At 67.9% G+C, this 56,107-nt stretch carries 52 protein-coding genes (1 of these 52 cut by a window edge); 32 read left to right on the top strand and 20 right to left on the bottom strand.

Annotated features, from left to right (window positions below; translation table 11 throughout):
* Both J7J50_RS00260 and J7J50_RS00255 read left to right on the top strand, forming a co-directional pair.
* Positions 1 to 335: the 3' portion of a chemotaxis protein CheX gene (locus tag J7J50_RS00260; protein ID WP_215058884.1), read on the top strand. Its footprint begins 127 nt before the window's first position; only the last 335 of its 462 coding nucleotides appear in the window; the start codon falls outside the window, past its left edge; it ends in the stop codon at positions 333 to 335.
* Positions 336 to 649: 314 nt separating this feature from the next.
* A complete protein-coding gene (locus J7J50_RS00255) occupies positions 650 to 3,349 on the top strand; it encodes an ATP-binding protein (protein ID WP_215058886.1) in 2,700 nt (899 codons plus the stop codon).
* 43 nt (positions 3,350 to 3,392) lie between these two features.
* Here the strand turns inward: J7J50_RS00255 and J7J50_RS00250 are convergent, their stop codons facing one another.
* Complete coding sequence (locus J7J50_RS00250) at positions 3,393 to 4,130, bottom strand: 16S rRNA (uracil(1498)-N(3))-methyltransferase (RefSeq protein WP_215058890.1); 738 nt, start codon at positions 4,128 to 4,130, stop codon at positions 3,393 to 3,395.
* Complete coding sequence (gene bioA / locus J7J50_RS00245) at positions 4,121 to 5,521, bottom strand: adenosylmethionine--8-amino-7-oxononanoate transaminase (RefSeq protein ID WP_215058891.1); 1,401 nt, start codon at positions 5,519 to 5,521, stop codon at positions 4,121 to 4,123. The genes J7J50_RS00250 and bioA overlap by 10 nt, the downstream gene beginning before the upstream one ends.
* Before the next feature lie 92 nt (positions 5,522 to 5,613).
* Here bioA and nudE point away from each other — a divergent pair, with 92 nt between their 5' ends.
* The 4 genes from nudE to J7J50_RS00225 all read left to right on the top strand — a co-directional run bounded on the left by nudE (position 5,614) and on the right by J7J50_RS00225 (position 8,537).
* The gene (gene nudE / locus J7J50_RS00240; RefSeq protein ID WP_215058894.1) at positions 5,614 to 6,216 is read left to right on the top strand and encodes an ADP compounds hydrolase NudE; all 603 of its coding nucleotides are present in this window, start codon (positions 5,614 to 5,616) and stop codon (positions 6,214 to 6,216) included.
* The gene (cysQ, locus tag J7J50_RS00235) at positions 6,213 to 7,043 is read left to right on the top strand and encodes a 3'(2'),5'-bisphosphate nucleotidase CysQ (RefSeq protein ID WP_215058896.1); all 831 of its coding nucleotides are present in this window, start codon (positions 6,213 to 6,215) and stop codon (positions 7,041 to 7,043) included. Before nudE ends, cysQ begins: the two co-directional genes overlap by 4 nt.
* Positions 7,036 to 7,872, top strand: coding sequence for a nucleoside triphosphate pyrophosphohydrolase (gene mazG / locus J7J50_RS00230; protein WP_215058899.1), 837 nt, complete (start codon positions 7,036 to 7,038; stop codon positions 7,870 to 7,872). The genes cysQ and mazG overlap by 8 nt, the downstream gene beginning before the upstream one ends.
* A gap of 359 nt (positions 7,873 to 8,231) precedes the next feature.
* Positions 8,232 to 8,537, top strand: coding sequence for a DUF962 domain-containing protein (locus J7J50_RS00225; RefSeq protein ID WP_215058901.1), 306 nt, complete (start codon positions 8,232 to 8,234; stop codon positions 8,535 to 8,537).
* A 53-nt stretch (positions 8,538 to 8,590) separates the two neighbouring features.
* On the opposite strand, the gene J7J50_RS00220 is transcribed toward J7J50_RS00225, so the two are convergent.
* On the bottom strand, positions 8,591 to 8,932 hold the full coding sequence (locus J7J50_RS00220; protein ID WP_215058902.1) for a DMT family protein: 342 nt from the start codon (positions 8,930 to 8,932) through the stop codon (positions 8,591 to 8,593).
* Positions 8,933 to 9,049: 117 nt separating this feature from the next.
* On the opposite strand from J7J50_RS00220, the gene J7J50_RS00215 reads away from it, so the two are divergent.
* From J7J50_RS00215 to J7J50_RS00140, 16 genes are all read left to right on the top strand, one after another.
* The gene (locus tag J7J50_RS00215) at positions 9,050 to 9,760 is read left to right on the top strand and encodes a response regulator transcription factor (protein WP_036112873.1); all 711 of its coding nucleotides are present in this window, start codon (positions 9,050 to 9,052) and stop codon (positions 9,758 to 9,760) included.
* Positions 9,761 to 9,775: 15 nt separating this feature from the next.
* A complete protein-coding gene (locus J7J50_RS00210; RefSeq protein WP_215058904.1) occupies positions 9,776 to 11,113 on the top strand; it encodes a HAMP domain-containing sensor histidine kinase in 1,338 nt (445 codons plus the stop codon).
* Between the two features lie 877 nt (positions 11,114 to 11,990).
* Positions 11,991 to 13,577 (top strand): efflux RND transporter periplasmic adaptor subunit, encoded by a 1,587-nt coding sequence (locus J7J50_RS00205; RefSeq protein WP_215058906.1) that lies wholly within the window; start codon positions 11,991 to 11,993, stop codon positions 13,575 to 13,577.
* Entirely contained in the window at positions 13,574 to 14,296 is a 723-nt protein-coding gene (locus tag J7J50_RS00200) for an ABC transporter ATP-binding protein (RefSeq protein ID WP_215058908.1), read from the top strand. The genes J7J50_RS00205 and J7J50_RS00200 overlap by 4 nt, the downstream gene beginning before the upstream one ends.
* Entirely contained in the window at positions 14,293 to 15,531 is a 1,239-nt protein-coding gene (locus J7J50_RS00195) for an ABC transporter permease (protein WP_215058910.1), read from the top strand. Before J7J50_RS00200 ends, J7J50_RS00195 begins: the two co-directional genes overlap by 4 nt.
* 102 nt (positions 15,532 to 15,633) lie before the next feature.
* On the top strand, positions 15,634 to 16,836 hold the full coding sequence (locus J7J50_RS00190) for a hypothetical protein (protein WP_215058912.1): 1,203 nt from the start codon (positions 15,634 to 15,636) through the stop codon (positions 16,834 to 16,836).
* Between the two features lie 371 nt (positions 16,837 to 17,207).
* The gene (locus J7J50_RS00185) at positions 17,208 to 17,603 is read left to right on the top strand and encodes a diacylglycerol kinase (protein WP_215058914.1); all 396 of its coding nucleotides are present in this window, start codon (positions 17,208 to 17,210) and stop codon (positions 17,601 to 17,603) included.
* 121 nt (positions 17,604 to 17,724) lie between these two features.
* Entirely contained in the window at positions 17,725 to 18,477 is a 753-nt protein-coding gene (locus tag J7J50_RS00180) for a TerC family protein (protein WP_251044312.1), read from the top strand.
* A gap of 293 nt (positions 18,478 to 18,770) precedes the next feature.
* Positions 18,771 to 19,394: a LemA family protein gene (locus tag J7J50_RS00175; protein ID WP_215058916.1), complete on the top strand. Its 624-nt coding sequence runs from the start codon at positions 18,771 to 18,773 to the stop codon at positions 19,392 to 19,394.
* 220 nt (positions 19,395 to 19,614) lie between these two features.
* Positions 19,615 to 20,406 carry a TPM domain-containing protein gene (locus tag J7J50_RS00170; RefSeq protein WP_251044318.1) on the top strand — a complete coding sequence of 264 codons (792 nt, stop codon included), beginning with the start codon at positions 19,615 to 19,617 and terminating at the stop codon, positions 20,404 to 20,406.
* Positions 20,406 to 20,900 carry a TPM domain-containing protein gene (locus J7J50_RS00165; RefSeq protein ID WP_215058918.1) on the top strand — a complete coding sequence of 165 codons (495 nt, stop codon included), beginning with the start codon at positions 20,406 to 20,408 and terminating at the stop codon, positions 20,898 to 20,900. Before J7J50_RS00170 ends, J7J50_RS00165 begins: the two co-directional genes overlap by 1 nt.
* 225 nt (positions 20,901 to 21,125) lie before the next feature.
* Positions 21,126 to 22,025 carry a prolipoprotein diacylglyceryl transferase gene (gene lgt, locus J7J50_RS00160; protein WP_215058920.1) on the top strand — a complete coding sequence of 300 codons (900 nt, stop codon included), beginning with the start codon at positions 21,126 to 21,128 and terminating at the stop codon, positions 22,023 to 22,025.
* Between the two features lie 3 nt (positions 22,026 to 22,028).
* A complete protein-coding gene (locus J7J50_RS00155) occupies positions 22,029 to 22,823 on the top strand; it encodes a thymidylate synthase (RefSeq protein ID WP_215058922.1) in 795 nt (264 codons plus the stop codon).
* Positions 22,824 to 22,833: 10 nt separating this feature from the next.
* A complete protein-coding gene (locus J7J50_RS00150; protein ID WP_215058925.1) occupies positions 22,834 to 23,511 on the top strand; it encodes a hypothetical protein in 678 nt (225 codons plus the stop codon).
* A 46-nt stretch (positions 23,512 to 23,557) separates the two neighbouring features.
* Positions 23,558 to 24,064: a dihydrofolate reductase gene (locus J7J50_RS00145; RefSeq protein WP_215058927.1), complete on the top strand. Its 507-nt coding sequence runs from the start codon at positions 23,558 to 23,560 to the stop codon at positions 24,062 to 24,064.
* 133 nt (positions 24,065 to 24,197) lie between these two features.
* Positions 24,198 to 26,150, top strand: a complete 1,953-nt coding sequence (locus J7J50_RS00140) for an acyl-CoA synthetase (protein WP_215058930.1) — start codon at positions 24,198 to 24,200, stop codon at positions 26,148 to 26,150.
* Positions 26,151 to 26,280: 130 nt separating this feature from the next.
* On the opposite strand, the gene J7J50_RS00135 is transcribed toward J7J50_RS00140, so the two are convergent.
* The 7 genes from J7J50_RS00135 to lptD all read right to left on the bottom strand — a co-directional run bounded on the left by J7J50_RS00135 (position 26,281) and on the right by lptD (position 34,191).
* Complete coding sequence (locus J7J50_RS00135) at positions 26,281 to 26,862, bottom strand: DUF1287 domain-containing protein (RefSeq protein WP_343222408.1); 582 nt, start codon at positions 26,860 to 26,862, stop codon at positions 26,281 to 26,283.
* A gap of 119 nt (positions 26,863 to 26,981) precedes the next feature.
* A complete protein-coding gene (locus tag J7J50_RS00130; protein ID WP_215058935.1) occupies positions 26,982 to 27,851 on the bottom strand; it encodes a symmetrical bis(5'-nucleosyl)-tetraphosphatase in 870 nt (289 codons plus the stop codon).
* A gap of 13 nt (positions 27,852 to 27,864) precedes the next feature.
* Positions 27,865 to 28,248 (bottom strand): Co2+/Mg2+ efflux protein ApaG, encoded by a 384-nt coding sequence (gene apaG / locus J7J50_RS00125; RefSeq protein WP_057943971.1) that lies wholly within the window; start codon positions 28,246 to 28,248, stop codon positions 27,865 to 27,867.
* Positions 28,249 to 28,447: 199 nt separating this feature from the next.
* Complete coding sequence (gene rsmA / locus J7J50_RS00120; protein WP_215058939.1) at positions 28,448 to 29,284, bottom strand: 16S rRNA (adenine(1518)-N(6)/adenine(1519)-N(6))-dimethyltransferase RsmA; 837 nt, start codon at positions 29,282 to 29,284, stop codon at positions 28,448 to 28,450.
* Positions 29,281 to 30,270 (bottom strand): 4-hydroxythreonine-4-phosphate dehydrogenase PdxA, encoded by a 990-nt coding sequence (pdxA, locus tag J7J50_RS00115; protein ID WP_215058942.1) that lies wholly within the window; start codon positions 30,268 to 30,270, stop codon positions 29,281 to 29,283. The genes rsmA and pdxA overlap by 4 nt, the downstream gene beginning before the upstream one ends.
* A gap of 1 nt (position 30,271) precedes the next feature.
* On the bottom strand, positions 30,272 to 31,636 hold the full coding sequence (locus tag J7J50_RS00110; protein WP_215058944.1) for a peptidylprolyl isomerase: 1,365 nt from the start codon (positions 31,634 to 31,636) through the stop codon (positions 30,272 to 30,274).
* Complete coding sequence (lptD, locus tag J7J50_RS00105; protein ID WP_215058946.1) at positions 31,633 to 34,191, bottom strand: LPS assembly protein LptD; 2,559 nt, start codon at positions 34,189 to 34,191, stop codon at positions 31,633 to 31,635. Before lptD ends, J7J50_RS00110 begins: the two co-directional genes overlap by 4 nt.
* Positions 34,192 to 34,353: 162 nt before the next feature.
* On the opposite strand from lptD, the gene msrB reads away from it, so the two are divergent.
* On the top strand, positions 34,354 to 34,818 hold the full coding sequence (gene msrB / locus J7J50_RS00100) for a peptide-methionine (R)-S-oxide reductase MsrB (RefSeq protein WP_215058948.1): 465 nt from the start codon (positions 34,354 to 34,356) through the stop codon (positions 34,816 to 34,818).
* Positions 34,819 to 34,928: 110 nt separating this feature from the next.
* Here msrB and J7J50_RS00095 read toward each other — a convergent pair whose 3' ends face one another.
* Genes J7J50_RS00095 through J7J50_RS00085 form a run of 3 tightly spaced genes read right to left on the bottom strand, consistent with a single transcriptional unit; the run spans position 34,929 to position 36,999 of the window.
* Entirely contained in the window at positions 34,929 to 35,840 is a 912-nt protein-coding gene (locus J7J50_RS00095; protein WP_215058950.1) for a histone deacetylase family protein, read from the bottom strand.
* Positions 35,841 to 35,842: 2 nt separating this feature from the next.
* Positions 35,843 to 36,397: a cob(I)yrinic acid a,c-diamide adenosyltransferase gene (locus J7J50_RS00090; protein WP_215058952.1), complete on the bottom strand. Its 555-nt coding sequence runs from the start codon at positions 36,395 to 36,397 to the stop codon at positions 35,843 to 35,845.
* 8 nt (positions 36,398 to 36,405) lie between these two features.
* On the bottom strand, positions 36,406 to 36,999 hold the full coding sequence (locus J7J50_RS00085; protein ID WP_215058954.1) for a hypothetical protein: 594 nt from the start codon (positions 36,997 to 36,999) through the stop codon (positions 36,406 to 36,408).
* Between the two features lie 300 nt (positions 37,000 to 37,299).
* Between J7J50_RS00085 and J7J50_RS00080 the strand changes: the two genes are divergently transcribed.
* Together J7J50_RS00080 and J7J50_RS00075 are read left to right on the top strand one after the other, a co-directional pair.
* On the top strand, positions 37,300 to 38,691 hold the full coding sequence (locus tag J7J50_RS00080; protein WP_215058956.1) for an FAD-dependent monooxygenase: 1,392 nt from the start codon (positions 37,300 to 37,302) through the stop codon (positions 38,689 to 38,691).
* Positions 38,688 to 39,887 carry an FAD-dependent oxidoreductase gene (locus tag J7J50_RS00075; protein WP_215058958.1) on the top strand — a complete coding sequence of 400 codons (1,200 nt, stop codon included), beginning with the start codon at positions 38,688 to 38,690 and terminating at the stop codon, positions 39,885 to 39,887. The genes J7J50_RS00080 and J7J50_RS00075 overlap by 4 nt, the downstream gene beginning before the upstream one ends.
* A gap of 85 nt (positions 39,888 to 39,972) precedes the next feature.
* On the opposite strand, the gene J7J50_RS00070 is transcribed toward J7J50_RS00075, so the two are convergent.
* On the bottom strand, positions 39,973 to 41,277 hold the full coding sequence (locus J7J50_RS00070) for an MFS transporter (RefSeq protein WP_215058960.1): 1,305 nt from the start codon (positions 41,275 to 41,277) through the stop codon (positions 39,973 to 39,975).
* Between the two features lie 197 nt (positions 41,278 to 41,474).
* On the opposite strand from J7J50_RS00070, the gene J7J50_RS00065 reads away from it, so the two are divergent.
* Positions 41,475 to 43,352, top strand: a complete 1,878-nt coding sequence (locus J7J50_RS00065; protein WP_215058962.1) for a DUF1302 domain-containing protein — start codon at positions 41,475 to 41,477, stop codon at positions 43,350 to 43,352.
* Positions 43,353 to 43,789: 437 nt separating this feature from the next.
* Here the strand turns inward: J7J50_RS00065 and J7J50_RS00060 are convergent, their stop codons facing one another.
* The 4 genes from J7J50_RS00060 to J7J50_RS00045 form a co-directional block, all read right to left on the bottom strand.
* The gene (locus J7J50_RS00060; protein WP_215058964.1) at positions 43,790 to 44,482 is read right to left on the bottom strand and encodes a hypothetical protein; all 693 of its coding nucleotides are present in this window, start codon (positions 44,480 to 44,482) and stop codon (positions 43,790 to 43,792) included.
* A gap of 236 nt (positions 44,483 to 44,718) precedes the next feature.
* Positions 44,719 to 45,789 (bottom strand): 23S rRNA (cytidine(2498)-2'-O)-methyltransferase RlmM, encoded by a 1,071-nt coding sequence (gene rlmM, locus J7J50_RS00055; protein ID WP_215058967.1) that lies wholly within the window; start codon positions 45,787 to 45,789, stop codon positions 44,719 to 44,721.
* Positions 45,790 to 45,923: 134 nt separating this feature from the next.
* On the bottom strand, positions 45,924 to 46,478 hold the full coding sequence (locus J7J50_RS00050; RefSeq protein ID WP_215058989.1) for a nucleoside deaminase: 555 nt from the start codon (positions 46,476 to 46,478) through the stop codon (positions 45,924 to 45,926).
* A gap of 17 nt (positions 46,479 to 46,495) precedes the next feature.
* Positions 46,496 to 48,265 carry a glutamine--tRNA ligase/YqeY domain fusion protein gene (locus J7J50_RS00045; RefSeq protein WP_215058969.1) on the bottom strand — a complete coding sequence of 590 codons (1,770 nt, stop codon included), beginning with the start codon at positions 48,263 to 48,265 and terminating at the stop codon, positions 46,496 to 46,498.
* 215 nt (positions 48,266 to 48,480) lie between these two features.
* On the opposite strand from J7J50_RS00045, the gene J7J50_RS00040 reads away from it, so the two are divergent.
* The 3 genes from J7J50_RS00040 (at position 48,481) to J7J50_RS00030 (ending at position 51,204) form a co-directional block, all read left to right on the top strand.
* Entirely contained in the window at positions 48,481 to 48,756 is a 276-nt protein-coding gene (locus J7J50_RS00040) for a DUF2007 domain-containing protein (protein ID WP_215058971.1), read from the top strand.
* 260 nt (positions 48,757 to 49,016) lie between these two features.
* Positions 49,017 to 49,973, top strand: a complete 957-nt coding sequence (locus J7J50_RS00035; protein WP_215058973.1) for a DMT family transporter — start codon at positions 49,017 to 49,019, stop codon at positions 49,971 to 49,973.
* A gap of 223 nt (positions 49,974 to 50,196) precedes the next feature.
* Positions 50,197 to 51,204 (top strand): SDR family oxidoreductase, encoded by a 1,008-nt coding sequence (locus J7J50_RS00030; RefSeq protein ID WP_215058975.1) that lies wholly within the window; start codon positions 50,197 to 50,199, stop codon positions 51,202 to 51,204.
* An 85-nt stretch (positions 51,205 to 51,289) separates the two neighbouring features.
* On the opposite strand, the gene J7J50_RS00025 is transcribed toward J7J50_RS00030, so the two are convergent.
* Both J7J50_RS00025 and J7J50_RS00020 read right to left on the bottom strand, forming a co-directional pair.
* Positions 51,290 to 52,933 (bottom strand): peptide-N4-asparagine amidase, encoded by a 1,644-nt coding sequence (locus J7J50_RS00025; protein WP_215058977.1) that lies wholly within the window; start codon positions 52,931 to 52,933, stop codon positions 51,290 to 51,292.
* A gap of 296 nt (positions 52,934 to 53,229) precedes the next feature.
* Positions 53,230 to 54,177 (bottom strand): LysR substrate-binding domain-containing protein, encoded by a 948-nt coding sequence (locus J7J50_RS00020; protein ID WP_215058978.1) that lies wholly within the window; start codon positions 54,175 to 54,177, stop codon positions 53,230 to 53,232.
* A 159-nt stretch (positions 54,178 to 54,336) separates the two neighbouring features.
* Between J7J50_RS00020 and J7J50_RS00015 the strand changes: the two genes are divergently transcribed.
* The 3 genes from J7J50_RS00015 to J7J50_RS00005 form a co-directional block, all read left to right on the top strand.
* A complete protein-coding gene (locus tag J7J50_RS00015; protein WP_057943950.1) occupies positions 54,337 to 54,876 on the top strand; it encodes a peroxiredoxin in 540 nt (179 codons plus the stop codon).
* A 365-nt stretch (positions 54,877 to 55,241) separates the two neighbouring features.
* On the top strand, positions 55,242 to 55,769 hold the full coding sequence (locus J7J50_RS00010) for a carboxymuconolactone decarboxylase family protein (protein WP_057943949.1): 528 nt from the start codon (positions 55,242 to 55,244) through the stop codon (positions 55,767 to 55,769).
* A gap of 69 nt (positions 55,770 to 55,838) precedes the next feature.
* A partial coding sequence (locus J7J50_RS00005) for a hypothetical protein (protein WP_215097434.1) occupies positions 55,839 to 56,107 on the top strand: 269 nt, incomplete at its 3' end.

The raw sequence follows: 56,107 nt of genomic DNA, 5'->3' as shown, positions 1-56,107 counted from the left end.
CGGTGTACGACTACAGCGGCCAGATCGCGATCAGCGGACAGTTCCGCGGCACCATCACGGTGTCGGCGCCGCGCGCGATGATCCGCCACCTGTTGCTGGCGCTCAACGAAAGCGATCAGTCCGACGCCAACCTGCGCGACACCGTCGGCGAGTTGGCCAACACCCTGGCCGGCAACGCGCGCAAGCACTTCGGCGGCGATATGGAGATTTCTGTGCCCAGAACCGCGGCCGGCGCGATCGGCAACTCCGGATCGCGCAAGCGGCCGTACGTGATCATGGTGAGTTGGAAAACCTATAGCGCCTCGCTGGTGGTCGATATCGAACGACTCGACTGAGCCTGCGTGGGCGAAAGGTTCGCGAAGGCGGCTCCGGCCGCGCGGGAGCATCGCCGCGGCGCCAACACCCCCTGAACCATCGGCGCCGCGATGGTCCGTGTTCCGTGGGTCGGGGCCGTCCTTCGCGATCTTGATCGGAACCCGGGCGATGTGGGCGCGTCGCAAGCGGAGCGATGGCCGGGTCGCGCGATTCGCCTGCCGGGACGCGGCGGGCGCGGGGGAGGGATGCGCAAGGGCGAGGCGAGCGGGTCAGGCGAGCGTTTGATCGGTGCGCCGGCGGTTTCAGGTTCCCGGTCGCGCGGGAGGAGCGGGAAATGTCCGATACGATGAAAGGCGTCCGCATGCGCTATGCGCGGTTGTTGGGCGTGGTCGCCGCGATCGCGCTCTGCGCCGCGGCGATGGCGGGGGCGGCGGTGGGTTTGATCGCGCGGGACGCGGACAGCGCCGGGCTGTTCGGAATCGTCGGCGATGGCCCGCGGATGATGTTGATCGGCGCCGGACTGTCGCTGCTGGCGGCGGTCGCGTATCTGGTCCTGGGACCGCTGCGGCGCTTGTACGCGCACGAGCGCGAGCAGGCGGTCTGGCGCGAACTGACCGAGGATGCGTTGCGCGCGGTGCCGGACGGACTGTTCCTGATCGATTCGAACTTCATCATCCGCGATCCGGTCTCGCCGGCGCTGCTGCAGGTGCTGCAGCGCAAGCTGTGGCCGGGCATGGATCTGATCGAAGTGCTGCGGCCGATGCTCGCGGAGGAAACCCTGGAGGCGACGCGCGCCTACCTCAAGCTGCTGTTCGCCGAACGCGCGCGCGATCGCCGCATCGCCGCGCGCAATCCGCTGGCCGAGGTGGTATTCGCCGGGCCGCCGTCGCGACAGGCGCAGGTGGGGTTCCGCTTCGATCGGGTCGAGCGCGACGGCGCGGCTCAGTATCTGTTGGTGAGCGTCGGCGACATCGGCGAGCGCCTGCGCCTGGGCAAGGAACTGGCCGGCGCCAAACTGCGCCTGCGCGCGCAGCTCGAAGGCCTGGCGCGCGCCTTGGGTCACGACAGCGCGCGGATTCGCGCCTGTTTGAATCACGGCGACGCGGCGGTGGAACGGATGCGCGTGCGATTGCAGCGCCTGTGCATGGCCGCGGACATGGACGAACGTCTGGCCTCGTATCGCGCGCTGATCGCCGATGCGCAGTTGCTCAAGCGCGAGGCCGGCGAGATCGATCTGGATCTGATCGAAACGCCCGCGCATTGCTTCGAACTCGATCTGGTCGAGCTGAGCCATCGGCCCGAGTTCGGTCACGAGGATGCGCGCCGGCTCGGCGCGGAGGTGGAGTATCTGGGCGAGCGCATCGGCACGATGCGCGAGTTGTTGGTCCAGATCGACGGCAGAGCATCGGCGGCCGTGGTTGCGGGCGAGCTTGCGCCGTTGTCGGTCGAGGCGAGGCAGGCCTCTGCGATCGAACCGACCTTCGCGCAGGCGACCGCGCCGCACGCCGCCACGCCGACGCTCGCGCAGGCGTCGATCGATGCGGCGACTGCGCGCGGATCCGATGAGCCCATCGCCGCCGACTTCGCGCCGCCTCCGGCATCGGCATCGGCATCGGCATCGGCGTCAGCACCCCAAGCCGGATCGCACGACGATCCGGAGCATGGCCAACTCACCGGACACATTTCGATAGGCGGCAGCGCCGCCGCCATCGCGGGCGGCCCGGAACGCGCGGCGGCTTTTCTTGAGCGCATGCAGTCGCGCATCCCCGCGCGGGTGAGCGGCTCGGAGCCGCCGCAAGCGCCGCGATCGACATCGCCCGCGCCACCGGCGCAACCGCCGCTTGTGCGAGCGGGCTTGCCCGTGCGGCCGGTACAGACCACGCAACCCGATCAGCCATCGCAACTGTTGCCAACGCTCGCGGCTGCATCGCCGAAGATCGAATCGCGGCCAAATCCCACGCCGCAACCCCACCCGTCGCAGGCGTGGATGAACCCACTCGCCGCGTCCGCCAGCACCGCCGAAGCCGGCTCGCGTTCGCCTGCGAACGAGGCTTCGGCTCAGCCGCAGGCATCGCCAACCCCGCCGACACCAGCGCCCGCGGATACCGACGCTGGGATCGCTCCGGCCGCCACGCCGTCCGTCGAGTCGTCGCCTTCGATTGCGATCGAATCCGCAGACCCGCTCACGCCCGTCGCTCCGATAACCAGCGCGCCGGGTAAGGCTGTCGTCGAAACATCGAACAACGCAATACCGATCAACGCTTCGACCGCGACGACCACACCAATCGCCAACCACGACACCAGCGCGACGACGCACGCCGATATCGAGCTGACCATCGATCCGGCCTCCACGTGCGCGAACGCGACGGCCGACGATCCGGCCAAAATCGCCGCCCCCGCCTTCGACAACGGCGCCGAAGAAGCCTTCGCACTGGTGCCGCTGCTGGCGCTGTCCGGCGGCGACATGGTGCTGTCGTCGTCGAAGGCGGCATTCGCCGACTGGGCCGCGCACGCGCGGCAACTGGCCGGGCAGCAGAGCAAGTCGGTGCGGGTCGAGGCGGTGCTGGATCTGTTCGAGCAATTGCCGGAGCCCACGGTCGCGGTGTTGCGCGAGGTCGGCAAGGAACTGGTCGCCAACGCGGTCACGCACGGGATCGAATCGATGTCGATGCGCCGCCGGGTCGGCAAGGACCCGGTCGGCGTGGTGCGGCTGGCGCTCAGCCGCGAGGAATCGGTCTGGCAGTTCGTCGTGCGCGACGACGGCCGCGGCATCAATCTGGTGCGCTTGCGCGCGGCGTTGCTGCGAGAGGGCCGCTATCGCATCGACGTGGTCAGCCGCATGAGCGAGCGCGATGCGATCCTGAAAATCTTCGAGCCCGGCGTGACCACCGCCGCCAGCAGCGAAGGCGGCAGCGGCCTCGGCATGGGCCTGCCGGCGGCGATGGAGCGCATCCGCGGCCTGGGCGCGCGCATGGCGCTGGCGACGGTGGCGGGGAAATCGACCGAGTTGCGGATTCGCTGGACGCAGCGGTGAAGCTTATCGGCGATCGCGGAGCCGCCGCGATCGCCGCCGCGGCTCAGGCCAGATCGCCGAAGCGCGCCTGCAGCGCCGCGATCGCCGCCAGTCCGGCGGTTTCGGTGCGCAGGATGCGCGGGCCCAGCCGCAGTCCCTGGAAACCGGCATCGCGCAGTTGCTGACGGTCGAGCGGCGACCATCCGCCTTCCGGGCCGATCGCCAGCAGCACCGGCGCATCGCCGGCCAACGCGAGCGTGGCGAACGCCAGCTCGCCGTCCGGGTCGAGGATCAAGCGCGCGCCGCCGGCCGGCAACGCCGACAGCACCGCCGCCAGCGCCCGCGGCGCGGCGACTTCGGGCACGCAGGCGCGGCCGCTTTGTTCGCAAGCAGAAGCGACCACGCTGCGCCAATGCGCCAGACGTTTTTCCGCGCGCGCTTCGTCGAGCTTGACCTCGCTGCGCTGCGACCACAGCGGCAGCACCGCGCTCACGCCGAGCTCGGTGGCCTTCTGCAGGATCAGGTCCATCTTCTCGCCGCGCGCCACGCCCTGCAGCAGATGCAGGCGCAGCGGCGATTCGCGTTCGACCTCGTGCGCGGAGTCGATCCGCACCCGCACTTCGCGCTTGCCCAGCGCGCTGATCTGGCCGTGGTAGTCGCGGCCGTCGCCGTTGAACAACACGCAGGCGTCGCCGACTTCGTGCCGCAGCACCCGCGTCAGGTGAGTGGCCGGGCCTTCCGGCAATACGACTTCGCTGCCGGGCGCGAGCCGCGCATCGACATGGACTCGGGTCAGGCGCATGCGTCGGCCTCCTGCACGGCGTGGTCGATCGCCGCGCGGGTGGTCGCGGCGAGCAGTTGCAAGGCTTCTTCGTCGATCGAATACGGCGGCATCCAGTACAAGATATCGCCCAGCGGCCGCAGCAGCACGCCGCGTTCCAGCGCGGCGCGGTAGGCGCGCAGGCCGATGCGCTGGGCCGGGTCGAAGCCCTTGCGCTTGTCGCCGCCACGGCTGAGTTCGAAGGCGACGATCATCCCGGCCTGGCGCACGTCGGCGACGTGCTCGTGATCGGCGAAGGGCGCGGCCAGTTCGCGCATGCGTTCGGACGTGACGCGGTTGCGCGCGATCACCTCGTCGTCGCGGAAGATGCTCAGGCTCGCCAACGCCGCCGCGCACGCCAGCGGATTGCCGGTGTAGCTGTGCGAATGCAGGAACGCGCGTTCGCGCGAGTCGTCGAGGAAGCCGTCGTAAATGTCCTGCGTGGTCAGCACCGCCGCCAGCGGCAGCGCGCCGCCGGTCAGGCCCTTGGACAGGCACAGCAGATCGGGCATCACCCCGGACTGCTCGCTGGCGAACATCGTGCCGGTGCGACCGAAGCCCACCGCGATTTCATCCGCGATCAAGAACACGCCGTGCTCGTCGCACAGTTCGCGCGCCAGCTTGAGATACAGCGGGTCGTGCATGCGCATGCCGCCGGCGCACTGCACGCGCGGCTCCAGGATCAGCGCGCAGACTTCATCGGCATGGCGTTCGAGCAGTTCGCGCAAAGCCTGCGCGGCCCGGCGCGCGCGGTCGGCCGGGCTTTCGCCGGGTTCGCACAAGTAGGCGTCGGGCGAGGGCGCGAAGATCGACTCGGCCAGCAGCGGCGCGTAGATGCGCCGGTACAGCGGAATATCGCCGACCGCGAGCGCGCCCAGGGTCTCGCCGTGATAACCGTTTTCCAGGGCGATGAACTTGGTCCGGCCATCGACGCCGCGATTGCGGAACCAGTGGAAGGCCATCTTCAGCGCCACCTCGACCCCGGCCGAGCCGTTGTCGGCGTAGAACACCTTGCTCAGCGGCGCGCGCCCGTCCTGGCGCGGCGCGATCGCGAGCAGGCGCTCGGCCAGCTCGACCGCGGGCGGGTGCGAGCAACCGGCCAGGATCACGTGCTCCAGCGTCAGCGCCTGGGTGGCGATGGCCTGGGCGATGCGCGGCTCGGCGTGGCCGAAAATATTCGTCCACCAACTGGAAATCGCATCCAGGTAGCGTCGTCCGTCCTGGCCGATCAGCCAGGGCCCGCGGCCGCTGGCGATCGGCAGCAAGGGCAGCGTGTGGGGATGCTCGCGCATCTGCGTGCAGGGGTGCCACAGCACCTTCAGGTCGCGTTCGCGCCAGGAGTCCGCCGCGGCGATGCCCGGCTCTGTTAGCATCTGTGGGTCGTGAGTGATCTCTCGCATCCCCCTATTATCGTGCCTTTCCGCTCTTTGCTCATGCCCGGATCGCTAATGCTCGCAGGCGCGCCATGAGCCGACGGCTGCCGATCATCCACAGCGTCACCGAGCACGAGGCCGGTCCGTACCGGATGGAACTGCTCGACCTGGAATTCTCCAACGGCGAGCGCCGCCGCTACGAACGCCTGCACGGCCGCAATCGCGCCGCCGGGCCGGGCGCGGTCATCGTCGTGCCGATGCTCGACGCCGACACCGTGCTGCTGGTGCGCGAATACGCCGCCGGCGTGCATCGCTACGAGCTGGGCCTGGTCAAGGGCCGGATCGACGCCGGCGAGGACGCGATCGAGGCGGCCAACCGCGAACTCAAGGAGGAGGCCGGCTACGGCGCCCGTTCGCTGACCGTGCTGCGCTCGCTGACCCTGGCGCCCACCTACATGAGCCATCAGGCCCATCTGGTGCTGGCGCGCGATCTCTACCCCGAGCGCTTGCCCGGCGATGAGCCGGAAGAGCTGGAAGTGGTGCCGTTCAAGCTCGACGACCTGCATCAGTTGATCCTGCGCGAGGACTTCTCCGAAGGCCGCAGCATCGCCGCGCTGTTCATCGCCCGCGAATGGCTGCGCAACGGCGAGCCGTCGCCGCCCGAAGCCGGCGCCGGCGGCGAGTCGTCGCCATGAGCCTGGTCGCGGGTCTGAGCGATCGCGAATTGACCGAAGGCGCGATCGACATCGCGCGCGCCGCGGCCGCGGCGATCCTGGTGGTCTACGACGGCGAGTTCGAAGTCGAACGCAAGGCCGACGCCTCGCCGGTGACCGCCGCCGACATGGCCGCGCATCATGTGATCGTCGATGGGCTGGCGCGGCTGACCCCTGACATCCCGGTACTGTCGGAAGAATCCGCCGACGAGGTCGATCTGGCTCAGCGCCGGCAGTGGTCGCGCTTGTGGCTGGTCGATCCGCTCGACGGCACCCGCGAGTTCGTCAAGCGCAACGGCGAGTTCTCGGTCAACCTGGCCTTGATCGAAGACGGCGTGGCGGTGTTCGGACTGGTGCTGGCGCCGGTCGGCGGCGCGCTGTGGTACGGACAGCGCGGCGGCGCCGCGTTCCGCCGCGACGGCGACCTCGATACGCAAGTGCACGCGCTGGTGCCGCCCGCGCAGCCGCTGCGCGTGGCCGCCAGCCGCTCGCATCACAGCCAGCGCAGCGACGATTTCATGGTCCGCGCCCATCGCGAGGCGGCCGGCGGCATCCGCATGGTCAGCCTGGGTTCGTCGTTGAAGTTCTGCCGCATCGCCGAAGGTTCGCTGGACTTGTATCCGCGTTTCGGGCCGACCAGCGAATGGGACACCGCGGCCGGGCAGTGCGTGCTGGAAGCCGCCGGCGGCGCGCTGCTGGACCCGCGGGGCCGGCCGTTCCGTTACAACCAGCGCGAGCATCTGCTCAACGGCGATTTCATCGCGCTGGGCGATCGCGCGTTGCCGTGGAAGGAGTGGCGAGATGGCTGAGGTATTGAATCTGCCGCCGGGCATCGCCGGCCTGATCGAGATCATGGCGCGCCTGCGCGATCGCGAGCGCGGCTGTCCGTGGGATATCGAGCAAACCTTCGCCACGATCGCGCCGTACACGATCGAGGAAGCCTACGAAGTCGCCGACGCGATCGATCGCCAGGATCTGGCCTCGCTGAAGGACGAACTCGGCGATCTGCTGCTGCAGGTGGTGTTCCAAGCGCGCATGGCGCAGGAGCAGGGCGAATTCGCCTTCGACGACGTGGTCGCGGCGATCAGCGACAAGATGCTGCGCCGGCATCCGCACGTGTTCGGCGACGCCAGCGTCGAGGACGCCGATGCGCAGACCGTGGCCTGGGAAGAGCTCAAGCGCCGCGAGCGCGAGGCCTCGGGCGAAGCCGACACCTCGGCGCTGGCCGGCATCGCCCGCGGCCTGCCGGAGTGGCAGCGCGCGGTGAAACTGCAAAAGCGCGCGGCTACGGTGGGATTCGACTGGCCCGAAGTGACGCCGGTGATCGCCAAGCTGCACGAGGAGATCGACGAAGTGCGCGCCGAGTTCGACGCGGTCGCGGCCGCGCCCGGCGATGCCGCCGCGCGCGACCGGCTGGAGGACGAGATCGGCGACGTGCTGTTCGTCTGCGCCAATCTGGCCCGTCACGGCAAGGTCGATGTCGGCAGCGCGCTGCGCCGGGCCAATCTCAAGTTCGAGCGGCGTTTCCGCGCGATGGAACTGCTGGCGGCGCAGGATGGTTTGTCCCTGGCCGAGTTGCCGCTGGAGGGGCAGGATGCGTATTGGGACAAGGCCAAGCGGGCCGAGCGCGGCGAGTGAGTGGGTGGCTCAGGGTTGTGGCGAGTTCGTCGCTACCTGAGCCGAAAGCATCGGGCCTGAAGGCCCTCCCACAACAAACCTCGAAGTTGCGAGGGTGGTTGAATCCCTCCCACAATAAACCTCGCGGCTTCGAAGTCTTCTGTGGGAGGGCCTTCAGGCCCGATGCTTTCCGATCAACCCACCGCGAATCCCGCAACAGGCCCACATGGATCAGGCACCCCGCCGACCGGCTTGAAGCCTCCCGCCCGCAGGCGCAGGATCGGCCCATCGCCCGCCGAGTCCGCCGCATGCAGTGCTACCGCCACGCCCCCGGCCGCCGCGCGAGCGGGTCCGGGGACACCGCGAACAGGAGACACCCGATGGCCAGCCGCTTCGCCAGCTTCAGCGAGTTCTATCCTTTTTATCTCAGCGAACACAGCAACCGCACCAGCCGGCGCCTGCATTTCATCGGCAGTTGCGGGGTGCTGATCCTGTTCGCGCTGGCCCTGGCGCAGGCGCGGCCGTGGCTGTTGCTGGCGGCCTTGCTCTGCGGTTACGGCTTCGCCTGGGTCGGACATTTCTTTTTCGAGAAGAACCGGCCGGCGACGTTCAAGTACCCGTTCTATTCCTTCGCCGGCGATTGGGTGATGTTCAAGGACATCCTGACCGGGAAGATCAGGTTCTAGGCGGCTGTCGCGGGAATGACGAGCAAAAGCAAAGCGGCCACGGGGCCTGCTCATCACTCCAGAAAAATCAACCAGGCCGCCACCACGATCAGCGCGAACCCGGCCCAGTGGTTCCACTTCAGCGGCTCGCCCAGGTACCAGACCGAGAAGCCGGCGAACACCAGCAGGGTGATGACCTCCTGCATGCCCTTGAGCTGCGGCGCCGAGTACACCGCGCTGCCCATGCGGTTGGCCGGCACCTGCAGGCAGTACTCGAACAGGGCGATGCCCCAGCTGGCCGCGATGGCGATCACCAGCGGCGAGGACTTGTACTTCAGGTGCCCATACCAGGCGAAGGTCATGAAAATGTTCGAGCCCAGCAGCAGCAAAATCGGGTAAAGACGGTCGGCAAGCATCAGTAAGGTGTCCGGAGGGCATACAAGGGCGGGATCAGGCAGCCTAATGGTGGCCTTCACGAGCCGTCCACCTTGTGGACGGCAACCTTCACAAAACTGAAGGAATGGAGAGGCTGCATGCAGGGTACGCGAGACGGGGGCCTGGTCCTCATCGTCGAAGACAACCGCAATATCTCCGAGATGGTCGGTGAATACCTCGAAAGCCGCGGCTTCGAGGTCGATTACGCCGCTGATGGCCTCGACGGCTATCGCCTGGCGACCGAAAACAGTTACGACGTGATCGTGCTCGACCTGATGCTGCCGCGCATGGACGGCATCGAGGTCTGCAAGAAGCTGCGTGAAGAAGCGCGCAAGTCCACCCCGGTGCTGATGCTGACCGCGCGCGACACGCTCGACGAAAAACTCACCGGCCTGAGCGCCGGCGCCGACGACTACCTGACCAAGCCCTTCGCGATCCAGGAACTGGAGGCGCGCCTGCGCGCCCTGATCCGCCGCGAGCGCCGGCAGGTGGGCGGCGAAGTGCTCAAGGTCGCCGATCTGGTGCTCGACCCGGCCAGCCTGCGGGTCACCCGCGGCGGCAGCGAACTGCAGTTGTCGCCGATCGGCCTGCGCCTTTTGACCATCCTGATGCGCGAATCGCCTCGCGTGGTCAGTCGCCAGGAGATCGAGCGCGAGATATGGGGTAACGGCTTGCCCGATTCGGACACCTTGCGCAGCCATCTGTACAACCTGCGCAAGACCATCGACAAGCCCTTCGGCAAGCAACTGCTGCATACCGTGCAAAGCGCCGGATATCGCGTGGCGGACATCTCTCAGCCGCCCGACTGACCCGTCGCCGCCGCCATGCCGCAAGGGCTACCGCGCAAGATCAAGCTTGCGTTCCTCCTGCAAGCCTTGATCGGCAGCATCGCCATAACGCTGGGCATTCTCCTGGCGGGACTGGCGGTGCGCCACGTCGTGTTGGAACAGCGCATGCAGCGCGAGGCCGACGACTACTGGGCCGGGCGCGCGCGCGATCCCAATTACCCGCTGCCGCGAACCTCGACCACGCGCGGCCATTTCGTCCCCGCCGGCGCCAGCGACGCGCTGCTGCCGGCGTCGGTGCGCGGGGTCGAGTCGGGCCTGCACAACATGCCCGGCGGCGGCCGGGTGGTGCTGGTGGACCGGCGCGAGGTCGGCACGTTCTACATGGTCTACGCGACCGAGCTGATCGACGAGGCCATCCTCTACACCGGCCTGTTCTCGCTGCTGTTTTCGCTGCTGACCACGTACCTGATTTCCTGGCATACCTATCGCACGTCCAAGCGCCTGGTGTCGCCGGTGAGCTGGCTGGCCAACGTGGTCTCGCAATGGGACCCGCGCGATCCCGACACCAGCCTGATCGAGCCGATCAAGTTCCCTTACGACCCCGGCAGCGAAGTGCGCCGCTTGTCGAGCGCGCTCAGCGGACTGGCCGAGCGCGTCAGCGATTTCGTCCAGCGCGAACGCGATTTCACCCGCGACGCCAGCCACGAACTGCGCACGCCGCTGACGGTGATCCGCGTCGCCACCGACCTGATGCTGGCCGATCCGGAAACGCCGATGCGCGCGCAGCGCTCGCTGCTGCGGGTGCAGCGCGCCGGCCGCGACATGGAGGCGGTGATCGACGCCTTCCTGATCCTGGCGCGCGAATCCGACGTAGAGCCGCAGTCGGAAGAATTCGCGGTTCGCGACATCGTCGATAGCGAGATGGAGCGGATTCTGCCGTTGCTCAACGGCAAGCCGGTGGAGTTGCATCTGTACGACGAAGGCGGGCCGCGCCTGATCGCGCCGCCGCATGCGCTGGGCGTGATGATCGGCAACCTGCTCAGCAACGCGGTGCGCTTCACCGACCAGGGCCGCATCGACGTGCGCCTGGGCCGCGACAGCATCGAGATCCGCGACACCGGCATCGGCATGTCGGTGGAGACCCTGACCAAGGCCTTCACTCCGTTCTACCGCGCCGATTTCTCCGCCAGCGACGGCAAGGGCATGGGGCTGTCGATCGTGCGCCGGCTGGGCGAGCGCTTCGGCTGGCCGGTCACCCTGACCAGCGCGCCGGAACTGGGCACCACCGCGGTGATCCGCTTCCGGCCGGGGACGACGGTGGTGTCTTCGACTCTGCCGCCGCCGGCGCCGCTGCCTCGGGTGCCCGAGGCCTGATTCGCCGGGCGACGGCCGAGTTGTTGTAGGAGGGGCTTTCAGCCCCGATGCTTTTGGCTCAGATCGCCGCTCGCTCGCGTTGCGGCGATGTCTTTGTGGGAGGGGCTTTCAGCCCCGATGCTTTTGGCTCAGATCGCCGGAATGCGTCCGCGTCGGATCGAAAAGCATCGGGGCTGAAGGCCCCTCCCACAAAAGCTTGTAAGCCTTTGAACTCCGGTGCGGCACGGGCAGCATCGCGAGACCGTCCGCGACGCGTTCCCGCCTCGCAGCATCGGTGTGCAAGACCGGTCGCGTTGCGGCGAAGTCTTTGTGGGAGGGGCTTTCAGCCCCGATGCTTTTGGCTCAGGTCGCTGGAATGCTTCCGCGTCGGATCGAAAAGCATCGGGGCTGAAAGCCCCTCCCACAACAGCCATGGACCTTTGAAATCCGATGCGGCGCGACCAGCGTCACAAGCCCCCCGCGACTCCTTACCCCGCCGCATCTGTGTGCAAGACCGGTCGCGTTGCGGCGAAGTCTTTGTGGGAGGGGCTTCAGCCCCGATGCTTTTGGCTCAGGTCGCCGGAATGCGTCCGCGCCGGATCGAAAAGCATCGGGGCTGAAGGCCCCTCCCACAAAAGCTCGTGAACCTTTGGACGCCGGTGCGGCGCGGCGCGGCCAGCGTCGCGAGAGCTTCCGCGACGCTTTCCCGCCCGGCCGCATCTGTGTGCAAGACCGGTCGCGTTCGAATGCTCGCATTCAACCCGCGACCGATGGTCACAAGCGGGCACGCAAGCGAAACTGAACCGCTGCGGCCACATGCGGCCAACCCGCCGGCAAATCCTGTCAACCCTGTTCAGCCACGCGCGTTCGCGCCTGCATAGCCCACCGTCCGAGTCCCATGAGCGCAGCCAAACCGTCCGCCAGCAACCAGTCCCTGCGCCCGCGCAAGTCCCCGTGGCTCAAGCGCGCGGCGATCGCCGTGGTGGTGTTGGCCGCGGCCGGCATCGGCTGGCACTACTACAGCAAGCGCAACGCCGAAGAAGCGGCCGGCGCGTATCGCACGGCCAAGGTCGAGCGCGGCGATATCCGCGTGGCGATCTCCGCCACCGGCGCCTTGTCGGCGATCTCCACGGTCGATGTCGGCAGCCAGATTTCCGGACAGGTCACCGAGGTGCTGGCCGACTTCAACGATCGCGTGACCAAGGGCCAGGTGATCGCGCGAATCGATCCGAGCACCTACGAGGCGCAGATCGCGCAGGGCACCGCGCAGGTCAACAACGCCCGCGCCAGTCTCGCCACCGCGCAGGCGACTTTGCGCAATGCCGAGCTGGACTATCAGCGCAAAAACGAACTGGCTCGCGATCGGCTGGTCGCCCGCAGCGACGCCGACCTGGCCCGCGCCGCGCGCGATCAGGCGCTCGCGCAACTGGCCGGCGCGCAAGCGCAGATCAACCAGCAGATCGCCTCCACCCAGACCTCGCGCCTGAACCTGCAGCGCACGGTGATCCGCGCGCCGGTCGATGGCGTGGTGCTGACCCGCACCGTCGAGCCCGGCCAGACCGTGGCCGCGAGCCTGCAGTCGCCGGTGCTGTTCCAGATCGCCGAAGACCTGTCGAAGATGGAGATCGTGCTGGCCATCGACGAAGCCGACATCGGCCAGGTAAAGCCCGGGCAGAGCGTCAACTTCAGCGTCGATTCCTTCCCCGACCGCAAGTTCCGCGGCGCGGTCCAGCAGGTGCGGCTGTCGGCGACCAACACCAGCAACGTCATCACCTATCCGGTGGTGGTCTCGGTCGATAACGCCGACGGCGTGCTGTTGCCGGGTATGACCGCGAACGCCGAGATCGAAGTCAGCCATCGCGACGACGTGCTGCGCGTAGGCAACGCGGCGCTGCGCTACAAGCCCTCGGACGACGACGCGGCCGCGGCCGGCGCGCCCAACGGCGGCGCCAGCGCGGCGCGCGGCGGCCTGGGCAACGATCTGCCGGGCGTGGCCGACAAGCTCAAGCTCGATGCCAGCCAGCGCGCGCTGTTCGACGCCGCGCTGGAGCAGATGAAGCAGCGCATGGCCTCGCGCGCGGCGGCGCCGGCCAGCACCGGCGGCGGGCCTGCGGGCGGCGGCCCGCCGACGATCATCATGGGCGGCGGACGCGGCCCGGGCGGCGGTGGCGGCGGCAACAACCGCAACGGCAATCGCGCCGGCGGCGCGGTTTCCGGCGCGGCGCGCCAGCGCATGCAGGAACGTTTCAACCAACAGTTCGGCGCCTTCCGCGCCACCCTCGACGACGATCAGCGCAAGCGGTGGGACAGCGAAATCGCCGCGCTGGTCAGCGCGCGCCGGGCGCCGCTGTACAAGCTGGTCAAGGGCGAACCGCAGGCGGTCGTGGTGCGCGTCGGCGTCAGCGACGGCAGCTGGACCGAGGTCTCGGGCAACGTGAAGGAAGGCGACGACATCATCGTCGGCAGCGGGCGCGGCGCGAAATGAGTCCTGCCGCCAGCCGCGACCGCGCCGGCATCCCCGCGGTGATCGAGACCCGCGCGCTGGGCAAGGTCTATTCGCCCGGCAGCGAGGCCGAGGTGATCGCGCTGCACGGGGTGGAGATGTCGATCGCGCGCGGCGAGTTCGTCGCGATCATGGGGCCGTCGGGTTCGGGCAAGTCCACGCTGATGAATCTGATCGGCTGCCTGGACACGCCGAGCAGCGGCGTCTATCTGTGCGACGGCATCGACGTGGCCACCCTGGACAAGGAAGAACGCGCGATCCTGCGCCGCGACAAGATCGGCTTCGTGTTCCAGGGATTCAACCTGCTGCCGCGCATGAACGCGCTGGAGAACGTGGCGATGCCGATGGGCTACGCCAATATCGGGCGTGAGGAACGCCAGCAGCGCGCGCACGCGGCGCTGGAAGCGGTCGGGCTGGGGCCGCGCGCCAATCACCGGCCCAGCGAATTGTCCGGCGGCCAGCAGCAGCGCGTGGCGATCGCGCGCGCTTTGATCAACCGTCCGCCGATCATCCTCGCCGACGAGCCCACCGGCGCGCTCGACACACGCACCGGCGAGGAAATCCTGGCGCTGTTCAAACGCCTGCAGGCCGAGGATCACACGGTGGTGCTGATCACCCACGATCCGGACGTGGCCGCGCACGCCGACCGCATCTTCGTGATGCGCGACGGCGAACTGCACGTGCAGGAGGCGGCGGCATGAACTTCCTCGAAGTGCTGCGCACCGCCGTATTCGCTCTGCGCGGCAACTGGCTGCGCAGCGGGCTGACCTCGCTGGGCGTGATCATCGGCATCGCCGCGGTGATCGTGATGGTCTCGGTCGGGCAGGGCACGCAGGCGGAAATCGACAAGCTGGTTTCGGGCCTGGGCTCGAACCGGCTGGACATCAGTTCCGGCGGCGGCGGACGCGGCACCGGCGGCGTGCGCCTGAGTTCGTCGAGTTTCTTCACCCTGACCGAAGGCGACGGCGACGCGATCCGTAGTGAGGTGCCGGAAGTGCAATACGTCGCCGCGTCCCTGCGCGGCGGCACCCAGGCGGTGTACGCGGAAAACAACTGGTCCACGCAGTGGCAGGGCGTGCAGGCGGATTTCTTCGACATCAACGGCTGGGCCATCGCCTCGGGCGCGAATTTCGAGCCGCGTGATTACGGCAGCGGCGCCAAGTCGGTGATCCTGGGCGAAAGCGTGCGCCGCGAATTGTTCGGCGACGAGGACGCGATCGGCCAGACCATTCGCCTGGGACGCGTGCCGTTCACGGTGATCGGCACGCTCAAGCCGAAGGGCCAGGGCGGTTTCGGCCAGGACCAGGACGACATCGTGCTGGTGCCGCTGGAAACCGGGCGCCGCCGCCTGCTCGGCGCGATGGGCCTGCCCAACGGCGCGGTGATGCAGATCGCGGTCGGTGTCGGCCGCGCCGAGGACGTGTCGTATGCGCAGGAGCAGATCGAAGGCCTGCTGCGCCAGCGGCACAAGATCCAGCCCGGCAGCGACGACGATTTCAGCGTGCGCAACATCGCCGAAGTGGTGGCCACGCGCACGCAGACGACGCGGCTGATGTCGTTGCTGCTGGGCGCGGTGGCGACGATTTCGCTGATCGTCGGCGGCATCGGCATCATGAACATCATGCTGGTGTCGGTGACCGAACGCATCCGCGAGATCGGCCTGCGCATGGCGGTGGGCGCGGGACCGCGCGACATCCAGTGGCAGTTCCTGGCCGAGGCGATGCTGATTTCGCTGATCGGCGGCGCGATCGGCATCGCCATCGGCGTGGTGGGCACCTTGCTGGTGAGCAAGTTCGGCGCGCTGCCCATCGCCTTGAACGGGCAGGTGGTCGGATTGGCCGCCGGATTCTCCATCGCCACCGGCTTGTTCTTCGGTTATTACCCGGCGCGCAAGGCCTCGCAGTTGGACCCGATCGAAGCGTTGCGGCAGCAGTGAAGCGTCACGCCGCGCGCGCGCGACGGTCGACTACGACTTAAGGCACGGTTGCCGCCGGAAAGGCCGTGGCATCGTTTGCGCACCCCGTGGTGCGGAGCGCGAATGAAGACGCTGTGGTTGAGTGTGTTGCTGTTGATCTGGGCCGGCGGCGCGAAGGCCGAGGGCGTCGATCCGAAGCCGACGACGGTGGTGATTCTCGGCGTCGATCACGCCGCGCAGCTGGTCTCGCGCAACGATCAGCCGGCGTTGCTGGACGCGTTCCTGGACCGCGCCCAGCCCGATGCGATCTGCATCGAACGTTCGCCGGAAGCGTTCGCCCGCGGCGATTTCTATGAGTTCACCTTTGAGGTCCAGGACGTGGTGGTGCCGTTCGCGCGGCGCCATCGCATCGAGCTGTGTCCGTTCGATTGGGAGCCGCCGGCGGAAGACCAGAAACTCGGCTTCGGCATGGACCTGGGCGCGCTGCCGCAGCTGCGTCCGCTCAAGGGTTTTCAGCAGTTTCTGAGTTTCGCCGCGCAGAGCCTGCAGCGGGATCTGTTCCACGCCGACGATCCGAAGAACCTCGCGCGCGTCACCCAATGGGCGTCCACGCCCGCCGCCCGCGCCAAGAACGATTTGCCGCGGCGGCTGTATCTGTATCGCACCTATCTTCAGGCCCAGCGCATCGCCGCCGCCGCCCGCGCTCATCCCGGCGGCACGGTGGTCGTCGTCGTGGGCGAGTTCCACAAGCTCGACATCGAAGCGATCCTGCAGGACGACGCGAGCATTCGCGTGGTGCAACCCTCGTCGCTCGGCCGTCCGGGCGCGCAGGAGATCGAGGCGCACGATCGGCGCGAGTACCGCGCGGCGATCGCCAGTTTCAACCTGCTCGGCGCCCAGGCATCGACCGGTGCGATCGATTTCGAATTCGTCCGTGCCGCGGTAGAGGGATTGGAAGCCGCCGGCCCCACCCCGGAAGCGCGCCTGTTCCGGACCCGGCTCGACCTGCTGCAAAAGCGTATCGGCCGCGCCGAAGCCGTCGAGCGCTATCGAGCCATCGCGGCATCGGCCGGAGACGCGACGTTTTCCTGGACTGGGGTGAAGGACGCCACGCGGGTGGATTCCTACTTCGATCCGTTCGGCAATCTGGGCGTGCGCCAGCGCGCGTTGCTGGAAGCGGCGCGAGAGCTGCTCGCGGCCGGCGAAGTAAAACCCGCGAACGAGCTTCGCGATGCTTGCGCCGCCGGGCTCAGTCCGCGTCAGCGCGAACAGTTGCAAGGCTATTGGGAGCGGGACGCCGGCGGCGTTGTTTCGAAGCCGCGGTAACGAAGCGGCGATAGCGGGGAACACCACCGGAGCCATCCGCCGCGTCGCGCCCGCCTGTACCGCGAAGCGGGCGCGGCGGCCTCGACAGGTGTGGTCGCAGGCCCGCTGCGACCGTGCCAGCCGCGGCTCTCACCGGCGTCCGGGCCCGGTCCAAGGCCCTCGCAGCTCGCAGCCGGGCGCCCACGCCGGGGCGCCGGTGCCGGGCTTATGGCAAAATCCCCGGCTTGTAGCGGCCGCCGGCCGCGTCCGCCCGGCCGGTTCCGGCCCATACGACCGAGAAAGCATCTCAATGCCGACCTTCGCGCCGTCCCCGTCCGTGCGTCATCGCCGCCCCGACGCGGCATCCACCGCCCAAACGGAGCGCCGCCGGCATGGCTGACGAATACGGCCACCTGCCGCGCGGTCCGGGCCGCATCCTCAAGGCGGCGACCTGGTCCTTCCAAGGCTTGCGCGCGGCCTGGCTGCACGAGTCCTCGTTCCGCCTCGAGGTCTATCTGTTCCTGATCCTGGCTCCGGTCGGCTGGTATTTCGGCCAAACCGGGGTCGAACGCTCGCTGTTGATCGGCTCGATCCTGCTGGTGCTGAGCATCGAACTGCTCAATTCCGCGGTCGAGGCGGTGATCGAACGCTACGGCCCGGAGTTCCACGAGCTGGCCGGCCGCGCCAAGGACATGGGCTCGGCGGCGGTGTTCGTGCTGCTGATGAATGTGCTGCTGGTGTGGGCCTCGATCCTCGGCCCGCGCCTGTGGCACCACCTGACCGCCTGAGCGCAGCGCTCGGGCCGCATCGCGCATCGAAGGAACGATGCGCACCGTTGCATTTGGGCCGCCGCCCTGGCGGGTCCCGCCCGCGGAACGTCCGCGGGCTTCAACATCGACACCTTGAGGTATGCCGTACGTGATGGACGTGATTGCCCTGCTGACCGATCCGCAAGCCTGGATCACCCTGATCACCCTGAGCGCGATCGAAATCGTGCTGGGTATCGACAACCTGGTCTTCATCTCGATCGCGGTCAGCAAGCTGCCGTTCGATCAGCGCGAGAAAGCGCGCAAGTTCGGCATCGCGGTGGCGTGCATCAGCCGTATCGCGCTGCTGCTGACGCTGGCCCTGCTCGCGCGCCTGACCAGCGACCTGTTCACCGTGTTCGGCCAGGGCATCTCGGTGCGCGACCTGATCCTGATCGTCGGCGGCGCGTTCTTGCTGGTGAAGGGCTCGATGGAGATCAAGGACCTGATCGTCGGCGAGGAAGAGTCCGAGGACATCCACACCAAGCCGGCGGCGTCGTTCATGATGGTCATCGCCCAGATCGCGGTGATCGACATCGTGTTCTCGCTGGACTCGGTGATCGCCGCGGTCGGCATGGCCAACCATATTCCGGTGATGGTCGCCGCGATCATGCTCGCGGTCGGCGTGATGCTGCTGGCATCCAAGCCGCTGGGTCATTTCATCGACAACAACCCGACCATCAAGATGCTGGCGCTGGCGTTCATCGTCATGGTCGGCCTGTACCTGATCGCCGACGGCCTGGAGTTCCACGTTCCCAAGGGCTATCTGTACGGCGCGATGGGTTTCTCCGCGCTGGTGGAATGCCTGAACCTGTGGGCGAAGAAGCGCGCGACGCAGCGGCTGACCTCCGAGTAAGCGGCGCGGTGGCATCGACACGCGAAAGGCCGGCGAGCGATCGCCGGCCTTTTTGTTTTTGTAGGAGGGGCTTCAGCCCCGATGCTTTCGGCTCAGGTCGCGGCAGGATTCCGGCAACGGAGCCAAAAGCATCGGGGCTGAAGCCCCTCCCACAAAATCCGGAGCCCTGGTGTGAGCGCGCCTCTCGGTGAGCTTCGGTGGGCCACGCCCTTCGCGTCGTCACACGCCGTCCATTGCGCCCTCGCGCATCCGGTGCTGCAATGCGGCCGTCCATCCTGTCGGAGAGCCGCGCCATGTTTCGTGCCTTGATCGTGCTTGCCTTGACCGCGCTGCTCAGCGGCTGCGGTTACAACACCATCCAGCAGAAAGACGAAGCGGTGACCGCGGCTTGGTCGCAGGTGCTCAACGTCTACAAGCGCCGCGCCGATCTGGTGCCGAACCTGGTCGCGACGGTCAAGGGTTACGCCAGCCACGAGCAGCAGGTGCTGACCCAGGTGACCGAGGCGCGCGCCAAGGTCGGCAGCATCAACGTCAACGCCAACGATCCGGCCTCGCTGCAGCAGTTCGAACAGGCCCAGGGCGAGTTGCGCGGCGCCATCGGCCGCTTGCTGGTGGTCAGCGAAAACTATCCGCAGCTCAAGGCCGACCAGAGCTTCCTGAGCCTGCAGACGCAGTTGGAAGGCACCGAAAACCGGATCACGGTCGAGCGCCAGCGCTATATCGCCGCGGTGCAGGACTACAACACGTATCTGCGCCAGTTCCCGACCAACCTCACCGCGAAGATGTTCGGCTACGCGGTCAAGCCGAATTTCACCGTCGACAACGCGGCGCAGATCCAGGAAGCGCCGAAGGTCGAGTTCGGCCAGCCCGCGCAGCCTGCGCCGGCAGCCAATCCGCCGGCGCCGGGCAAGGGCTGATCGCGCCGCGATGCCGGCGATCCCGGCACTGACGGATGCGGCGATGCGACGCCTGCGCGGCCGGCTGACCGCTCTGGTCGCGGCCGCGTTGCTGGCGACGATGCCGCTGTCGCCGGCCTGCGCGCAGAACGGCGCGCAGCCGTTGCAATCGCCGCCGGAGGCCTCGGCGCCGGCCACCGCCACCGCCGCCGGCGCGCCGACCGACGCGAAGATTCCCGCGATGGATTCGCCGGTGGTGGACACCACCGGCACGCTCGATGCCAATGCGCGCGCTCAGCTCGATGCGCAGGCGCGCGCCTTGCAGCAACGCAAGGGCGCGCAGTTGCAGATCCTGATGATCGCCAGCACCCAGCCGGAAGACATCGACAGCTATGCGGTGCGCGCGTTCGAACAGTTCAAGCTCGGGCGCAAGGGCATCTCCGACGGCGTGTTGCTGGTGGTCGCCAAGGACGATCGCCGCGTGCGCATCGAAGTGGGCTACGGCCTGGAAGGCGCGATCACCGACGCCCAGGCCGGACGCATCATCCAGGAATACATCACGCCCCGGTTCCGCAGCGGCGATTACGCCGGCGGCCTGAGCGAAGCCAGCGCGATGCTGACCCAGTTGATCGACGGCGAGCCCCTGCCGCCGCCGCTGGCCGATCAGTCCGGCGGCGATGCGCCGGACGATGGCAACTGGATGCTGGCGGTGTTCATCGGCCTGTTCGGCGCCGGCTTCCTGCGCGGCCTGCTCGGCCGCCTGCCGGGGCTGATGCGCGGGCTGATCAGCGGTGTGCTTGTGGCTGGCGTGGCCTGGCTGCTGTCGCTGGCGTGGTGGGCGATCGGCCTGGCCGGGTTGATCGGCCTGCTCTTCGGCCTGTTCGGCGGCGGCGGCGGGCTGTTTGTCGGCGGCAGCGGCTGGGGCGGCTACAGCGGCGGCGGCTGGGGCGGCGGAGGTGGTGGTGGAGGCGGTGGCGGCTGGTCGGGCGGCGGCGGTTCCAGCGGAGGCGGCGGCGCCTCGGGGAGTTGGTGATGCGCATGCTCCGGCATTGGTTCGCGCCGTCCTCGCGGCGGCTGTTTCCCGAGGACAGCATGCTGCGCATCGGCGCGGCGATCGCGGCCGGCGAGGCGCGCCACAGCGGCCAGCTGTGCTTCGCGGTCGAATCGCGGCTGTCGTTCGCGGAACTGCTGGACGGGCGCCAGGCGCGCGAAGCGGCGCTGGCCGCGTTCGCCCATCTGGGCGTGTGGGACACCTCGGCCAACAACGGCGTGCTGTTGTATCTGTTGCTGGCCGACCATCGCATCGAGATCGTGGCCGACCGCGGCTACGACACCCGGGTCGGCGACGAACGCTGGCTGGCGGTGTGCGAGAGCATCCAGCAGGCGCTGGCCGCGGGTGAGGCCGAGGCGGCGGTGCTGGGCGGCGTGGCGGCCTTGTCGGAGATCATCGCCGAGCAGTTTCCGCGCGCGGACGGCGGCGAGGGCGGCGAGGGCAACGAGTTGCCGGATCGGCCGGCGCGGCTTTGATGATCCGGGAGGTCTTTTGTAGGAGGGGCTTCAGCCCCGATGCTTTCCTCTCAGATCGCCAGCCCGGACCGAAAAGCATCGGGGCTGAAGCCCCAACCTCATGGCGTTGCAACCTGCGCTGAAACACAGCGTTCGCCCAGCCTCAGCGACCGCAACCGGCATCCCTCCTGCGGGCAGCCTGGGGCACAATAAGCCGGTCATCCGCCCCCCGAGCCGTCCCGCCGCATGACCATCCTGCATCAGATCGATCCGATCGCGCTCAATCTCGGCCCGCTGCAAGTCCATTGGTACGGGATCATGTATCTGCTCGGGTTCGTCACCGCCTGGTGGCTGGGGCGACAGCGCGTGCGCGCCGGCCGCCTGCCCGGCGTCAACGAGCAGGCCTACGGCGATCTGCTGTTCTATTCCATGCTCGGCGTGGTGCTCGGCGGCCGCATCGGCTATGTGGTGTTCTACAACTTCGCCGAACTGCTGAAAGACCCGCTGATGCTGTTCCGCATCTGGGAAGGCGGCATGAGCTTCCACGGCGGCCTGCTCGGCGTGATGGGCGCGGCCTGGTGGTGGGCGCGCAGCCATCGCACGCATTTCTTCGACGTGATGGATTTCGTCGCGCCGCTGGTGCCGCCGGGACTGGGCTTCGGCCGCCTGGGCAATTACATCGGCGGCGAGTTGTGGGGCAAGTTCACCGACGGCGGCTGGGGCGTGATCTTTCCGCGCGCGCCGGAATTCGCCAACTGGTCCACTCAGCAACTGCAGACCCAGTTCGCCGCCGGCGCTCTGGATCGCTACGCGCGCCATCCCTCGCAGCTGTACCAGGCCGCGCTGGAAGGCCTGACGATGTTCGTGGTGCTGTGGTGGTTCTCGCGCAAACCGCGTCCGCGCTACGCGGTCTCGGGCATGTTCGCGCTGCTGTACGGCTGCTTCCGCTTCCTGGTCGAATTCGTGCGCGTGCCCGATGCGCAGCTCGGCGACAACGGTTATCTGGCCTTCGGCTGGCTGACGATGGGCCAGGTGCTGAGCCTGCCGCTGATCCTGCTCGGCCTGTTCTGGCTGTGGCTGTCCACCCGCTCGCCGACCCTGCAGCCGCAGGTGCCGGCGGCCGAAACCGCGCCGGCGAAGGGCTGAGCCATGCAGCAATATCTCGATCTGCTTCGTCACGTACTCGAACACGGCGCGGAGAAATCCGACCGCACCGGCACCGGCACGCGCAGCGTCTTCGGGTGGCAGCTGAGGTTCGATTTGAACGCCGGGTTTCCGTTGGTCACCACCAAGAAACTGCATCTGCGCTCGATCGTGCACGAGCTGCTGTGGTTCCTCAAAGGCGAAACCAACACCGCCTACCTGAAAGACCACAAGGTCAGCATCTGGGACGAATGGGCCGACGCGCAGGGCGAGCTCGGCCCGGTCTACGGCAAGCAGTGGCGGCGCTGGGCCGGCGCGGACGGCGTGGAGATCGACCAGATCCGCTGGGTCATCGACGAGATCAAGCGCAATCCCGATTCGCGCCGCCTGATCGTCAGCGCCTGGAACGTCGCCGACCTGCCGCACATGGCCCTGATGCCCTGCCACGCGCTGTTCCAGTTCTATGTCGCCAACGGCAAGCTCAGCTGCCAGCTGTATCAGCGCAGCGGCGACATCTTCCTGGGCGTGCCGTTCAACATCGCCAGTTACGCGCTGCTCACGCACATGGTCGCGCAGGTCTGCGGCCTGGGCGTCGGCGATTTCGTGCATACGCTCGGCGATGCGCATCTGTATTCGAATCACTTCGAACAGGCGCGCGAGCAGCTCTCGCGCACGCCGCGCGCGTTGCCGACCTTGAAGCTCAATCCGCGGGTGAACGACATCTTCGGTTTCGGCTTCGACGACATCGCGATCGAAGGCTACGACCCCTTGCCGGCGATCAAGGCGCCGGTAGCGGTTTGACGGTGATGTGGTGACGGCGCCGCTGTCGCCGCGCCGCAACGCCTGGACGGCGCTGCTGTTGGCCGCATGCCTGAGCGCGTGCATGCATCCGGACGACGACCCGACGATCGCGCCGCAGGTCGCTGTCGCCGAAGCGCAATTGTCCGCCGCGGCGTTGCCGCCGGCGCAACCCGCGATGCCGCCGGTGGAACCGGGCGTGCGGGTCGAGCCCGTCGCCGAACCGGCCCCGGCCGGCGACAGCGCCGCCGACGCTGCGCAGGCGTTCTACCGCATGCATCTGGAATTGAAGGCCAGCGGCTTGCCGGTCGGCGAAGACCTCGCGCGTTACCGGCCGATGCTGTCCAGGCGCCTGCTCGCGCTGATGGCGCCGGCGGCGCGCGAACGCGACCGCATGATCGCGCAGGAACCGGGCTTGAAGCCGCCGTACATCGAAGGCGATCTGTTCACCAGCGCGTTCGAAGGCGCGAGCGCGTTCAAGCTCGGCAAGCGCAGCGTGCTGGGCCCGGATCGGGAAAGTTTCGAAATCGAACTGAGTTACACGCAAGCCGGCGCCGGCTCGCATTGGAAAGACCGCGCGCAGATGCTGCGCGAGGACGGGCGCTGGAAGCTCGACGACGTCGAATACGGCGGCGATTGGGATTTCGCCTCGCATGGACGTTTGTCGGATACGCTCAAGCCCGCTCAATGAAACCGCCGCGTCCCCGGCCGGGGACGCCGCCGCGCAGGAGCCCGTTATGACCCGCCTGGTACTGATCGCCGCACTCGACCGCAAGCACGCCATCGGCCGCGACAACGCTTTGCCGTGGCGATTGTCGGACGATCTCAAGCGCTTCAAGGCGCTGACCCTGGGCAAGCCCTTGCTGATGGGACGCAAGACCGCGCAATCGCTAGGCCGCGCGCTGCCGGGCCGGCGCAATCTGGTGCTGACGCGCTCGGGCGAGGTGCCGTTCGCGGGCATGGAAGCGGTGGGTTCGACCGAACAGGCGCTGGAACTGGCCCAAGCCGACGGCGCCGCCGAGTTGTGCGTGATCGGCGGCGGCGAGATCTACGCGCTGTGCCTGCCCTCGGCCTCGCGCATGCATCTGACCCGGGTGGACACCGAAGTCGAAGGCGCCGACGCGTTCTTCCCGCGTTTCGACAGCGGCGAGTGGCGCGAGCAATCGCGCGAATCGCACGCGGCCGACGAGCACAACGAATTCGCGTTCGAGTTCATCGACTACGCGCGGGTCGGCATGGACTGAGCGCCGCGGCCGGTCGGCGTCGGCGAAGCTTGAAAGCCGTTGCGATCCGGCCGCGGCGATTGCGGCACAGTGGATGCAGACGCGAGCGCGGCGGGCCGGACGGCCCTGATCGCTCGCACGACGGAGGCGGCGCATGAGCGGGATCGGTTCCTTACGCGACATCGAAGCTTTGGAAAGAGTGGGCGCGCTGGCGTTGCCGGCGAGCACGCTGGAGATGATCCGGCGCGGCGCGACGATCGATCCGGGCGCGCCGGCGCTGTCGTTCTTTCTGCGCACCGCCGACCACGCCCGCGCCGGGCGCTGGAGCTACGCCGAGTTCCTGCAGAACATCCATCGCAGCGCCAATGCGTTCCATGCGCTGGGCGCCGACAAGGACACGGTGATCGCCTACGTCCTGCCGAATCTTCCCGAAACCCACTTCGTTCTGTGGGGCGGAGAGGCCGCCGGCATCGTCATGGCGATCAATCCGCTGCTCGATGCCGCGGCGATCGGCGCGCTGCTGGCCGAGGCCGGGGCGACGATCCTGGTCACCCTGGCGCCGTTTCCCGGGGTGGATCTGTGGCCGCGCGTGTGCAAGGCGCTGCCGGCGGCGAGCGCGCTGCGTCATCTGTTGCTGGTCGATCTGGCCGAGCACGTGCCCGGGCCCAAGCGCATCGCCGCGCGCCTGCTCGGACGGCGCGAGCGCTGGCGCCTGCACGGCTGGAGCGGCCTGCGCGGCGCGGTGCCAGCGCGGATCGAGATTCACGATTTCCAGCGCGCGCTGCGCGGCCACAACGGCGACGGCCTCGACAGCGGCCGCCGCATCGAGCCGGACGATCGCTCGTCCTACTTCTGCACCGGCGGCACCACCGGCTTGCCGAAGATCGCCGTGCGCACGCACGGCAACGAAGTCGCCAACGCCTGGAGCGCCGCGCAGTTCTTCGGCGATGGCATGGGCTCGAACAAGAACGTGTTCTGCGGCCTGCCGCTGTTCCACGTCAACGCCGCGATGGCGACCGGCTTGCTGCCGTTCTCGCTCGGCGCGCACGTGATCCTCGGCACGCCGCAGGGCTATCGCGGCGAAGGCGTGGTGCCGCGTTTCTGGGAACTGGTCGAACGCCACCGCATCCATTTCTTCAGCGGCGTGCCGACCTTGTACGCGGCGCTGATGCAGGTGCCGGTCGCCGGCCGCGATGTGTCGTCGCTGGAATACGGCCTGTGCGGCGCGGCGCCGATGCCGGTGGAAGTGATCCGCGGCTTTCAGGAACGCACCGGTCTGAAGATTCTGGAAGGCTACGGCCTGACCGAATCGACCTGCGTGAGCAGCCTCAATCCGCCGATGGGCGAGCGCCGCATCGGCTCGATCGGCCTGCGCTTGCCGGGACAGGCGATGAAGCCGGTGGTGCTGGACGAAAACGGCGCCTACGTGCGCGATTGCGCCGTCGATGAGGTCGGCATCATCGCCATCAGCGGGCCGAACGTGTTCGCCGGTTACAAGCTCGATGCGCAGAATCAGGGCGTGTGGATCGATTGCGGCGACGGCCGGCGCTGGCTCAACACCGGCGATCTGGGCCGCCAGGACGCCGACGGATACTTCTGGCTGACCGGCCGGCGCAAGGATCTGATCATCCGCGGCGGCCACAACATCGATCCGGCGTCGATCGAAGCACCGCTGCACCGGCATCCGGCGGTGGCGATGGCCGCCGCGATCGGGCGTCCGGACGCGCACGCCGGCGAAGTTCCGGTGGCGTATGTGCAACTGCAGACCGGCGCGAGCGCGAGCGAGGACGAACTGCTGGCGTTCGCGCGCGAACACGTGGCCGAACGCGCGGCGGTGCCGCGCGCGATCCACATTGTCGAAGCCTTGCCGCTGACGCCGGTCGGCAAAATCTATAAACCGGCGTTGAAGCAGCGTGAGATCGCCGATGCGCTGGCGCAGGCCTTGCACGAGGGCGGGGTGGATGCGCCGCGGGTGAGCGCGCGCGAAGACGGATCGCGCGGCGTGCTGGTCGATGTGCGTCTGCGCGATCTTGCCCAAGCCGAAGCCGCCGCGAAGATCCTCGGCTTGTTTGCGTTCGCATTCGAACTGCATGCCGCCGACGGCTGACCAAGAAGTCTTTTGTAGGAGGGGCTTCAGCCCCGATGCTTTCCTGTCAGATCGCGATATCGGATCGAAGAGCATCGGGGCTGAAGCCCCTCCCACAAAAGACCGCGTGCGGGCATCCGCCGCGCCGGACTCAACGCGCCGCCGTCGCCCCACCGCCCCGCAACACCGGCCGGTAATGCCCGGTGATCGGGTAATCGAACAGCACATCGTCTTCCTGCGTGCCGCGCGCGATGTTGTGCAGCATCAGCGGCCGCCGGCGATCCCAGGATTTGCGGTCGGAGACGATGCCGATATGCGGCACGCCGCTGCGCAGTTCCCAGGTCACCAGATCGCCGGGACGATAGTCGGCGGCGCTGTCGCTGACCGGCTGCGTCCAGCGTTGGCGTTCGAACCAGCGGCGCAGGTTCGGCACGCGGCGATGATCGATGTTGCGGTCGGTGGCGCTGGCGCGCCAGATTGCCGGATAGCTGGCGAAGTTGGCGCGCATGTCTTCGTGCACGGCCTGCTGCAGATCCAGGCCCTGCGTGCGCAGCGCGCGGATCACCACGTCGGTGCATACGCCGCGGTCGTTGGCGACATCGCCGCCGGGATAGGCCAGTTGCACATAGGCCGGGTCGTAATAGCGGGTGACGCCGATCTGCGCGCGCGCGGCGGCGACCAGCGGCGGCGAAGGCGCGGTTGCGCCTTGCGCCGGTTGCGGCCACACCCGCACGCCGCTGTCGGGCTTCGCCGGTTCCTGCGGCGCGCGCGAGCATGCGGCCGCGGCAAGCGTCACGGCGAAAACGAGGGTCGAGCGAAGTCGCGGCCATCCGTGGCGCATGTCTTGTCCTCTCAGGGCGCCGGCGCCGGGCGCGGCGGCCGTGGGCGCGGCGGATGCGCGGGCACGTCGCGGCCGGGCACCTGCACCAGCCGCAGTTCGTCGGTGTCGAGCTGCAGGGCGGTGAGCTTGCCGCCCCAGACCGCGCCGGTGTCGATGGCGTGCACGCCGTGGCCGATGAACAAGCCCAGGGTGGACCAATGCCCGCAGACGATCTTGAGATCGCGCTCGACCCGGCCGGGCACTTCGTACCACGGGTACAGGCCGACCGGCTGGGTGCCGGGGCTGCCCTTGTCTTCGAAGGCGATGCGGCCGCGCGGAGTGCAATAGCGCAGGCGGGTGAAGATGTTGATGATCGCGCGATGGCGGTCGATGCCGGCGAGCTTGGGATTCCAGGCCGGGCGGTCGCCGTACATGTTCTTGAGCAGACGGCGGTATTGATCGCTGTGCAGGCGCTCTTCGATCTCGCGCGCATGGCGCTCGGCCATCGCGGTGGTCCACTTCGGCGCCAGGCCGGCGTGCACCATCATCCAGCCGAGCTTGCGGTCGGCGTGCACCAGTTTCTGCATGCGCAGCCAGTCGAGCAGCATCGGCCCGTCTTCGGCCAGCACGATGCGCTGCAGGTCGGGGTTGACCTTGCGCTTTTCTTCCTCGGTGCGCTGGCCGATCGCCAGCAGCGACAGATCGTGATTGCCCAGCACGGTCACGCTGTTCTCGCGCAACGAATGCACCAGCCGCAAGGTTTCCAGCGATTGCCCGCCGCGGTTGACCAGATCGCCGCAGAACCACAGCTGGTCGCGCGCCGGATCGAACGCGATCCGCTCAAGCAGCCGCTGGGTGGCGTCGTAACAGCCTTGCAGGTCGCCTATTGCCCAAACGCTCATACCCGGTCCGCGCTCAATGCAGGGTGCGCGGAATGGTGAGCGTGAACGTCGGAACCGGCGCCTCGAACTGGGTGCCGTCGTCGGCCACCATCGCGTAGCTGCCTTCCATCGTTCCCAGGCTGGTTTCCAGCACGGCACCGGAGGTGTATTCGTAATCGTCGCCCGGGCGCAGCCACGGTTGTTCGCCGACGACGCCGTCGCCGCGCACTTCCTGCACCTTGCCGTTGGCGTCGGTGATGACCCAGTGGCGCGAGATCAGACGCGCGGGAATCTTGCCGGCGTTGCGGATGTGGATGGTGTAGGCGAAGACATAGCGGTCCTGCTCCGGCTCGGATTGATCGTCCAAGTAACGGGTGGCGACGTCGATGTCGAAGACGTAGTCGGGCGGGGGGTTCATAGCGGCAGTTTAAGCAAAGCGGGCATGAAGCGGGAATGAGTCCGGAAAATAACGGTCGGCGCGGCGAAAAGGCCAGGGAGGTCGAACCGCAGTGACCGCGCCGCGCGCCGGCGGCATGCTCGCGCCGGGGCGGTTTCGGCGCGGCGGTGTATGGCGTTTTCGAAAGCGGAAGCCGGCGCCGACGCTGCGAGCTCGCGGGCTAGCGTTGCTCCGGCTCGATCGTCGCGTTGGCCTTGAGCCAGTTGCTCAGGCGCACGAAATCGGCGACTTCGATCTGCTCGGCGCGCGCGTCCGGACGCAGGCCGGCGGCTTCGATTGATGCGCCTTCGCAAATCTGCGACAGCGCGTTGCGCAGGGTCTTGCGACGCTGGCCGAAGGCGTCGCGGACCACGCGCGCGAACAAGGCGCGGTCGTCGATGCCGATCTTGTCCGGCGCATGCGGAATCATCCGCACCACCGCCGAATCCACCTTCGGCGGCGGACGGAACGCGCCCGGCGGGACGTCGAACAAGGCGATCACCTGGCAGTAGGCCTGCAGCATCACGCTCAGCCGTCCGTAGACCTTGCTGCCGGGGCTGGCGGCCATGCGGTCGACCACTTCCTTCTGCAGCATGAAGTGCATGTCGCGGATCGCCGCGGCGTGGTCCAGCGCATGGAACAGGATCGGCGAGGACAGGTTGTAGGGCAGGTTGCCGACCAGGCGGATCTGGCTTTCGTTGGCCAACGAGGTGAAGTCCACGGTCAGCACGTCGCGGTGGATCACTTCCAGGGTGCCGTGGGCGCGCGCGCCTTCGCTGAGCGGGAAGATCAGGTCGCGGTCGAACTCGATCACGGTCAGTTCGCCGTGGCGGTCCAGCAGCGGGAAGGTGATCGCGCCCTGGCCGGGGCCGATCTCGACCAGACGGTCGCCGGGCTTGGGGGCCACGGCGTGGACGATCATCGAAATGATCCCCTGGTCGTGCAGGAAGTGCTGGCCCAGGTGTTTCTTGGCCTCGGGCTTGAAGCCTTTGGCGTGGGTCTTGGCGGTGCCGGTCATGGCGTGGCTCCGGATGAGCGGCGGGTGCGCGCGATCTGCGCGCAGGTCTGGGCGGCGGCGATCAGGCTGGACGGATCGGCCAGGCCGCGGCCGGCGAGGTCCAGCGCGGTGCCGTGATCGACCGCCACGCGCGGGTAGGGTAGCCCCAGGGTGAGGTTCACGGCGCGTTCGAAGCCGCTGTACTTGAGCACCGGCAGGCCCTGGTCGTGGTACATCGCCACCACCGCGTCGAAGCCGTGCAGCTTGGCCGGCAGGAAGGCGGTGTCGGCGGGCAGCGGGCCGATCAGGTCCAGGCCCTCCCGGCGCAGGGCGGCCAGGACCGGTTCGATCACTTCGATCTCTTCCATGCCCAGGTGCCCGGCTTCGCCGGCGTGGGGGTTCAGGCCGAGCACGGCGATGCGCGGCCGGGCGATGCCGAAGTCGCCGCGCAGGGCGGCGTCGACGGTGCGCAGGGTATGGCTCAACGATGCCGGCTCGATCGCGTCGGCGACCGCGCGCAACGGCAGGTGGGTGGTGGCCAGGCCGACCCGGACGATGTCGTTGGCCAGCATCATCACCACCTCGCGCCCGGCCTGCCGGGCCAGCAGCTCGGTGGTGCCGGTGTAGGCGATGCCGCCGTCGTTGATCACGGCCTTGTGCACCGGGCCGGTGACCAGGCCATCGAAGCGCGCTTCCAGGCAGCCCTGGGCGCCGTCCAGCAGCGCCTGGATCACCGCCGCGGCATTGGCAGGATCGGGCACGCCGAAGGCCGGCATGACGGGATTGGGGATTTCGACCAGGGCCAGCTCGCCGGGCGTCCGTGAGGGGCGATCGGGCGGCAACAGGGTCAGGGGCAGGCCGAGCGCGTCGGCGGCGGCGCGCAGGCTGCGCGGGTCGGCGAAACCGATCAGATCGTAATCGCGCGGCTGTTGCAGCAGCCGCACGCACAGCTCCGGCCCGACGCCGGCCGGCTCGCCCGGCACCAGCGCGAGCCGGGGCGGGGTCATATCAGCCGCCGGCCGGTTTGGCCGGAACGGTGGTCTCGGTGCCGGGCTGGCTGGCGTCGGCGGCCTTGCCGACGCGGAAGTCCACGTAGGCTTCGCCGCGCTTCTCGCGCAGGAAGCGGTTCCATTCCTCTTCCAGCTTGCGGCGGCCGATGGTCTCCTGGACCTGGGCGCGCTTGCTCTGGTCGGCGACGTCGCTCTGACGCGTGCCCAGGCGCTGGACGATGTGGTAACCGGCGGTGGTGTGGATCGGCTGCGAGACTTCGTTGTCGGTCAGCGCGGCGACCGCGCCGCCGAACTCGGGACCGAATTCGTCCTGGGTGAACCAGCCCAGATCGCCGCCCTTGCCCTGGGTGCCCAGGTCTTCCGAGCTTTCCTTGACCACGTCCTCGAACTTGGCGCCACCGGCGATGCGCGCGCGCAGGGTCTCGGCCTTGGCCTTGGCCTGGGCTTCGGTGGTGGTGTCGTTGATGCGCACCAGGACGTGGCGGGCGTGGTACTGGGTGACCATCTGCGGGCCGGACTGCGAGGCGTCGCGCACCTCGACCAGCTTGAGCAGCTGGAAGCCGCTGGGGCCGCGGATCGGGTCGGTGACTTCGCCGGCCTTCATCGACTTCATCATCTCGCCGAACGCGGCCGGGATTTCGTCGAGGCTGCGCCAGCCCAGGTCGCCGCCTTCCAGCGCGTTGGGGCTGTCGGAATAGCGCACCGCGGCGGCGTTGAAGTCCATCTCGCCCTTGGCGATCAGGGTCTTCACGCCATCGACCTTCTTCTGCGCCGTGGTGATCTGCTCGGGCGTGGCGCCTTCGGGCAGGGCGATCAGGATGTGGGCGAGGTGGTACTGGGTGCCGGTGTTGGCCTGCGCCTTCAGGGCCGCGTCGATTTCCGCGTCGCTGACCGAGACGCGGGTCTGGGCGAAACGCTGACGCAGGCGCTGGACCAGCAGTTCGTCGCGGATCGAGGTGCGGAAGTCGGTGTAGGAACTGCCGTCGCGGGCCAGTTGCTGGCGCAGCTGGTCGATGCTGAGCTTGTTGGACTGGGCGATGCTGCCGATGGCCTGATCGACTTCCTGATCGGTCACCCGCACGCCGGTGCCCTGGGCCTGGGCGACCTGGATCTTGAGCAGGATCAGGCGCTCGAGCACCTGCCGTTCGAGCACGTCGCGCGGCGGCAGCTGCTCGCTGCGGCCGGCGTACTGGGTGAGGATATTGGCGACGGCGCGATCGAGCTCGGTCTTGAGGATGACGTCCTCGTCCACCACTGCGGCGATACGGTCGATCGGCTGCTTGTCCTGGGCGTGGACGCTGCTCAGCAGCAGGCCAGCGGCAAGGAAACCAGCGAACAGCGGGCTCGCGAAACGTTTGTTCATAGGGTCGGGTCGAGGGTCGAGTCGTCGGCGTCGTTGCCGCGGTTTTGGCGGCTGACCGTGGGAGACGGCGGCGCCAGATAAAGGTCGTCGCGGTTATAGCCGAGAATAGCACGGCGCAAAACGCGCTCCGTGTTCTGGCCGGCCGAGCCTAGGCCCTTGAGCTCGAACTCCACCTGAAGCGAGCTGTTGAGGTCTTCGGAGCGGTTGCGCTGGTAGCGGCGGGCGATCAGGCGCACCGCCAGGCAGCAGCTTTCCCACTGCACGCCGCCGATCTGCTCGAGCGGACGCTTGTCCTTGATCGAGTAGTAATAGCGGCCGACCACGCTCCAGTTGTTGTTGATCGGGTACAGGAAGGAGAAGTCGGCCTGCTCGTACTGGTCGCGCACGTCGCGCGGGGCGTCCAGGGCGGCGCTGAGGTTGCGGCGGTAGCGGTAGGCGAAGTTGACCACGCCCGAATCGCGGAACAGGTAGCGGGCGCGGAAAGTGGCCACGTCCTCGCTGCGCAGGCGCGGGTCCCACTGGTAGGTGGCGTTGAGGGTCCAGCGGTCGCTGGGCGAGACGCTGACGTCGGCCACCCAGGCCGACTTGCCCTGCTTGATCGGGGTTTCCGCGCCGATGACGGTGCGGATGTCGTCGAAATACTGGATCTGGCCGATGCTGGCGGCCAGGCGCTCGCGGCCGTCCTCGGAATTGATCAGGCGGGTGGTCAGCGCGGTGGTCAGCTGGTTGGCGTCGGTCTGGCGGTCGGCGCCGGAGTAGCGGTTGTCGCGGAACAGCGCGCCCCAGCTGAACGACATCGGGTTGGTGTCGAACAGCGGAATGCCGTTCTGGTCGCGGTAGGGCGCGCGCAGGTAGAACACGCGCGGTTCCAGGGTGTGGATGTAGTTGTCGCCGCGGATCTGGGTTTCGCGGTCGAAGTACAGGCCGGCGTCGATCGAGGTGATCGGCAGGCTGCGGGTGGGCGACTTGTTGTAGAAGCTGCGCACCAGTTCCGGCGTCTTGGTCGCCGTGCCGTTGCTGGCGGCGACGAAGGCGTCGGCCTGCTGGTTGGCCATCTGCTGGGCGAGGTCGCCTTCCAGCTCGTAAGCGGTATAGCGCCAGGCCAGCTTGGGCCGGATGAACCAGGCCGCGCCTTCCAGGGGGAGGCTGACGTAGGGCTTGATATCGAAGCGGCTGCCGCCGGGGATCGCGGTGCGCAAACCCGGGGGCGCGGCCGGATCGCCCGGAGTGAACTTCATGTCCTCGTGCTGGAAGCGCACGGCCTCGGTGTCCACGCCGGTCTCGACCCACTTGTTCCACGGCTGCGCCCAATGGAAGCTCGCGCGCGGCAGGCGGTCGTAGGCCAGCGAGTTTTCCTGCAGGGTGAAGTCGGCCAGCTGGTTGTGGTCGGCGGTGAAGCTGGCGTCCCAATAGCGGCCGCGGCCGTAGATGCCGACTTCGCTGCGCAGCGAGATCGCCGACTGGCCGTACAGGCTGTTGCTGAAATCCTGCAGGTAGTACTTGTCGCTGACCCAGGCCAGGTTGGCGGCGGCGTACCAGGTGCCGTCCAGGCGGTGGGTGGTCTTGAGCGCGAACTCGCCGCGGTTCTTCTCCGGCAGGCGGTCGGCCGGAATCGGGAACAGCGCCGGGCCGCCGCGGCGGTAATCGGTGTAGCGGTTGCGATCGTTGCTGGGCAGGTCGTCGCTGGGCATCCAGTTGCCCGAGACCTCGCCCGAGCCGCGCTCGTACAGCCAGCGGAACTCGCCGCCCATGGCCACGCCGCGCTTGCTCATGTAGCGCGGGAACAAGGTCGCGTCGTAGTTCGGCGCCAGGTTGAGGTAGATCGGCTGGCGCCAGTCGAAGCCGTTCTTGCCCGACACGCCGATGTTCGGAAACAGCAGGCCGGTGCGGCGGCGGTCGTCGATGGGGAACATCAGCCACGGCACGTACAGCACCGGCACCTTGCCGATGCGCAGCACCGCGTTGTGGGCCACGCCCATGCCTTCGTCGGTGTTCAGATCGATGCGGTGCGCGCGCAGCTCCCACACGCGCTGGTTCGGCGCGCAGGTGGAATAGGTCGAACCGTGCAGGGCGCCCTTGGCGCCGTTCAAGTCGATGCGCTCGGCGCCGCCGTTGCCGCGGCGTGAGGTCAGCTGGTACTCGACGTCGTCGATGCGGTGCTGATCGGCGTTCTGGTCGCCCTCGGCGTGCTCGGCGACCAGGCGCATGCTGGAATCCTGGTAGCGCACGTGGCCTTCGGCCGTGTACTTGCCCGACTCCTGGTTGTAGCTGAGCTTGTCGGTGCCCAGGAACTGGTCGCCGCGGCTGAGCCGGACGTTGTCCTGGACCACGATGTTCTGCTCGTCGCTGCCGCGCTGCAGGGTGCCGCCGTCGATGTCGGTCGGCTGGGCGGCGCGCTGGTCGGCGGTGCCGGTGGGGGCGGGGGCGTCGTCGAAGGACGGCACCGCGTCGATCAGCGGGCACAGCCCCCAATTCTCGTTGTCGTCCGCCGCGTAAGCGGGCAGAGCGATGGCGATGCACAACGACAACGGGAGCAGGCGGAGGGGTTTGCGCACGCGAGCATCCGGCAGACGGAAAACGGCCGTTAGATTGCCGTATCCCTTGCAAGCGGGCAACGCGAACGCCATCTATCGGGCTCCGGCGTTCAGTTCCGCGAACGCCCGCCGGCCCGGACGCCAGCGGCCCGAGCGCCGGCCCGCCCGCCTTTTGGAGGAGACATGAGCCAGCATCCCCACCCCAACTCCGTCACCGATTCCAACCCGGCCGCGCCGGCGGTCGAGAAGAGCGAAGCTGAATGGCGCGAGCAACTGTCGCCAGAGCAATACGCGGTATGCCGTTGCTCGGCCACCGAGCGCGCCTTCACCGGCCGTTTCTGGAATCACAAGGAAGCCGGCACCTACACCTGCGTGGCCTGCGGCGAGCCGCTGTTTTCCTCGCAGGCCAAGTACGACTCGGGCAGCGGCTGGCCCAGCTACTACCAGCCATTGAGTGCCGACGCGGTGGCCGAACATGCCGACGAAAGTCACGGTATGCGCAGGATCGAGGTCAAATGTGCGCGTTGCGACTCGCACCTGGGGCACGTTTTCCCGGACGGCCCGAAACCCACCGGGTTGCGCTACTGCATCAATTCGGCGTCGCTGGGATTCCAGGGAACGGACGCGGCACAAACGCCGGCCGGTTGAAACGATCGAGGCCGGATACCTTCCTGCCGCCTTTCGATCCTCGCCGGCGGGTCGGGTCCGCCGGCCTGTGAGGCGCGGCTCGCGCCGCGCTCACAGGCGTCAGGCCTGCCTCAGGCCATCAACGCGCCGACATGCGCGACCGAGCTTTCGCGCAGCGCGGCCAGGTCGTAGCCGCCTTCCAGCATCGACACCACCCGGCCCAGCGCATGGCGCTCGGCGATCGCCACCAGTTCGGCGGTGATCCAGCGGAAATCCTCGCCGTCCAGTTCCACCTGCGCCAGCGGGTCGCGCTTGTGCGCGTCGAAGCCGGCCGAGATCAGCAGCAACTGCGGACGGAAGCCGTCGATGGTCGGCAGCAGCCGCTCGCGCCAGACCCGGCGGAAGCCTTCGCTGCCGGTGCCCGGCGGCAGCGGCGCGTTGACGATGTTGCCGACGCCGCGCTCGTGCACGTAGCCGGTGTCCGGATACAGCGGCATCTGGTGGGAACTGACGTACATCACCCGCGGATCGGTGTCGAAGATCGCCTGGGTGCCGTTGCCGTGATGGACGTCGAAATCGATCACCGCCACCCGCGACAGCCCGTGTTTCTCGCAGGCATGGGCGGCGGCGACGGCGATGTTGTTGAACAGGCAAAAGCCCATCGCCGCATCGATGGTGGCGTGATGGCCGGGCGGACGCACCGCGCAGAAAGCGCGCTTGTCCTCGCCCTTGATCACCGCATCGACCGCGGCCACGCCGGCGCCGGCCGCGCGCAACGCGGCTTCGGCCGAGCCCGGCGCGAGCACGGTGTCCGGATCGAGCTGCATCGGTCCATCGACCACGCTGTCGAGCACCAGCGACAACAGCCCGTCGCCGTGCGCGCGCAGCAACTGGCCGCGGCTGGCCAGCGGCGCTTCGCACCATTGCAGATCCGGATAGGCCTCGCGCAGCGCCTCGGTCACCGCGACCAGACGCAACGGCCGCTCGGCATGACCCGGACCCGGGTCGTGGCGCGTGCAGGCCGGATGCGTGTAGATGCGCACGATCAGCCCTTGCGGCGCTCGTGGTTCCAGGTGACCTCGCCGTGGCCGCTGGCGCGGGCCAGCACGCGGGCGATCACGAACAGCAAGTCGGACAGGCGGTTGAGGTAACGCACCGCTTCGGGGCGCACGCTTTCCAGGCGCGACAGCGCCACGGTTTCGCGTTCGGCGCGGCGCACCACGGTGCGCGCGATATGGCAGCGCGCCGCCGCTTCGCCGCCGGCCGGCAGGATGAATTCCTTCAGCGCCGGCAGATCGTCGTTATGGCCATCCAGCCATTGCTCCAGGCGATCGATGTCGGCATCGAAGATCGCCGCGTGGCCGGGGATGCACAGCTCCGCGCCGAGGTCGAACATCTGATGCTGGATCGCGACCAGCTGATCGTGAACCAACGCCGGCAGCTCGCTCGCCAACACCAGGCCGATGGTCGAGTTGGCCTCGTCCACCGTGCCGTAGGCATCCACGCGCGCCGAATCCTTGCCGGTGCGACTGCCGTCGCCCAGGCCGGTGCTGCCGTCGTCGCCGGTGCGGGTATAGATTTTCGAAAGACGGTTGCCCATCGGGCCGATCAGCGCTTGCTGCGGTCGTTCGGCGCCGGCAGCGGCTTATCGGCCTTGCTGGCGCTGGCGGCGATGGCCTGGACCACGGTGGCGATGCCGACGTAGGTCGCGGTGGTGCGCAGGTACGGCAGCAGCCATTCGAAGTAATTCGCGGCCCAGCCGGCGAAGGACTTGTTCTGCACCGAGTCGGAGATCCAGTAGAAACTGCCCTGGCTCAGCAACTGGCACAGCGCGACCGAGCCGATCAGCGCGACCGCGGTCAGGCCCAGCGTGCGCCAGCCGCGGCTGTAGTTGCGCGACACCCACAGGCCGCCGGCCCACATCGCGAAGTACGCCGGGACCAGGAACCAGTACGCCGCCGACACGCAGTAGTGTTGCCAGAAATTGATGCCCTGGCGGGTGATCACCGCGTAGTCGATCGCCACCGCCAACGCCATCAGCAGCGGGAACGCCCAGCGGGTCCAGGTGCGCAGATAGAAGCCGCCGATGAAGAACACCGCCCAGGATGCATCGGGGATTGGCGTCCAGTGATTGACGCGGGTAGCGACCATCAACACGGCCAGCAGGGCGAGGATCAGACTGTTGCGGGTGTTCGGCTTCATGGGTTCGGTCTCCTGACGCCGGACCGGCGCGTCGATCCGCACATTCTAAGGAACCTGCGACGAAAGTGCCGGTTTGCTTGCGGGGGCGGTCGCGGGCTGGGAGGCGCTGTTCCTCTAAGTGATTGATTCGCGGGGTCTGAGCGGAAGGCATCGGGCCTGAAGGCCCTCCCACAAAAGATTGCGTGGCCGCGAAGTGTGTTGTGGGAGGGCCTTCAGGCCCGACGCTCTTCGATCAGACATCCACATCCATCCAACCCGATCCGAACAGACGCTGCACGGACGCCGCCGTATCATGAACGCATGACTTCCGACGCCACGCAGCCGTCTCCGCACGCCACCGTCCACGCCAGCCACGATGTCCTGATCGTCGGCGGCGGACTGGTCGGCGCCAGTCTCGCCATCGCCCTGGACCGGCTCGGCCTGGACGTGGGCCTGATCGAAGCCGCGCCGCCCGGCGCGCTGCCGGCGGTGTTCGACGAGCGCAACCTCAGCTTCGCCGAAGCTACCGTCAACGCGTTGAGCGCGCTGGGCGTGCTGCAGAAACTGCGCGCGCCGACCGGCTCGATCCGCCGCATCCATATCAGCCGCCGCGGCGATTTCGGCCGCGCCGTGCTCGACGCACAGCGCTACGGCCGCGAAGAGTTCGGCCGCATCGTGGTTGCGCGCGATTTCGGCGAAGCGCTGGAAGCGCGCCTCGCCGAACTGCCGCGATTGCAACGCTATCGGCCGGTAAGGTTTGTGGGTCTGGCCGACGAAACGTGTGAGCGTGATGTTGGTTCGGCCGGTGAAACTCAGGCGCGCGATGCGGATGCATCGTCTCGGCGCGACACAGACGTTGCGACCGGCGCGGGCTTCGGTTGGCGCGCGATCCGCGTCGCCGACGGCGCCGGCGAACGCGTGCTGCGCGCGCGCCTGTTGATCGCCGCCGACGGCACCCGCAGCGGCGTGCGCGAAGCGCTGGACATCGGCGCGGACGAATACGACTACGGCCAGACCTTGTTCATCACCCGCCTGCGCTGCGAACGCGCGCCCGACGGCACCGCCTTCGAGCGCTTGGGCGACGAAGGCCCGACCGCGCTGCTGCCGCGCGGCGATCGTCATTACGGCCTGATCCACGGCGTCGCCAACGCCGAAGCCGGCGCGGTCGCCGCGCTCGACGAGGCCGGCTTCCTGGCGCGCGTGCAAGAAGCCTTCGGCTGGCGCGCCGGCCGCTTCCTCGCCTGCGGCGCGCGCGGGATGCATCCGGCGATCCGGGTGCTGGCGCGCCGCACCACCGCGCGCCGCGCGGTACTGGTCGGCAATGCCGCGCAGACCATCCATCCGATCGGCGCGCAGGGCTTCAACCTGGGACTGCGCGACGCGATGACCCTGGCCGAACTGATCGAGCACGACTTGAGTGCGAACGCGGCGCGGGCCGATTGCGGCAGCGCCGATCTGCTCGAACGCTACGCGCGCCGCCGCGCCGAAGACCGCGAGCGCACGGTCAACTTCTCCGATTCGCTGGCGCGCATCGCCTCCAACGCCACGCCCTTGCTGCGCCCGCTGCGCAGCCTGGGATTGCTGGCGCTGGACCGGCTGCCGACCGCGCAGTCGATGCTGGTCGGCGGTGCGATGGGTTATCGCGGCGATGTCCCGGCGCTGTGCCGCGGCGAAACCGGTGTCGATGCCTGGGGCGCGGGAGGCCGCGCATGAGCCGGCGCGAGATGTTGGACATCGTCGTGGTCGGCGCCGGCGTCGTCGGCGCGGCGGCGGCGCTGGCGTTCGCCAGGGACGGTTTCGAGGTGGCCTTGGTCGAAGCGCGCGAACCCGCGCCGTGGTCGCCGCGACAGCCCGACCTGCGCGTGTACGCATTCGCTCCGGACAATGCCGCGCTGCTGGACAACCTGGGCGTGTGGCCGTCGGTGCGCGATGCGCGCGCGCAGCCCTACCGCACCATGCGGGTGTGGGACGCGGCCGGCGGCGGCGAACTGCATTTCGATGCCGATGCCTTCGGCCGGCGCGAGCTGGGTTGGATCGTCGAACACGGCCTGCTGGTCGATCGCCTGTGGTCGGCGCTGCCGGCGGCGGGCGTGCAGTTGTATTGCCCGGATCACGTCGAAGCGCTGGAACTCGATGCGCCCGACAGCGTCGGTGTGGTGTTGGCCGGTGGCCGTCGCCTGCGCGCGCGCTTGCTGATCGCCGCCGACGGCGCCGATTCCAGATTGCGCGAACTGGCCGGCATTCAGGCGCCTGCGCACGACTACGGCCAACGCGGCCTGGTCGCTTATGTCGATAGCGAACTGAGCCATGAAGCAACCTGCTGGCAGCGATTCCTGCCAAGCGGGCCGCTGGCGTTCCTGCCGGTGCAGGGCGAGGACGGCGCGCGCGACCGCCGCAGTTCGATCGTGTGGACCTTGCCGGCGATCGAAGCCGATCGGCTGCTCGCACTGGACGAGGACGTATTTGCGAACGCGCTCGAACGCGCCTTCGCCGGCCGCCTGGGCGCATTGACCCTGGCGTCCAAGCGCGCCGCCTTTCCGTTGCGCCGCCAGCTCGCCGATCGCTACGTCGCCGGCCGCGTGGTCGTCGCCGGCGATGCCGCCCACGTGGTGCATCCGCTGGCCGGGCAGGGCGTCAACCTCGGCCTGCGCGACATCGCCGGTTTGCGCGAAACGCTGGCGCAAGCGCGCAAGCGCGGACTCGATCCAGGTTCGCCCACGCGCCTTGCGCGTTGGGCGCGCGAACGCCGCAGCGAAAACGCCCTGGCCGCGTACGGCTTCGACGGCTTGAACAAACTGTTCTCGAACGACGATTTCGCCGCGACGATGCTGCGCGGGCCGATGCTCGGCCTGGCCGGCAGGCTGCCGCCGCTGACGCATTATTTCTGGCGCCGCGCGGCGGGACTGTGAGCTGAGGAGTGAGTTCAGAGGAGTGAGTAAAGGCCGCTGGCGGCTTCGCACTCATTTCTCATTCCTCTGAACTCACTCCTCTCAATCAGTCCTCGTGAAAGCGCTGCCGCGTCCTGAGCAGATACACCGACACCAGCACCCCGACCACCGCCACGCCCATCACGTAGTACGCCGGCGCCATGCCGCCCAGGTGCGAGGCCATGTAGCCGATCAGCGGCGGCGTCAGCGCGCCGAACACGGCGTAGGCGACGTTGTACGAGAACGACAAGCCCGAGAACCGCACCGGCGCCGGGAACGACGCCACCATCACCGCCGGGATCACCCCGACCACGCCGACGAACACGCCCGCCAGCGCGTACAGCGGCAGGAAGTTGTGCGCGCCGTGATTGAGGTCGTAGTACAGCGCGAAACTGCTGGCCAACACGCCCAGCGAGCCGATCAGCAGCGCCTTGCCGCGGCCGAGCTTGTCCACCAGCAGGCCGCCGCCGACCGCGCTCAGGGTCAGGAAGAACGCCGCCAGGGAATTGCCGAGAAACGCGCGCGCAGGTTCAATGCCGAACTTCTGCTGCACGATGGTCGGCGTCATGAGGATGATCACCACGATCGCCGCGGTCAGCAGCCATGTCACCAGCATCGACAGCGCCACGCCGTCCAGGTGATTGCGCAGCACCTGCTTGAGCGGGAGTTCCTGCACTAATTGACGGCTGGCGCGCATCGCCGCGAACACCGGCGTCTCGCTGAGCCAGCGGCGCAGATACACCGCCAGGAAACCGAACACGCCGCCGATCACGAACGGCGCGCGCCACGCGCCGCCCAGGACTTCGGCCGGAGTGAACCAGGTGTTGATCGCGGTGGAGATCAGCGAACCGATCAGGATGCCGGCGGTGAGTCCCGCCGACAGCGTCGCGCAGGCGAAACCGACGCGGCCGCGCGGCGCGTGCTCGGCGACGAAGGTCCACGCGCCCGGCACTTCGCCGCCGATCGCGATGCCCTGCACGATCCGCAGCGCCAGCAGCAACAGCGGCGCGGCGATGCCGATCTGCGCGTACACCGGCAACAGGCCGATGAACAGTGTCGGCAGCGCCATCAGGAACACGCTGAGCGTGAACATGCGCTTGCGTCCGGAGCGATCGCCGAAGTGGGCCATGATGATGCCGCCGATCGGCCGCACCAGATAACCGGCGGCGAAGATGCCGTAGACCTGCAAGGTGCCCAGCCAGGTCGGCATGTCCGGCGGAAAGAACAGCTGCCGCAAAGTTTCGGTCAGGAACACGAAGATGACGAAGTCGTAGAACTCCAACGCGCCGCCGAGCGCGGACAGCAGCAACGTGCGGAGGTCGTTGCGGTTCAGCGGGCGGGCGGCGTCGGGAACGATCGTTGTGGCGGTCATGGCGTGCGGCGTGTCGGGCGGACGGGGGAGGCAAGGCACTATGCCGCAACGCTGGGCCGACGCAAGTCACAGGATGTGCGATCCGGCCTAAAGTAGTAGTGCGGCGCCCGCGCGGCCGATGCTAGAAACACAGAGTCTCCGTTCCCCCGCAGAGCTGTATTTTGTTCTCTTCTCCTTTTTCAGGCGCGCTTGCCGCCATGCGCGCGCAGGTGCCGGCCATCGCCGCTGTACCGGCCGCGCTCGCTTTGATCCTGTCGTCGCCGGCCGTTCGCGCGGCCGAATTCGAACTCGCCGACGGCCGCATTCAGGGCCAATGGAACACCCGTGTCGTCGCCGGCACTTCGGTGCGCACCGACAAAGCCAAATCGCATCTGCTCGGCAAGGGCTTTGCCTCCGACGGCCGCGCCAAGGGCGGCAACGGCGCCGATACCGCCGACGACGGCAATCTGAACTTCGATCGCGGCGATACGTTTTCGACGTTGTTCAAGATCGTGCAATCGGTGGATCTGAAATATCGCGATGTCGGTGTGAACCTGAGCGCGCGCACCTGGTACGACGCCACGCTGGACAATCGCGAGGTCGCCCAGGGCAATGTGCCGAGCGGGTTCGATGCGCGCGCGCCGCTCAGCGATGCCGGCTTCTCGCGATCGAACAAATTCTCCGGATTCCTGTGGCTCAACGCCTATGTCTACGGGCACCTGAAACTCGATGAGGACAGCGCGCTGGATCTGCGCGTGGGCAAGCAAAGCGTGAAGTGGGGCAACGGTTTGTTCCTGCAGGGCGTCAATCAGGTCAATCCGATCGATTACACGACGTTGCGCCGGCCCGGCACCGATGCGGCCAGCGAAGCGCAGATCCCGGTCGAGATGCTGTGGGCGAAGTGGACGCTGGATTCCAAGCTGAGCCTGGAAGGGTTCTGGCAATGGAACTGGCGCGCGTCGGAATACGATCCGTGCGGCACGTTCTTCTCCGGCAGCGATCTGGGCTTCGATCGCGGCTGCGCCGGCATCCAGACCAATGCCTACTACCCGATCAACAGCGCATCGCCTGACGCGGGGCCGTGGCTCAGTGACGGCTTCATGCAATCGATGGGCGCTGTCCTGCCGCGCGATCGCGACCGCTACGGCAGCGATTCGGGGCAGTGGGGTCTGGCGCTGCGTTATCGCGACGAGCCGCGCGGATTGGGCTGGGGTGCGTACTACCTGCGGATCAATTCGCGCGCGCCGTATCTGGACGCGATCACGATGGACCCCGCGCTCACCGATCCGACCCTGGCGCCGCGGCTGATCGCGGCCGGCGTTCCGACGAGTTACGCGCAACTGTCCGCGCGGCTTTCGACAATCCGCGTGTCGTGGGAATACCCCGACGACATCCGCATCTTCGGCTTGAGTTTCGATGCCCGCGTCAAAGGCTGGAAGCTCGGCGCCGAGCTGTCGCATACGCAGGATCAGCCGGTGCAGCTCAATACCGCGGACATGTTCCGCGCGCTGACCAGCAACGGCGGGCCGATCGGCCAGCGCAACGCGGTGCTGCCGCCGAGCGGGTTGTTGCGCGGCTACGACCGCGTCGGCAAGAGCCAGTTGCTGCTGAATTTCCAGCGCAGCTTCACTGGCGTGCTGGGCGCGCAGCAGGCGTCGGTGTCGGGCGAAGTCGCCTACAGTCATGCCGATTTGGCCCCGCTGAGCCAGGCGCGTTATGGGCGCGGCTTCCATTGGGGATTCTCGCCGGAAGGCTACGGCGGCGTGTGTCCGCCGGTGCAGAATCCGCGCGGCTGTATCGATGAAGGGTTCTACACGCGCAATGCCTGGGGCTATCGGTTGCGCGCGCAACTGGACTATGCGCCGGGCGGTGCCTGGACGCTGTCGCCCAGTCTGAGTTTCGGCCACGATGTGCGCGGTTATGCGATCGACAATCAGCTGGTCGAGGATCGCCGGCAGCTGACGCTGGGGTTGCTGGCGAAGTACGGCAAGAACTATTTCGCCAGTGTCAGCTATACCGACTATGCCGGCAGCGCGCGTTACGATCCGCTGGCGGATCATGATTTCGCCAGTGTTGCGGTGGGGGCTGCGTTCTGAGTGATGCGGTTTGGTTCGCGGTTTGCGATGTGGAATCGACAAGGGATGGCAGACTTATGCACGCGTTTGGTCTCCATTCCATTCCTCGCGAAACCTTTTGCTCGTCATTCCCGCGAACGCGGGAATCCAGGGCCTTTCGTGCGTGAACGTTTGAAGTCACTGGATTCCCGCGTTCGCGGGAATGACGGCGTGGAGGGATGGCGCTAAAGGTCCTGGACTCCTGCTGGCGCAGGGATGGCGATCTGGAAAGATGGCGCTGAAGTCTCTGGATGTTCGGCTACGCCGAAGTAAAGCGGAGCCCGCCTTCGCGGGAATGACGGTTTTGGGGATGCTGCCAAAGACTGGAAGTATTCGGCTTCTATGGCGGGCCTATTTGGTTTCTATGAATTGAAGGAGAGACCGCCTTCCGGCAGGAACGGCGGCCTCCGCCCCGATTCTTACCGCCTCCACCCCGAAATCTCGCCGACACTCAACACCCCATCGGCATTGACATCCACGGCGATGAAATTAGCGCTGAGCGGCGTGAACGCCCGCGCCTCGCTGCGCGTCAAGGTTCCGTCGCCATCGACATCGAGCGCGACGAAATCGACATTGCGCCCGTCGGATGGCGCAGCGACCACCGTCGCCGGCAGCTGATTGGCTTCCGCGGTCGCCGCGGCCGCGGCCTGCGCCACGCCGGTGGCATCGGTGGCGATGGCGGTCGCGGTGCGCGCTTCGCTCATGGCCGCCCGGGCTTGAATCGCGGCGCCGGTCGGGTTGCTGCCCGAGACCGCGGCGGCTTGCGCCGAACGCGCGGCTTCCGACGCGCGCACGGCCTGGCGCGCGGCGGTTTGCGCGTCGATGGCCGAACTCTTGGCCTGCTCGGCGGTGATTTGCGCCGCTACCGCGCCGCGTGCGCTGATCGCGCCCTGGTCGCGGGTGTCGGCCGCCGCGCGCGCGGCGGTTTGCGCGCTTGCCGCGTCCTTTCGCGCGGCTTGCGCCTGCGCCGCGGCGGCATCGGCTTTCTCGATCGCTTCATGCTTCGATTCGACCTTGGCCGGAACCTGCGCCGATGCGGCGCCGGCGCTTGCCAACGCGGCCAGCAGGGTCAAGGCGAGCAGGGACTGTCGTGAGTTCGCGTGCTGCTTCATGGCGGAGCCTCGCGCTTGGGAGAGGTCCGACGCTAGTCCGCCGCGGATCAATCGGGCGTCAATCTTCGAAACCGGCGCTGAACGGCGCGGCGCGGCGAAGATGAATTGCGAACTGCGACGATGCCGCGCTATCGCGCCCCACGGAATGAAAGCGCCGGTGAATCACGCGTGCGAAATGCGCGCATCACCAGGGCATCACCGCGATGAACCGAAGCCATCGCGGACGAACGCGCCGCTTACTTCGGCGTAGCGAACACCGTGATCTCTTCGCGATCGTGATACAGCTGGCGCGCGCGCACGATCATCGGCCGATGCGCCTGATGCTCGAACGCCTCCAGGCAGATGCGCGTCTCTTCCCAGCGCTTCTTCATCGGCAGCTTGAGATTGAAGATCGCCTGCCGGCACCAGTTCTCGCGGAACCAGGTGGCCATGCGCTCGGCCACGCGCGCGGGCGACTCGACCATGTCGCAGACCATCCAGTCCAGGGTGCGCTTGGGCTGCCAGGTGAAACCGTCGGCGCGCAGATGATCGACGCGGCCGCTGTCGAGCAACGCCTGCTTCAAGGGGCCGTTATCGACCGAGGTGACTTTCATGCCGTTGCGCATCAGCACCCAGGTCCAGCCGCCGGGCGCGGCGCCCAGGTCGGCGGCCTGCATGTTGTCGCGCACGCGGCGTTCGCGTTCTTCGTCGTCGAGCAGGGTCAGCAGCGCTTCTTCGAGCTTGAGCGCGGAGCGGCTGGGCGCGTCGGGATGCATGCGCAGGCGCGCGATGCCCAACGGCCACGGCGCGCTGTCGTGCGGCTCGGACATCGCCAGCACGGCGTGATCGCCGGCCAGGAACGCCACGTGCAGGCGCGGCCGGCGCGGATCGTCGGTCTTGCTCAGCCAGCCGGCCTTGCGCAGCGCCGGGCGCAGCGCGTTGCCGAAGCTGCGCGCCAGGCCGGCCAGCGGCTTGCCGTCGTCGGAGTCGGGATGCTCGACCCACAGTTCGCCGAACATCGACACGTTCAGGCCCGCGCCGCCCAGCGCATCGAGCGCGGCCAGCATCGGGGTGATGCGGTCGGTCGGATTCAAGCCGGGCAGATCGGCCAGACGCACCAGCTTCTGCCGGGCGAAGATCAGCTTCGACCACGGCAGCGCGCGCGACAGCGCGGCGGCGTCCTCGACGATGAATTCGACGTAGCCGCTGTTGCGCTGGGTGCGCGCATAACCGGGGTGGCCGGCGAGCGCGGCGCGTTCGCTCAATTCGGCGGCGAGTTCGGGTTCGAAGCCGGCGCGGCACCAACACAACAGGGCGGAGTCGGTCATCGTGGGACACTCGCTGAAGCAAAGGGTAGGAGCGGCGCGAACCGCGACCGCGTCGATTCGATTCGTAAACCGACGCGGTGGATGGCAGGAGCGTCGTCGCGGCTCGCGCCGCGGCTAGCCCTTGGAACGTCGGATCAGTACGAAACGCCGCTCTCGCCGTAACGGCGCAGCACGTCGCAGGCGGCTTCGCGATGCAGGTCGCGGCGCACGGCGATGCCGCGGCGTTCCAGTTCGCCGATCCAGTCCGCCGGCAGCGGGCCTTCGTCGAATTCTGTCAGGCGCATCACGTCTTCCGAGCGCGCGCCGATCAGCAGCTGGTCGATGCCGGCCCAGAAGCTGGCGCCATAGCACATGCAGCACGGCTGCGCCGAGGTGGCCAGGGTCATCGGCCCGATGTCGTTGAGCCGGAACGCGCTCAGCGCCGCTTGCGCGCACATGAAGGCCATCATCTCGGCGTGGGCGACCGAGCAGTTCTGCGGCACCACGCGATTGACGCCGACGCCGACCACCAGGCCGTTGCCATCGAACACCGCCGCGCCGAACGGGCCGCCGGTGCCCAGCTCGATGTTGCGCCGGGACAATTCGACCGCCAATGCGACCTTGTCCTCATCGCTGAGGTAAGCGCGCTGGCGATCGACCGCTTCATCGATCCAGTCCGGCAGCGCCAACTGCACCGAGCCGGTCAGCAGGTAGGGGATCTTCGGACTCATTCCTTGCCCGCCCAGGTATCGCGCAGCGTCACGCTGCGGTTGAACACCGGCTGCTGCGGACGATGGTCGTAGCGATCGGCGACGAAGTAGCCCACGCGCTCGAACTGGAACGCCTGCTCCGGCGCGGCCTGCGCCGCGGCCGGTTCGACATAACCGGTGACGGTGCGGCGCGAGTTCGGATTCAGGTGATCCTTGTAGGTCTTGCCGTCGCTGTCGTCGTCGGGCGCGGCCACGTCGAACAGGCGGTCGTACAGGCGCACTTCGGCCGCGACCGCGTGGCGCGCGCTGACCCAGTGGATGGTGCCCTTGATCTTGCGATCGGCGCCGGCCATGCCGGGACGCGATTCGGGATCGAGCGTGCCGCGCAGCTCGACGATGTCGCCGGCTTCGTTCTTGATCACTTCATCGCAGCGCAGGATGCCGGCGCCGCGCAGGCGCACTTCGCCGCCCGGGATCAGGCGCTTGAAGCCCTTCGGCGGCACTTCCTCGAAATCCTCGCGCTCGATCCACAGCTGGTTCGAGAACGGCACCTGACGCGAGCCGAAGCTCTCGTCCTTGGGATGATTGGAGAAGTGCAGCGATTCTTCGTGCGAATCGTCCAGATTGGCGATGACCAGCTTGAGCGGATCGATCACCGCCATGCGCCGCGCCGCGGCCGCGTCGAGGTCTTCGCGCAGGCAGCCTTCCAGCACCGAGTAGTCGATCACCGAATTCTGCTTGCTCACGCCCAGGCGCTCGGCCCACAGGCGGATCGAGGCGGCGGTGTAGCCGCGGCGGCGAATGCCCTGCAGGGTCGGCATGCGCGGATCGTTCCAGCCATCGACCAGCTTGTCCTGCACCAGCACCATGAGCTTGCGCTTGCTCATCACGGTGTAGTTGAGGTTGGCGCGCGAGAACTCGATCTGGCGCGGGATCGCCGCCTCGTTCGGGAGGCCCTTGGCCAGCAGCGGCGCCAGCAGCTCGGGCGAATTCGGCAGATCGACCTTGCTCACGCACCAGTCGTACAGCGGGCGGTGGTCTTCGAACTCCAGCGTGCACAGCGAATGGGTGATGCCTTCGCACGAATCGCTGAGCGAATGGGCGAAGTCGTACATCGGATAGATCGGCCAGGCGTCGCCGGTGTTCTGGTGGGTGACCTTCTTGATCCGGTACAGCGCCGGGTCGCGCAGGTTGATGTTGCCCGAGGCCATGTCGATCTTCGCGCGCAGGGTGCGCGCGCCGTCGGCGAACTCGCCCGCGCGCATGCGCCGGTACAGGTCGAGGTTTTCCTCGACGCCGCGGTCGCGGTACGGCGAATTGCGGCCCGGCTCGTTGAGCGAGCCGCGGTAGGCGCGCACTTCCTCGGCGCTGAGATCGCAGACGAAGGCGTCGCCCTGGCGGATCAGCTTTTCGCCGGCCAGATAGAACAGTTCGAAATAATCCGAGGCGTGGCGCAGCTCGGCCCACTGAAAGCCGAGCCAGCGCACGTCGTCCTGGATCGCCTCGACGTATTCGGGGTCTTCCTTGGCCGGATTGGTGTCGTCGAAGCGCAGGTTGCAGCGGCCGCCGAATTCGTTCGCGACGCCGAAATCCAGGCAGATCGCCTTGGCGTGGCCGATATGCAGGTAGCCGTTGGGTTCGGGCGGAAAGCGCGTCCGCACGCCTTGGTGCTTGCCGCTGGCCAGGTCGTCGCGAACGATCTGACGGACGAAATCCTGTTTGACCGCGGCCGGGGCGGCGCTGTCGGCGGGATGTTCGGGGGCAAGACGGGAAGGATCGGCGGACATGCAATGCATCTTGAGAAAGAGAGAATCGGGAGTTTAGCCGGTGCCGGGCCGGCTTGCCCGTGCGACCCGGTCCGCGCCGGCGGGGGCGGGCTTGCCTGGATGGCTGTTTCGGCGCCGATCGCGCGCGTGGGACGGCGGTGGGCGCGCCCGGCGCGGCGCGGCGGCGTATGCTGGCCGCAGACTCGCAAGGCCGCGCAGGCCGAAGGACTGCGACGATGAAAGTCGTCTACGAAGCCGCCCATCTGATCGATGCCCATCTGGTCCGGCACGCGCTGGAAGATGCCGGGATTCCGGTGTTTCTGCGCGGCGAGGCGCTGGTCGGCGGGCTCGGCGAGTTGCCGCTGTTCGGCGCGGTGCAGGTGTGCGTGCCGCAGATCGTCTGGCCGCAGGCGCGCGAGGTGGTCCGGCAGCTGTCGCTGGGCGAGCCGCCGCCGCCGGCCGAGCCGGAGCCGCTCGCGGCGATGCCGCCGCCGGGCTGGCTTCCGGCCTGAACGCCGTGGTCCGGGCCTCGCGGCCCGGGTCCGCCGGCGGTTCGGCCGCGGCGCCAAGGCGCCACGGGTCCGCGACCTGAAGGTCCGGACCGGGTAACGACTGGACCCAATCAACCCTATCCCCATTGAAGCGCCCGTCGCGGCGCGACCGGCCCGGTGCCGGCCGCGGCGACGCGGCGCCCGTCCAGGCTCCGGGCCGTGGACGGATCGACCGGAGTTTTCGCGATGCGATCGACACGACTGTATTTCCGGGGGCGCGCATGAATGCCTCCTCTCAAGCCTCCTCGCGCGGCGCGCTGTTGCAGATGCTGTTGGGCGCCAGCGTCATCAGCAGCTCGGCGGTGTTCGTCAAACTGGTGGAGATCGGCCCGGCCGCGTCGGCGTTCTGGCGTATGGCGCTGGCGGCGGTGATCCTGCTGGTGCTTCTCGGCCAGCCGTGGCGGCGCGATCGCCTGCGCCATTGGCGGCCCGAAGGCCGGGTGCTCGGGCTGGTCATGCTGGGCGCGGCGTTCCTGGCGCTAGATCTGTGGCTGTGGCACCGCAGCATCCTCTACGTCGGCGTGGGCCTGTCTACCTTGCTGGCGAATTTCCAGGTGTTCGTGCTGGCCGGCGTCGGCGCGATCTGGCTGGGCGAACGCGCCGGCTGGAAGCTGTGGCTGGGCCTGAGCATGGCCCTGGTCGGGCTGGCGTTGCTGCTGGCGCCGGGCTGGGAGCACATGGACGCGCGTTTCCGCATCGGCGTGGCGTTCGCGCTGGCCGCGGCCTTGTTGTACGGCGGCTTCCTGCTCGCGTTCCGCGCCGCGCAGGCGCGTCGCGGGCAGACGCCGAACGAGGCCTTGCAGTGGTGGCTGTGCCTGGGATCGGCGGCGGTGCTCGGCGCGATCGTGCCGTTCGGCGGCGAGACCCTGCTGCCGGCGAGCGCGCGCGACTGGATGATCCTGACCGCCTACGCCGCGATCGCGCAGGTGCTGGGCTGGCTGGTGATCGGCCGCGCCATGCCGAAGCTGCCCGCGGGCGTGGTCGGCCTGTGCCTGTTGCTGCAACCGCTGCTGGCCTATGTCTGGGACGTGCTGTTCTTCCATAAGCGGCTGGGCGGAATCGAATTGATCGGCATCGCCTTGTCGCTGGCGGGCATCTTCCTCGGCCTGGCGCGCGGCGATCAGCCCTTATTCGCCCCGCGCGAGCAAGCCGGCGACGCCGAAGATCCGTCCGTATAAGTTTCTGCAGTTTTCTGCTTCTGCTTATGTGGGAGGGGCTTCAGCCCCGATGCCTTTCGATCCGATGAGATTCAGGCAGCGGAACTGAAGCCTCTCCCACAGACACCCAATGCGAATTCAACGATAAGACCATGTGAAACCCGCGCCGCGTGAAGTTCACGAGTCGCGAAGACCCGCGCCGATAGCGTGGCGGCAACGCCTCACTGGCTTATCGGAGCGTGTCATGCCGAGCAAGAAAGCGACCCCGTCGGCGAGCGCCGAACGCAGCGCCAGCCATCAGCGCGCGATTCAAAAACAGGTGGACCGCCGCGACGCGGCGCAGGCGAAAGCCCCGAAATCCTCCCATGACAAACCGCCGGCCGTACAAGCCGGCGCGCGCGCGCAGCCGGAAAATCCGCTGCCGCGGCAACACCTGCGCAAGCCCGGCAACGAACACGAACTCGATCCGCAACCGCGTTTCCTGGCGCCGGATTATCGCGGCAGCGACAAGCTCGACGGCATGGCGGCGATCATCACCGGCGGCGATTCGGGGATCGGGCGCGCGGTGGCGGTGCTATTCGCGCGCGAAGGCGCCGATGTCGCCATCGTCTATCTCGACGAACACGAGGACGCGCGCGACACCTGCGCGCATGTCGAGCGCGAGGGCCGGCGCTGCCTCGCCATCAGCGGCGATGTGAAAGACCCGCGCTTTTGCGAACGCGCGGTGGCGCAAGCGGTGGAAGCCTTCGGCCGCCTCGACGTGCTGGTCAACAATGCCGCCTTCCAGGAACACAGCGCCAGCCTGGAAGACTTGCGCGAGGAGCATCTGCAGGAGACGCTGCAGACCAATATCGGCGGTTATTTCCACATGGCGCGCGCGGCGCTGCCGCATCTGGGCGAGGGCGCCTCGATCATCAACACCGGCTCGGAAACCGGCCTGTTCGGCAGCAAGGAACTGCTGGATTACTCCGCGACCAAGGGCGCGATCCACGCCTTCACCCGCGCGCTGGCGAGCAACCTGCTGGAGCGCGGCATCCGCGTCAACGCGGTCGCGCCCGGGCCGGTGTGGACGCCGTTGAATCCGGCCGACCGGCCGGCGAAGGAGGTCGCGAAATTCGGACAGGACAGCGACATGGGGCGGCCGGCGCAGCCGGAAGAGATTTCGCCGGCCTACGTGTTCCTGGCCTCGCCGGTGTCGGCTTCGTATGTCAACGGCGTGATTCTGCCGGTGATGGGCGGGCCGCGCGGTTGATACCGATGCGCGAGCCGTAGAGAGATCGGAGGCGGAACGACGCCGATATAGCGCGCCGCTCCGCCTGCCGATCATTCGCGAAGCCTCAGCGCGGGCCGCCGCAGCGATAGCGATCGGTCGCGATGAACCCGTTGCTCTGCGAAATTTCGTGGTCGTAGCAACCCTGCGTGCCGATGCTGCGGTGATGCTGCGTCGAATGCCCGGTCGCATGCCGCTGCGGCCGCGGCACGCCGTAGTTCCAGCCGGCTTCGCCTTCGAAGCGGTTGCGCTTGATCTGCGCGAGCGCCGGCTGGCCCGGGGCCGGGGTCTGCAAGATGTTGGCCTCGTCGGAGATCTTCATCCTGGTCACGATGCGCTGCGCCGTGCCCGAGGGCTGCACGCTGATCGAGCCGTCCACGCCGAAGCGCTGCGATTGCCTCGACACGCTCGGCAGGCCGCGACCCAGGCGAGTGACGGTCTGGGTGTCGTTCCATTCGCCCTGGAGGCCATCGGGATTTTCGTCCGCGCCCCAGCCGTGCAGATTGGTGTTGCCGACGATGCGCTCGACCGTGGTGTATTCGCGGCCCTTCGAGGTATCGACGTAACCGCTCGCGCGCAGGCGATGGCCGCCGCGGGTATCGACCTGGAACGTTCCATCCGGCGATGCGCTGTATTTCGACTCGGCCGCAAGCGGAGTCAACTCGTAACTGAGCAAACGCCCGCCGGTGGCGGCGCGGCGCGCGTCGGTCCAGGCCTGCAGGTTCGGCTGCAAGGTCCAGCCGGAGGCGCCGTCGGGCAGGTTGGCGACGCGGAACCGCACTTCGTGCGCGCGGCCGTCGTTGACCGCGCCGATGAAGGGCGACAGGTCGTAGCGGATCGGTTCGATATTGAACGCGCGCGGCGCCGGCAGCACGTACCACAGGAACGGATTCGACCAGCCGCCGGTGTAGATGTGCGGATAGGGCATGGCGATGCCGGCGACGCGGCCGTCGATCAGCACCTGCACTTCGCGATACGGGCCGTGCTGGGCGGGGCAGGAGTAGTTCGCTTCCGGCGGCGCGGTGAAGTACCAGAACTCTTCGCAGCCGCCGCCCGAGCCCGTCGCGTAGACCTCGCCGATCCAGCGCGTGGCGTTGGCGGGCAGGGTGTAGTCGCCGATCAGGTCGCTGCCGTCGCGGCGTTCGTTGTTCAACGGCGCGACCGCGTCGGCGCTGTCCGGCGCGCGATGGCGGCGGTCGGTGTTGTAGAACACGACCCGCGCCTGCACATAGATCACGCCGGTGTAGGTCTCGTTGACCACGTTGCCCAGATACATGCGCACCTGCTGCGGCGACTTCAGCAAGGCCGCGTAGGCGCTGATGTCTTTTTCGACATGCCAGCCGATGCCGTCGCGCGACGGCTCCGGAGTGCTGGTCGACAGCACGGTTATGCCGCCGATCTGCAGATAGCCCAGGCGATCGAACTGCACGCCTTTCACCTGGCCGTCCATTTCCAGCACCACCTTGCTCCATGGCCCGGGGCAGGCGGCCGGCGGCGCGATCGCGCCCAGGTGCCAGTCGAAATCGGCGAACGCGGTGTTCAATACTTCGACGGTGCAACTGCGCGTATCCGGGCGGGCTACCGGCGGATCGGCGGTGCGCGGGTCGTCCCAGTCGCTGCCGAATTCGTCGGCGGCGAACACCGGCGCGGTGTTGAGGCACAGCAGGGCGAGCGCTGCGGCGGACAGGCGCGAGGGGAGGCGTGATCGCATGTGGGTGATCTCGTAAGCGCGGGGAAGGCCATGGCGAGCGCCGTGGAATGCGGTGGCGTTGCGATGGGCGGGGCGGTTCCGAGCTTCCGTCTTCGCGTGCGAGGCGGCAAGGTGCGCATGTGGCACGATGCGGGCAATCCTGCGACCGATGCCTCAGTTCGCCGGTCTTTGTAGGAGGGGCTTCAGCCCCGATGCCTTCCGATCAGATCATCGCGTCGTAGCGAAAAGCATCGGGGCTGAAGCCCCTCCCACAAAAAATTTCGAAGGTTCGTGCCTGGGCTGGAAGTTTGAGTGGCTCAATCGGACTCGCGCAGGCTTTTGTTCTTTTCGCTCATCGCCCGCGGCGGCTGCAGTAGCGAGGCCGGCAACTTGCGCAATTCATCGGCCAACTGCATCAGGAAATCCGACATCGCCGAGCTGCGCCGCCACAGCATGCCGACCTGGCGGTGCGGCGATTCGCCGTTGAAGCTCAGCAGGTGGATGTCCGGCGACGGCGGCACCGGCGGTTGCACCGCCAGCATCGGCAGCAAGGTGATGCCCACGCCCGCGGCGACCATCTGCCGCAGCGTTTCCAGACTGGTGGCGCGGAACCCGTCGCGCTCGTCGGCGCCGGACAGGCGGCATACGTCCAGGGCCTGTTCGCGCAGGCAGTGGCCTTCTTCCAGCAGCAACAGGTGCTGATCGTCCAGATCGTGCAGATCCAGCGAGTCGCGCCCGGCCATCGGATGCTGCTGCGGCACCGCCAGCAGGAAGGGTTCGTCGAACAAGGGCTCGACGTGCAGTTGATCGTCGTGGATCGGCAGCGCCAGCAGGCCGGCGTCGAGGCGGCCGTCGCGCAGGCGGGCGAGGATCTGGTCGGTCTTCTCTTCGACCAGCAGCAGCTCCAGGCGCGGGAAGCGCTTGCGCAGGCCCGGCACCACGTGCGGCAGCAGGTACGGCCCCAGCGTCGGGAACAGGCCCAGGCGCACGGTGCCGGCTTCCGGGTCCTGGCTGCGGCGGGCGATCTCGCTCATCTGCTCGACATCGGCGATGACCTTGCGCGCGCGCTCGGCGATGTCGCGTCCGACCGGCGTCAGCATGACCCGGCGCGGCGCGCGCTCGACCAGCGATACGCCCAGCTCTTCCTCCAGCTTCTTGATCTGGGTGGACAGCGTCGGCTGGCTGACGAAACTCGCCGCCGCGGCCCGGCCGAAGTGCTTGTGATCGGCCAGGGCGACCAGATATTTGAGATCACGAAGGTTCATACGACGGCTGTCAATTGAGGATGGCTATCGGCATAATAGGAACAATTCATTTCATTAATCAAATGCTGTGGCGCAACATACACGGCATAGGTTGTAACCCTCGGCTGCACCCAACCCCTTTCCACCCATCCCATCCCGTCCCCTCAAGGAGTCATCCGCATGCTTTCGATCGGCGAAAAGTTCCCCAAGTTCAAGGTCAAGGCCACGGTCGGTATCGACAGTCTCGATAGCGCGTTCGCCGACATCGACAACGACACCTACAAGGGCAAGTGGCTGCTGGTGTTCTTCTACCCGAAGGACTTCACCTTCGTCTGCCCGACCGAGATCAAGGGTTTCGGCGACCTGAACCAGCAGTTCCTGGACCGCGACTGCCAGGTGCTGGCCGCCTCCACCGACAGCGAGTTCGTGCATCTGGCATGGCGCAAGGATCACAAGGATCTGCGCGACCTGCCGTTCCCCATGCTGGCCGACATCAAGAAGGACCTGACCTCGGCGCTGGGCATCCTGACCGACGACGGCGTCGCTCAGCGCGCCACCTTCCTGGTCGATCCGGACGGCATCATCCGCTTCGTCTACGTCACCGACGGTTCGGTCGGCCGCAACCCGCAGGAAGTGCTGCGCGTGCTGGACGCCCTGCAGACCGATGAGCTGTGCCCGTGCAACTGGAGCCAGGGCGAGAGCACCCTCAAGGTCGCTTGATTCGCGATGGGTCGTCCGGTAACGGACGGTCCGAAGCGACGATCGGCCCGGAGCGTGATCTCCGGCGGAGCCGGATTCCGTGATCCGGTTCCCCTCTGGTTCTGCTGCGCTGTCGGCCTGAGCCGCCAGCGCAGGTTTTTTCGGCAACGCCCGCATGCGCCGGTCCCCCACCGGCCTCCCTCCCTCCCGTGCGGGATGTGCCCGCGGCCGGGGTTCGCCCCGGCCGCACTTACTCGCGCATGCGTGTCAGCGCACGCGTCTTTCTTATCGTCATCCCAGCCAGCCGTGCGCTTGCGCATGCCCGCCAGGCGTTGACGCGTGTCCGTCGCCCGACGGATGGTTTCCGCAGATTTCAGGAGTTTTCGATGAGCCTTTCCGAACTTCGCAATTCGCTGCCCGATTACGCCAAGGACCTCAAGCTCAACCTCGACAGCGTGCTCAGCGACGCCGGCTCGCCGGGCGTGGACGCCAAGCAGATCCGCGCGATCGCGCTGGCCTGCGCGATCGCCTCGCGCTACAAGCCGTTCGCCGCGGCGGTGGAGGAATTCGCCGCCGAGAAGCTGTCGCCGGAGGAAATCAACGGTGCCAAGGCCGCGGCGGCGGTGATGGCGATGAACAACATCTACTACCGCGCCACGCATCTGATCCAGAACGAAGAGTACGGCCAGTTGCGCGCGGGTTTGCGCATGAATGTGATGGCGAATCCGGGCATCGACAAGATGACCTTCGAACTGGCGTCGCTGGCGGTGTCGGCGATCAACGGTTGCGGGGCTTGCATGGACTCGCACGAGAAGGTGTTGCGCAAGCATGAGATCAGCGCGCAGGGCGTGCAGAGCGCGCTCAAGATCGGCGCGGTGGTGCATGCGGTTGCGGTGACGTTGGAGCAGATGTGATCGGTTGATTTGGCCGGTGCATGGTTGTAGGGAATCGCCGGCGCAAGCCGGCGATTTTCGTTTTGGGGGTTGCGCTATCTTCCTGCCGCTGCCGCTGCCATCGCCATCGCCATCGCCATCGCCGTTGTTCTTGCTCTGCTCATGTTGTTGCTGTTGCTGTTGCTGTCATTTGCTTTGGCTTTGGCTTTGCTTCAGCTCTGGCCTGGCGCAGCTTGTTACTCGCGAGACCAGGGACACCCGGAGGGCGGCGCACATGGACGTGCGCCGGGTCCCGCCGTGGGCAGGATGCCCACTGCGGGACCTGCCTGCGTCGGCATCGCACTCGTGGCTCTTGATTC

The organism is Lysobacter sp. ISL-50 (assembly GCF_018612875.1).
Lineage (GTDB): Bacteria > Pseudomonadota > Gammaproteobacteria > Xanthomonadales > Xanthomonadaceae > Lysobacter.
The sequence above is the reverse complement of the archived record's forward strand: the minus strand, read 5'-3'. Positions and strand labels throughout refer to the sequence as shown.

Bases quoted from the DNA above. Each gene is read 5' to 3' on its own strand.
- J7J50_RS00255 (WP_215058886.1), top strand. From the start codon at position 650: ATGTCCGATACGATGAAAGGCGTCCGCATGCGCTATGCGCGGTTGTTG.
- J7J50_RS00250 (WP_215058890.1), bottom strand. From the start codon at position 4,130: ATGCGCCTGACCCGAGTCCATGTCGATGCGCGGCTCGCGCCCGGCAGC.
- bioA (WP_215058891.1), bottom strand. From the start codon at position 5,521: ATGCTAACAGAGCCGGGCATCGCCGCGGCGGACTCCTGGCGCGAACGC.
- nudE (WP_215058894.1), top strand. From the start codon at position 5,614: ATGAGCCGACGGCTGCCGATCATCCACAGCGTCACCGAGCACGAGGCC.
- cysQ (WP_215058896.1), top strand. From the start codon at position 6,213: ATGAGCCTGGTCGCGGGTCTGAGCGATCGCGAATTGACCGAAGGCGCG.
- mazG (WP_215058899.1), top strand. From the start codon at position 7,036: ATGGCTGAGGTATTGAATCTGCCGCCGGGCATCGCCGGCCTGATCGAG.
- J7J50_RS00225 (WP_215058901.1), top strand. From the start codon at position 8,232: ATGGCCAGCCGCTTCGCCAGCTTCAGCGAGTTCTATCCTTTTTATCTC.
- J7J50_RS00220 (WP_215058902.1), bottom strand. From the start codon at position 8,932: ATGCTTGCCGACCGTCTTTACCCGATTTTGCTGCTGCTGGGCTCGAAC.
- J7J50_RS00215 (WP_036112873.1), top strand. From the start codon at position 9,050: ATGCAGGGTACGCGAGACGGGGGCCTGGTCCTCATCGTCGAAGACAAC.
- J7J50_RS00210 (WP_215058904.1), top strand. From the start codon at position 9,776: ATGCCGCAAGGGCTACCGCGCAAGATCAAGCTTGCGTTCCTCCTGCAA.
- J7J50_RS00205 (WP_215058906.1), top strand. From the start codon at position 11,991: ATGAGCGCAGCCAAACCGTCCGCCAGCAACCAGTCCCTGCGCCCGCGC.
- J7J50_RS00200 (WP_215058908.1), top strand. From the start codon at position 13,574: ATGAGTCCTGCCGCCAGCCGCGACCGCGCCGGCATCCCCGCGGTGATC.
- J7J50_RS00195 (WP_215058910.1), top strand. From the start codon at position 14,293: ATGAACTTCCTCGAAGTGCTGCGCACCGCCGTATTCGCTCTGCGCGGC.
- J7J50_RS00190 (WP_215058912.1), top strand. From the start codon at position 15,634: ATGAAGACGCTGTGGTTGAGTGTGTTGCTGTTGATCTGGGCCGGCGGC.
- J7J50_RS00185 (WP_215058914.1), top strand. From the start codon at position 17,208: ATGGCTGACGAATACGGCCACCTGCCGCGCGGTCCGGGCCGCATCCTC.
- J7J50_RS00180 (WP_251044312.1), top strand. From the start codon at position 17,725: ATGCCGTACGTGATGGACGTGATTGCCCTGCTGACCGATCCGCAAGCC.
- J7J50_RS00175 (WP_215058916.1), top strand. From the start codon at position 18,771: ATGTTTCGTGCCTTGATCGTGCTTGCCTTGACCGCGCTGCTCAGCGGC.
- J7J50_RS00170 (WP_251044318.1), top strand. From the start codon at position 19,615: ATGGATTCGCCGGTGGTGGACACCACCGGCACGCTCGATGCCAATGCG.
- J7J50_RS00165 (WP_215058918.1), top strand. From the start codon at position 20,406: ATGCGCATGCTCCGGCATTGGTTCGCGCCGTCCTCGCGGCGGCTGTTT.
- lgt (WP_215058920.1), top strand. From the start codon at position 21,126: ATGACCATCCTGCATCAGATCGATCCGATCGCGCTCAATCTCGGCCCG.
- J7J50_RS00155 (WP_215058922.1), top strand. From the start codon at position 22,029: ATGCAGCAATATCTCGATCTGCTTCGTCACGTACTCGAACACGGCGCG.
- J7J50_RS00145 (WP_215058927.1), top strand. From the start codon at position 23,558: ATGACCCGCCTGGTACTGATCGCCGCACTCGACCGCAAGCACGCCATC.
- J7J50_RS00140 (WP_215058930.1), top strand. From the start codon at position 24,198: ATGAGCGGGATCGGTTCCTTACGCGACATCGAAGCTTTGGAAAGAGTG.
- J7J50_RS00130 (WP_215058935.1), bottom strand. From the start codon at position 27,851: ATGAGCGTTTGGGCAATAGGCGACCTGCAAGGCTGTTACGACGCCACC.
- apaG (WP_057943971.1), bottom strand. From the start codon at position 28,248: ATGAACCCCCCGCCCGACTACGTCTTCGACATCGACGTCGCCACCCGT.
- rsmA (WP_215058939.1), bottom strand. From the start codon at position 29,284: ATGACCGGCACCGCCAAGACCCACGCCAAAGGCTTCAAGCCCGAGGCC.
- pdxA (WP_215058942.1), bottom strand. From the start codon at position 30,270: ATGACCCCGCCCCGGCTCGCGCTGGTGCCGGGCGAGCCGGCCGGCGTC.
- J7J50_RS00110 (WP_215058944.1), bottom strand. From the start codon at position 31,636: ATGAACAAACGTTTCGCGAGCCCGCTGTTCGCTGGTTTCCTTGCCGCT.
- msrB (WP_215058948.1), top strand. From the start codon at position 34,354: ATGAGCCAGCATCCCCACCCCAACTCCGTCACCGATTCCAACCCGGCC.
- J7J50_RS00090 (WP_215058952.1), bottom strand. From the start codon at position 36,397: ATGGGCAACCGTCTTTCGAAAATCTATACCCGCACCGGCGACGACGGC.
- J7J50_RS00085 (WP_215058954.1), bottom strand. From the start codon at position 36,999: ATGAAGCCGAACACCCGCAACAGTCTGATCCTCGCCCTGCTGGCCGTG.
- J7J50_RS00080 (WP_215058956.1), top strand. From the start codon at position 37,300: ATGACTTCCGACGCCACGCAGCCGTCTCCGCACGCCACCGTCCACGCC.
- J7J50_RS00075 (WP_215058958.1), top strand. From the start codon at position 38,688: ATGAGCCGGCGCGAGATGTTGGACATCGTCGTGGTCGGCGCCGGCGTC.
- J7J50_RS00070 (WP_215058960.1), bottom strand. From the start codon at position 41,277: ATGACCGCCACAACGATCGTTCCCGACGCCGCCCGCCCGCTGAACCGC.
- J7J50_RS00065 (WP_215058962.1), top strand. From the start codon at position 41,475: ATGCGCGCGCAGGTGCCGGCCATCGCCGCTGTACCGGCCGCGCTCGCT.
- J7J50_RS00060 (WP_215058964.1), bottom strand. From the start codon at position 44,482: ATGAAGCAGCACGCGAACTCACGACAGTCCCTGCTCGCCTTGACCCTG.
- rlmM (WP_215058967.1), bottom strand. From the start codon at position 45,789: ATGACCGACTCCGCCCTGTTGTGTTGGTGCCGCGCCGGCTTCGAACCC.
- J7J50_RS00045 (WP_215058969.1), bottom strand. From the start codon at position 48,265: ATGTCCGCCGATCCTTCCCGTCTTGCCCCCGAACATCCCGCCGACAGC.
- J7J50_RS00040 (WP_215058971.1), top strand. From the start codon at position 48,481: ATGAAAGTCGTCTACGAAGCCGCCCATCTGATCGATGCCCATCTGGTC.
- J7J50_RS00035 (WP_215058973.1), top strand. From the start codon at position 49,017: ATGAATGCCTCCTCTCAAGCCTCCTCGCGCGGCGCGCTGTTGCAGATG.
- J7J50_RS00030 (WP_215058975.1), top strand. From the start codon at position 50,197: ATGCCGAGCAAGAAAGCGACCCCGTCGGCGAGCGCCGAACGCAGCGCC.
- J7J50_RS00025 (WP_215058977.1), bottom strand. From the start codon at position 52,933: ATGCGATCACGCCTCCCCTCGCGCCTGTCCGCCGCAGCGCTCGCCCTG.
- J7J50_RS00020 (WP_215058978.1), bottom strand. From the start codon at position 54,177: ATGAACCTTCGTGATCTCAAATATCTGGTCGCCCTGGCCGATCACAAG.
- J7J50_RS00015 (WP_057943950.1), top strand. From the start codon at position 54,337: ATGCTTTCGATCGGCGAAAAGTTCCCCAAGTTCAAGGTCAAGGCCACG.
- J7J50_RS00010 (WP_057943949.1), top strand. From the start codon at position 55,242: ATGAGCCTTTCCGAACTTCGCAATTCGCTGCCCGATTACGCCAAGGAC.